The organism is Streptomyces sp. PT12, assembly GCF_003311645.1.
Taxonomy (GTDB): domain Bacteria; phylum Actinomycetota; class Actinomycetes; order Streptomycetales; family Streptomycetaceae; genus Streptomyces.
In genome coordinates this window covers 1-55565 of record NZ_QEST01000184.1, presented here as the reverse complement: position 1 = coordinate 55565, position 55565 = coordinate 1, and the positions used below count along the sequence as shown (strand labels likewise).

General features: G+C 73.8%; 54 protein-coding genes and 4 pseudogenes (1 of these 58 running past the window's edge). 26 read left to right on the top strand and 32 right to left on the bottom strand.

From position 1 onward, the window contains the following. From DEH69_RS20735 to ilvA, 4 genes are all read right to left on the bottom strand, one after another. Window positions 1-1851, bottom strand: the 5' portion of a protein-coding gene (locus DEH69_RS20735) for a tetratricopeptide repeat protein (protein ID WP_113688481.1). It extends 1428 nt beyond the left edge of the window; only the first 1851 of its 3279 coding nucleotides appear in the window; its start codon is at window positions 1849-1851; the stop codon falls past the left edge of the window. 149 nt (window positions 1852-2000) lie between these two features. Beyond that, on the bottom strand, window positions 2001-2753 hold the full coding sequence (locus tag DEH69_RS20730) for an ABC transporter permease (RefSeq protein WP_258534861.1): 753 nt from the start codon (window positions 2751-2753) through the stop codon (window positions 2001-2003). 116 nt (window positions 2754-2869) lie between these two features. Beyond that, window positions 2870-3871, bottom strand: a complete 1002-nt coding sequence (locus DEH69_RS20725; protein WP_113688480.1) for an ATP-binding cassette domain-containing protein — start codon at window positions 3869-3871, stop codon at window positions 2870-2872. 202 nt (window positions 3872-4073) lie between these two features. Next, complete coding sequence (gene ilvA / locus DEH69_RS20720) at window positions 4074-5297, bottom strand: threonine ammonia-lyase (protein WP_113688479.1); 1224 nt, start codon at window positions 5295-5297, stop codon at window positions 4074-4076. A gap of 165 nt (window positions 5298-5462) precedes the next feature. On the opposite strand from ilvA, the gene DEH69_RS20715 reads away from it, so the two are divergent. Continuing rightward, the gene (locus DEH69_RS20715; RefSeq protein ID WP_113688478.1) at window positions 5463-6050 is read left to right on the top strand and encodes a MarR family winged helix-turn-helix transcriptional regulator; all 588 of its coding nucleotides are present in this window, start codon (window positions 5463-5465) and stop codon (window positions 6048-6050) included. Here the strand turns inward: DEH69_RS20715 and DEH69_RS20710 are convergent. Next, window positions 6031-7185, bottom strand: coding sequence for a cystathionine gamma-synthase (locus DEH69_RS20710; RefSeq protein ID WP_113688477.1), 1155 nt, complete (start codon window positions 7183-7185; stop codon window positions 6031-6033). The two genes, DEH69_RS20715 and DEH69_RS20710, sit on opposite strands and share 20 nt — an antisense overlap. Window positions 7186-7331: 146 nt before the next feature. Here DEH69_RS20710 and DEH69_RS20705 point away from each other — a divergent pair, with 146 nt between their 5' ends. From DEH69_RS20705 to DEH69_RS33010, 4 genes and pseudogenes are all read left to right on the top strand, one after another. Continuing rightward, window positions 7332-8471, top strand: a complete 1140-nt coding sequence (locus DEH69_RS20705) for a hypothetical protein (protein ID WP_113688476.1) — start codon at window positions 7332-7334, stop codon at window positions 8469-8471. Window positions 8472-8506: 35 nt separating this feature from the next. Next, a complete protein-coding gene (msrA, locus tag DEH69_RS20700; RefSeq protein ID WP_113688475.1) occupies window positions 8507-9169 on the top strand; it encodes a peptide-methionine (S)-S-oxide reductase MsrA in 663 nt (220 codons plus the stop codon). A gap of 100 nt (window positions 9170-9269) precedes the next feature. Beyond that, the gene (locus tag DEH69_RS20695; RefSeq protein ID WP_113688723.1) at window positions 9270-9623 is read left to right on the top strand and encodes a DUF6247 family protein; all 354 of its coding nucleotides are present in this window, start codon (window positions 9270-9272) and stop codon (window positions 9621-9623) included. Between the two features lie 297 nt (window positions 9624-9920). Then, window positions 9921-10013: pseudogene (locus DEH69_RS33010) on the top strand (peptide-methionine (S)-S-oxide reductase); the annotation flags it as partial. A 63-nt stretch (window positions 10014-10076) separates the two neighbouring features. On the opposite strand, the gene DEH69_RS20680 reads toward DEH69_RS33010, so the two are convergent. Then, window positions 10077-10919 (bottom strand): LysR family transcriptional regulator, encoded by an 843-nt coding sequence (locus tag DEH69_RS20680; RefSeq protein ID WP_113688474.1) that lies wholly within the window; start codon window positions 10917-10919, stop codon window positions 10077-10079. 102 nt (window positions 10920-11021) lie between these two features. Here DEH69_RS20680 and DEH69_RS20675 point away from each other — a divergent pair, with 102 nt between their 5' ends. Continuing rightward, window positions 11022-12014, top strand: a complete 993-nt coding sequence (locus DEH69_RS20675) for an NAD(P)H-binding protein (protein ID WP_258534840.1) — start codon at window positions 11022-11024, stop codon at window positions 12012-12014. 148 nt (window positions 12015-12162) lie between these two features. On the opposite strand, the gene DEH69_RS20670 is transcribed toward DEH69_RS20675, so the two are convergent. Together DEH69_RS20670 and DEH69_RS20665 are read right to left on the bottom strand one after the other, a co-directional pair. Beyond that, complete coding sequence (locus DEH69_RS20670) at window positions 12163-13113, bottom strand: aldo/keto reductase (protein WP_113688721.1); 951 nt, start codon at window positions 13111-13113, stop codon at window positions 12163-12165. Window positions 13114-13185: 72 nt separating this feature from the next. Then, entirely contained in the window at window positions 13186-14790 is a 1605-nt protein-coding gene (locus tag DEH69_RS20665; protein WP_113688473.1) for an alkaline phosphatase, read from the bottom strand. A 344-nt stretch (window positions 14791-15134) separates the two neighbouring features. Here DEH69_RS20665 and DEH69_RS33005 point away from each other — a divergent pair, with 344 nt between their 5' ends. Beyond that, entirely contained in the window at window positions 15135-15524 is a 390-nt protein-coding gene (locus DEH69_RS33005; protein ID WP_113688472.1) for a hypothetical protein, read from the top strand. A 256-nt stretch (window positions 15525-15780) separates the two neighbouring features. On the opposite strand, the gene mnhG is transcribed toward DEH69_RS33005, so the two are convergent. The 12 genes from mnhG to DEH69_RS32995 form a co-directional block, all read right to left on the bottom strand. Next, window positions 15781-16131 carry a monovalent cation/H(+) antiporter subunit G gene (gene mnhG / locus DEH69_RS20650; RefSeq protein WP_113688471.1) on the bottom strand — a complete coding sequence of 117 codons (351 nt, stop codon included), beginning with the start codon at window positions 16129-16131 and terminating at the stop codon, window positions 15781-15783. Continuing rightward, a complete protein-coding gene (locus tag DEH69_RS20645; protein WP_113688470.1) occupies window positions 16128-16394 on the bottom strand; it encodes a monovalent cation/H+ antiporter complex subunit F in 267 nt (88 codons plus the stop codon). Before DEH69_RS20645 ends, mnhG begins: the two co-directional genes overlap by 4 nt. After that, a complete protein-coding gene (locus tag DEH69_RS20640; protein ID WP_113688469.1) occupies window positions 16394-16987 on the bottom strand; it encodes a Na+/H+ antiporter subunit E in 594 nt (197 codons plus the stop codon). Before DEH69_RS20640 ends, DEH69_RS20645 begins: the two co-directional genes overlap by 1 nt. Beyond that, the gene (locus DEH69_RS20635; RefSeq protein ID WP_113688468.1) at window positions 16984-18510 is read right to left on the bottom strand and encodes a proton-conducting transporter membrane subunit; all 1527 of its coding nucleotides are present in this window, start codon (window positions 18508-18510) and stop codon (window positions 16984-16986) included. The genes DEH69_RS20640 and DEH69_RS20635 overlap by 4 nt, the downstream gene beginning before the upstream one ends. Next, the gene (locus DEH69_RS20630) at window positions 18507-18962 is read right to left on the bottom strand and encodes an NADH-quinone oxidoreductase subunit K (RefSeq protein WP_113688467.1); all 456 of its coding nucleotides are present in this window, start codon (window positions 18960-18962) and stop codon (window positions 18507-18509) included. Before DEH69_RS20630 ends, DEH69_RS20635 begins: the two co-directional genes overlap by 4 nt. Next, window positions 18959-21835, bottom strand: coding sequence for a Na+/H+ antiporter subunit A (locus DEH69_RS20625; protein ID WP_113688466.1), 2877 nt, complete (start codon window positions 21833-21835; stop codon window positions 18959-18961). The genes DEH69_RS20630 and DEH69_RS20625 overlap by 4 nt, the downstream gene beginning before the upstream one ends. Window positions 21836-21997: 162 nt before the next feature. Continuing rightward, window positions 21998-22177: a hypothetical protein gene (locus tag DEH69_RS20620; protein WP_113688465.1), complete on the bottom strand. Its 180-nt coding sequence runs from the start codon at window positions 22175-22177 to the stop codon at window positions 21998-22000. Beyond that, complete coding sequence (locus DEH69_RS20615; protein WP_113688464.1) at window positions 22174-23400, bottom strand: fumarylacetoacetate hydrolase family protein; 1227 nt, start codon at window positions 23398-23400, stop codon at window positions 22174-22176. The genes DEH69_RS20620 and DEH69_RS20615 overlap by 4 nt, the downstream gene beginning before the upstream one ends. A 3-nt stretch (window positions 23401-23403) precedes the next feature. Then, window positions 23404-23919: a gamma carbonic anhydrase family protein gene (locus DEH69_RS20610; protein ID WP_113688463.1), complete on the bottom strand. Its 516-nt coding sequence runs from the start codon at window positions 23917-23919 to the stop codon at window positions 23404-23406. Further along, window positions 23916-24047: a hypothetical protein gene (locus DEH69_RS33000; protein WP_258534839.1), complete on the bottom strand. Its 132-nt coding sequence runs from the start codon at window positions 24045-24047 to the stop codon at window positions 23916-23918. The genes DEH69_RS20610 and DEH69_RS33000 overlap by 4 nt, the downstream gene beginning before the upstream one ends. Window positions 24048-24160: 113 nt before the next feature. After that, a complete protein-coding gene (locus tag DEH69_RS20605) occupies window positions 24161-25414 on the bottom strand; it encodes an Ig-like domain-containing protein (RefSeq protein ID WP_113688462.1) in 1254 nt (417 codons plus the stop codon). 172 nt (window positions 25415-25586) lie between these two features. Beyond that, on the bottom strand, window positions 25587-26042 hold the full coding sequence (locus tag DEH69_RS32995; protein WP_258534838.1) for a hypothetical protein: 456 nt from the start codon (window positions 26040-26042) through the stop codon (window positions 25587-25589). Window positions 26043-26113: 71 nt separating this feature from the next. Between DEH69_RS32995 and DEH69_RS31675 the strand changes: the two genes are divergently transcribed. Further along, window positions 26114-26290, top strand: coding sequence for a hypothetical protein (locus tag DEH69_RS31675; RefSeq protein WP_181727528.1), 177 nt, complete (start codon window positions 26114-26116; stop codon window positions 26288-26290). 37 nt (window positions 26291-26327) lie between these two features. Here the strand turns inward: DEH69_RS31675 and hutH are convergent, their stop codons facing one another. From hutH to DEH69_RS20585, 3 genes are all read right to left on the bottom strand, one after another. After that, complete coding sequence (gene hutH / locus DEH69_RS20595; RefSeq protein WP_113688461.1) at window positions 26328-27899, bottom strand: histidine ammonia-lyase; 1572 nt, start codon at window positions 27897-27899, stop codon at window positions 26328-26330. Between the two features lie 39 nt (window positions 27900-27938). Further along, window positions 27939-29066 carry a GGDEF domain-containing protein gene (locus DEH69_RS20590; protein WP_113688460.1) on the bottom strand — a complete coding sequence of 376 codons (1128 nt, stop codon included), beginning with the start codon at window positions 29064-29066 and terminating at the stop codon, window positions 27939-27941. Between the two features lie 407 nt (window positions 29067-29473). Then, window positions 29474-30277, bottom strand: a complete 804-nt coding sequence (locus DEH69_RS20585; protein ID WP_113688459.1) for an enoyl-CoA hydratase/isomerase family protein — start codon at window positions 30275-30277, stop codon at window positions 29474-29476. 147 nt (window positions 30278-30424) lie between these two features. Here DEH69_RS20585 and DEH69_RS20580 point away from each other — a divergent pair, with 147 nt between their 5' ends. The 3 genes from DEH69_RS20580 to DEH69_RS20570 are packed head-to-tail and all read left to right on the top strand — an operon-like array spanning window position 30425 to window position 34205. Beyond that, window positions 30425-30967, top strand: coding sequence for a 2Fe-2S iron-sulfur cluster-binding protein (locus tag DEH69_RS20580; protein ID WP_309302884.1), 543 nt, complete (start codon window positions 30425-30427; stop codon window positions 30965-30967). Window positions 30968-30981: 14 nt separating this feature from the next. Beyond that, window positions 30982-31962 carry a xanthine dehydrogenase family protein subunit M gene (locus tag DEH69_RS20575; RefSeq protein WP_113688458.1) on the top strand — a complete coding sequence of 327 codons (981 nt, stop codon included), beginning with the start codon at window positions 30982-30984 and terminating at the stop codon, window positions 31960-31962. Continuing rightward, entirely contained in the window at window positions 31959-34205 is a 2247-nt protein-coding gene (locus tag DEH69_RS20570; RefSeq protein ID WP_113688457.1) for a xanthine dehydrogenase family protein molybdopterin-binding subunit, read from the top strand. Before DEH69_RS20575 ends, DEH69_RS20570 begins: the two co-directional genes overlap by 4 nt. Window positions 34206-34928: 723 nt before the next feature. Here the strand turns inward: DEH69_RS20570 and DEH69_RS20565 are convergent. Further along, window positions 34929-35978: an adenylate/guanylate cyclase domain-containing protein gene (locus DEH69_RS20565; RefSeq protein WP_113688718.1), complete on the bottom strand. Its 1050-nt coding sequence runs from the start codon at window positions 35976-35978 to the stop codon at window positions 34929-34931. 227 nt (window positions 35979-36205) lie between these two features. Further along, the gene (locus DEH69_RS20560; protein WP_113688456.1) at window positions 36206-37057 is read right to left on the bottom strand and encodes a biotin--[acetyl-CoA-carboxylase] ligase; all 852 of its coding nucleotides are present in this window, start codon (window positions 37055-37057) and stop codon (window positions 36206-36208) included. Between the two features lie 138 nt (window positions 37058-37195). Here DEH69_RS20560 and DEH69_RS20555 point away from each other — a divergent pair, with 138 nt between their 5' ends. From DEH69_RS20555 to DEH69_RS20535, 5 genes are all read left to right on the top strand, one after another. Continuing rightward, entirely contained in the window at window positions 37196-38776 is a 1581-nt protein-coding gene (locus tag DEH69_RS20555; protein WP_113688455.1) for an acyl-CoA carboxylase subunit beta, read from the top strand. A 53-nt stretch (window positions 38777-38829) separates the two neighbouring features. Further along, window positions 38830-39036, top strand: coding sequence for an acyl-CoA carboxylase epsilon subunit (locus DEH69_RS20550; protein WP_113688454.1), 207 nt, complete (start codon window positions 38830-38832; stop codon window positions 39034-39036). Window positions 39037-39109: 73 nt separating this feature from the next. Further along, complete coding sequence (gene mmpB, locus DEH69_RS32990) at window positions 39110-39244, top strand: morphogenic membrane protein MmpB (RefSeq protein ID WP_258534837.1); 135 nt, start codon at window positions 39110-39112, stop codon at window positions 39242-39244. A 47-nt stretch (window positions 39245-39291) separates the two neighbouring features. After that, window positions 39292-39921: a nucleoside triphosphate pyrophosphatase gene (locus DEH69_RS20545; RefSeq protein ID WP_113688717.1), complete on the top strand. Its 630-nt coding sequence runs from the start codon at window positions 39292-39294 to the stop codon at window positions 39919-39921. Between the two features lie 774 nt (window positions 39922-40695). Beyond that, the gene (locus DEH69_RS20535; RefSeq protein ID WP_113688453.1) at window positions 40696-42474 is read left to right on the top strand and encodes an acetyl/propionyl/methylcrotonyl-CoA carboxylase subunit alpha; all 1779 of its coding nucleotides are present in this window, start codon (window positions 40696-40698) and stop codon (window positions 42472-42474) included. Between the two features lie 169 nt (window positions 42475-42643). Here DEH69_RS20535 and DEH69_RS20530 read toward each other — a convergent pair whose 3' ends face one another. Together DEH69_RS20530 and DEH69_RS20525 are read right to left on the bottom strand one after the other, a co-directional pair. After that, a complete protein-coding gene (locus tag DEH69_RS20530; RefSeq protein ID WP_258534836.1) occupies window positions 42644-43576 on the bottom strand; it encodes a DeoR/GlpR family DNA-binding transcription regulator in 933 nt (310 codons plus the stop codon). Between the two features lie 156 nt (window positions 43577-43732). Further along, the gene (locus DEH69_RS20525) at window positions 43733-45172 is read right to left on the bottom strand and encodes an NAD(P)H-quinone dehydrogenase (RefSeq protein ID WP_113688451.1); all 1440 of its coding nucleotides are present in this window, start codon (window positions 45170-45172) and stop codon (window positions 43733-43735) included. A gap of 96 nt (window positions 45173-45268) precedes the next feature. On the opposite strand from DEH69_RS20525, the gene DEH69_RS20520 reads away from it, so the two are divergent. The 9 genes and pseudogenes from DEH69_RS20520 (at window position 45269) to DEH69_RS20490 (ending at window position 51631) form a co-directional block, all read left to right on the top strand. Then, complete coding sequence (locus tag DEH69_RS20520) at window positions 45269-45724, top strand: gamma-glutamylcyclotransferase (protein WP_113688450.1); 456 nt, start codon at window positions 45269-45271, stop codon at window positions 45722-45724. A gap of 154 nt (window positions 45725-45878) precedes the next feature. Beyond that, the gene (locus DEH69_RS20515; protein ID WP_113688449.1) at window positions 45879-46679 is read left to right on the top strand and encodes a purine-nucleoside phosphorylase; all 801 of its coding nucleotides are present in this window, start codon (window positions 45879-45881) and stop codon (window positions 46677-46679) included. A gap of 88 nt (window positions 46680-46767) precedes the next feature. After that, the gene (locus DEH69_RS20510; protein WP_113688448.1) at window positions 46768-48438 is read left to right on the top strand and encodes a phospho-sugar mutase; all 1671 of its coding nucleotides are present in this window, start codon (window positions 46768-46770) and stop codon (window positions 48436-48438) included. 271 nt (window positions 48439-48709) lie between these two features. Continuing rightward, the gene (locus tag DEH69_RS20505) at window positions 48710-49471 is read left to right on the top strand and encodes a carbon-nitrogen hydrolase family protein (RefSeq protein WP_113688447.1); all 762 of its coding nucleotides are present in this window, start codon (window positions 48710-48712) and stop codon (window positions 49469-49471) included. A 172-nt stretch (window positions 49472-49643) separates the two neighbouring features. Beyond that, window positions 49644-49946, top strand: a pseudogene (locus DEH69_RS32985) (aldo/keto reductase); the annotation flags it as partial. Between the two features lie 221 nt (window positions 49947-50167). Next, window positions 50168-50383: an aldo/keto reductase gene (locus tag DEH69_RS32980; RefSeq protein ID WP_258534835.1), complete on the top strand. Its 216-nt coding sequence runs from the start codon at window positions 50168-50170 to the stop codon at window positions 50381-50383. Between the two features lie 123 nt (window positions 50384-50506). Then, the gene (locus DEH69_RS32975; protein WP_258534834.1) at window positions 50507-50656 is read left to right on the top strand and encodes a hypothetical protein; all 150 of its coding nucleotides are present in this window, start codon (window positions 50507-50509) and stop codon (window positions 50654-50656) included. 59 nt (window positions 50657-50715) lie between these two features. Beyond that, window positions 50716-51078 (top strand): annotated as a pseudogene (locus DEH69_RS20495) (alkene reductase); the annotation flags it as partial. A gap of 79 nt (window positions 51079-51157) precedes the next feature. Continuing rightward, on the top strand, window positions 51158-51631 hold the full coding sequence (locus DEH69_RS20490; RefSeq protein ID WP_220131317.1) for a PIN domain-containing protein: 474 nt from the start codon (window positions 51158-51160) through the stop codon (window positions 51629-51631). A gap of 94 nt (window positions 51632-51725) precedes the next feature. On the opposite strand, the gene DEH69_RS32970 is transcribed toward DEH69_RS20490, so the two are convergent. From DEH69_RS32970 to DEH69_RS20465, 5 genes are all read right to left on the bottom strand, one after another. Continuing rightward, the gene (locus DEH69_RS32970) at window positions 51726-51944 is read right to left on the bottom strand and encodes a hypothetical protein (RefSeq protein ID WP_258534833.1); all 219 of its coding nucleotides are present in this window, start codon (window positions 51942-51944) and stop codon (window positions 51726-51728) included. A 214-nt stretch (window positions 51945-52158) separates the two neighbouring features. Beyond that, entirely contained in the window at window positions 52159-52371 is a 213-nt protein-coding gene (locus DEH69_RS20480) for a CopG family transcriptional regulator (RefSeq protein WP_258534832.1), read from the bottom strand. A 131-nt stretch (window positions 52372-52502) separates the two neighbouring features. Further along, on the bottom strand, window positions 52503-53138 hold the full coding sequence (locus DEH69_RS20475; protein WP_113688446.1) for a PH domain-containing protein: 636 nt from the start codon (window positions 53136-53138) through the stop codon (window positions 52503-52505). A 158-nt stretch (window positions 53139-53296) separates the two neighbouring features. After that, window positions 53297-54250 carry a hypothetical protein gene (locus DEH69_RS20470; protein WP_113688445.1) on the bottom strand — a complete coding sequence of 318 codons (954 nt, stop codon included), beginning with the start codon at window positions 54248-54250 and terminating at the stop codon, window positions 53297-53299. A gap of 94 nt (window positions 54251-54344) precedes the next feature. Further along, entirely contained in the window at window positions 54345-54854 is a 510-nt protein-coding gene (locus DEH69_RS20465; RefSeq protein ID WP_113688444.1) for a SigE family RNA polymerase sigma factor, read from the bottom strand. A gap of 122 nt (window positions 54855-54976) precedes the next feature. On the opposite strand from DEH69_RS20465, the pseudogene DEH69_RS20460 reads away from it, so the two are divergent. Beyond that, window positions 54977-55565, top strand: a pseudogene (locus tag DEH69_RS20460) (deoxyribose-phosphate aldolase); the annotation flags it as partial.

Sequence of the window (55565 nt, the reverse complement as noted above, 5' to 3'; positions counted from 1 at the left end):
GGTCTCGTCGTCGAACCAGCGCAGCGCGGCGTCGAGCGAGGCGAAGCCATGGCCGCCCGCCGGGGCGGGCAGCACGTCGGCGCGCGTCGAGGTCTTGCCGTCCACCAGCCGGATCACGGTGTCGGCGAGCTCGGCGTAGCTGCGGATCAGCCGCTCCTGCGCGGCCGAGCGCTCCTCGTCGGTCTCCTCGTCGTGCAGCCGGGCGCGCGCGAAGCGGCGGACCAGGTCATGCAGCCGGTACCGGTTGCCGCGGACATGACGCAGCAGCCCCGCCCCTGTCAGCTGCTCCAGCTGGCGCGCGGCCTCCTGCTGCCCGACGTCGAGCAGCGCGGCGGCGGCGCGCGCGCCCAGGCTGGCGCGGCCGACCAGCGCGAGGCGGCGCAGCAGGCGGCGGGCGATCTCCGGCTGGTCGGCGTAGCGCAGGCGCATGGCGCGCTCGGCCGGGTCGAGGCCGCCGCCCGGTGGACCGTAGGCCGCAAGATCCTCGGCGAGCTGGGAGGGGGAGCGCTCGTCGAGCGCGGAGCCGACCATGCGCAGCAGCAGCGGGCGGCCGTCGCACAGCTCGGTGACGCGGCGCCACGCGGCCTCGTCGTAGGGCCCTGGCGCGATGCTGGCGCCATCGGTGACCGAGGCGCGCAGCAGCTCCTCGGACGCGGCCAGGTCCAGCGGGCCGAGCGCCATGTGGTGCACGGACGCGGGCAGATCGGGGTCGAGGGCCAGCGGCTCGGCGGCGGTGACCAGCACGAGCGACGCGGAGCGCGGCGGGATCAGGGTGCGGACCTGCTCGGCGTCGGTGGCGTCGTCCAGGATGAGGATCACCGGCAGCTCGGCGAGGTGCTGGTGGTAGCGCTCGGCGAGGCGGCGCAGCTGGGCCGGGTCGGCGCTCTGGCCCGCGCCCTCGCGGAAGAGCAGCTGCTCGCGCGGGGCGCCGAGGCGGTTGAGCAGGTGCAGGATCGCGTCCCTGGTGTGCAGAGGGCTCTCGCTCTGGCCGCGCAGGTCGACCAGGCACGCGCCACGGAACAGCTCGCGCAGCTCGTGCGTCGCCCAGCGCGCCAGCATCGTGCGGCCCGCGCCCGAAGGGCCGTGCAGGACGACAACGGTGGGCCGGGTCTCGGTCCTGGCCCGGTCGCGGTTGACCCACTGGGTGAGCTGGGTCAGCTGGCTACGGCGGCCGATGAACGGATGCCCGAGGTCGGGAAGCCGGTCGAACGAGCGGTTGAGCACGGAGCGCGTGCGGGCCACCCCGCTGCGGTCCCTGGCCCTGGGCGCGGGGCGGCGGGCGTCGCCCTTGTCGCGGCCCAGCGGGTCGCGGCGGGGCGCGACGACGCGCTGCTGCTCGAACCAGGGCCTGACGCCCCGCACTTCGAGGGCCGTGAGCCAGGCGAGGCGCAGCTGCTCGACGCCGCCCGGCTGATTCCTGCTGCCCGCGTGGCGTTCGGCGGACCACTGGTGGGCGACCACGGCCTGGAGCGCGAAGCCGAGGAGGGCGGCAGCCGCGACGATCGCGGCGTCGACGAACGCCGTGGTCGCCGACTCCTCGATGCCGCCGATGAGCAGAACGGTGGCCAGCCCCGCGCCCAGCGCCGCGGCGCACGCCCCGGCCGACGCGCGGGGCGCGAACCGGTCGGCGAGCCGCGCTGGCGCGCCCTCGGCCTCGGCCTGGGCGTAGGCGGCGTACTCCTCCTGGGCGGGGCGCAGGATCTCCGCGAGCGCGGCGCGGGCCCGTTGCAGCAGCTGGGCGCCGTCGAGGCGACCACCTGAGCGCCGCACCTCCTCATCGGTGGCCCGGGTGAGCAGGCCCTCCACATCGGCGAAGTGCCGCTCGGCGAGCCCTCCGGCGGATATCTGCATCGCTTCCCCCTTCCGTGGTCAACTCGCCCTCTATCACGCGGAATCGGGCCGAGTCGTTGCATCCGGGCGCATCATCCTGCGGACCGCGCCGGGAAAGCACAAGCCCCCGGCAAAGCCGGGGGCTCGTGAGGCGGTGGCGCCCTGTGGGGTCAGGCGGTGGCGCGCTTGTACTTGCGGACGGCGAGCGTGCGGAAGACGGCGATGATGATCGCGGACCAGATGAGCGAGGCGAGCACCGGGTGCTGCATGGGCCAGGCGTCGGGCGTCGGGGAGTTGGGCGGGAGGTTCCCGAAGAGGTCGCGGACGGCCAGCACGGTCGCGCTGAAGGGATTCCACTCGGCGACGGGCTGGAGCCAGCCCGGCATATTCTCGGAGGGGACGAACGCGTTGGAGACGAACGTCAGCGGGAACAGCCACACCAGGCCGCCCGAGGTCGCGGCCTCGGGCGAGCGGACCGAGAGGCCGATCAGCGCGCCGATCCAGGTGAACGCGTACCCGAAGAGGAGCAGGATGCCGAACGCCGCGAGCGCCTTGGGCAGCCCGTCGTGGATCCGCCAGCCGACCGCGAGGGCGACGATCGCCAGGACCAGCAGGATGGCGGCGGTCTGCACCAGGTCGGCGAAGGTGCGCCCGGTCAGCACGGCGCCTCGGGCCATGGGCAGCGACCTGAACCGGTCGATGATGCCCTTCTGCATGTCCTCGGCGATGCCCGCGCTCGAGCCCGCGGTGGCGAACGTGACCGTCTGGGCGAAGATGCCGCCCATGAGGAACGCCCGGTAGGCGTCGGGGTCGTTGCCCGCGCCTGGCAGGGTGATCGAGCCGCCGAACACGTAGCTGAACAGCACCACGAACATGATCGGCTGGATGAGGCCGAACACCACGACCTCGGGGATCCGCAGCATCCGCAGGAGGTTGCGGCGGGTGACGACGAGCGAGTCCCTGATGCCCTGCCCCAGGCTTATGCGCTCGTCGCCGGGGCGGGCGGCGGGCCTGGTGGCCGGGCCGTTGACGCTGATGCTCACTGGCCGCTCTCCTTCTCGGTCACCGCGTCGGCGGACCTCCCGGCCCCGCCCGCCTCCTCCTCGGCCGCGTGCCCGGTGAGGGAGACGAAGACGTCGTCAAGGGTCGGGCGGCGCAGGCCGATGTCGTCGATCTCGATGCCGCGCCCGTCAAGCTCGCGGATGACCTCGGCGAGCAGCTTGGCGCCGCCCGCCGCGGGAACGCTCAGCTTGCGCGTGTGGGCCACCAGCGTCGTCTCGCCGTCGCCCAGGCGCCGCAGCACCTCCTCGGCCTCGCCGATGCGCTCGCGGTCGTGGACGACGACCTCGACGACGTCGCCGCCCGTCTGCGTCTTGAGCTGGTCGGACGTGCCGCGGGCGATGACCTTGCCGCGGTCCACGACGGCGATCGTGTCGGCGAGGTGGTCGGCCTCCTCCAGGTACTGGGTGGTGAGCAGCAGCGTGGTGCCACCGGCAACCAGCTCCCTGATGACCTCCCACAGCTGGAGGCGGTTGACCGGGTCGAGGCCCGTGGTGGGCTCGTCCATGAACATCACGGGCGGGCTGATGACCAGCGCGGCGGCCAGGTCGAGCCTGCGCCGCATGCCGCCGGAGTACGTCTTGGCGGTGCGGTCGGCGGCATCCGCGAGGTTGAACCTCTCGAGCAGCTCCTTCGCCCTGCGCTTCGCGTCGCGCGAGGAGAGCTGGTAGAGCTGGCCGACCATCTGAAGGTTCTCCCGGCCGGTGAGCAGGTCGTCGACCGCCGCGAACTGGCCCGAGAGGCCGATGAGGCGGCGCACTTCGTTCGGGCGGGACAGGACGTCGACGCCGGCGACCTCGGCGTGGCCGCTGTCGGGCTGGAGCAGGGTGGTGAGGACGCGCACGGCGGTGGTCTTGCCCGCGCCGTTGGGCCCGAGGAGGCCGAGCACTGAGCCCTCGGGCACGTCGATGTCGACGCCGTCCAGGGCGCGGACGTCGCCGAAGGTTTTCACCAGCCCCTCGGCGTGAATGGCGCCTGGCATGTGGTCTCCCGGAGTGGTCGGGGGGTCGGTCAAGGGTCGGTCGGACGGGCGCGCTGCGCGACTCGACACCACCCCTTCGAAGGAGCGGCGCCGCCAGCATAGACTATCGCGATGTATCGCGTTAGCGATTTTCGATGACCCGCGCCCATCCCGCGCCCGTCCCGCGTCCAGCCCGGGCCCCGGCCCGCCGTCGGCCCGCGCCTCAGCCGAGGATCCGGTACCCCGCCGCGCCCAGCGCCTCCGACACCTCCACGCAGTGCCGCGGCCCCTGGGTCTCCAGCTGGAGCTCCACCTCCGCCTCGCTCACGCCGAGCCCGGGGTCGGTCCTGACGTGGTTCACCGCCAACACATTGGCATCCGCCACTGACAACGCCCCGAGCAGCGCCGCGAGCACCCCGGGGCGGTCCGGCACGCGCAGCCGCAGCGACAGGTAGCGGCCCGCGGCCGCCATGCCGTGCCGCAGGCTGCGTTCGAGCACCACGGGGTCGACGTTCCCCCCTGAGAGCACCGCGACGACCGGGCCGTCGAACGCCTCGGGCGCGGAGAGCAGCGCCGCCACCGGGCTCGCCCCCGCGGGCTCCACGACGAGCTTGGCCCGTTCAAGGCACAGCAGCAGCGCGGCGGAGAGCGCGTCCTCGGAGACCGTGCGCACCTCGTCCACCAGGTCGGCGATGATCCGGAACGGCACGTCGCCTGGGCGCCCGACCTTCATGCCGTCCGCCATCGTCGAGACCTCGGGCAGCGCGACGGGCCGCCCGGCCGCGAGCGACGGCGGATACGCCGCGGAGCCCTCCGCCTGCACGCCGATCACCGCGACATCGGGCCGCAGCGCCTTGACCGCGACCGCGACACCCGCCGCGAGCCCGCCCCCGCCGATGCCGACCACGATCGTGCGCACCTCGGGGCACTGCTCCAGGATCTCAAGGCCCACCGTGCCCTGGCCCGCCACCACGTCGGGGTGGTCGAAGGGGTGTATCAGCACCGCGCCCGTGGTCCGCGCGTACTCCTCGGCCGCGGCCAGCGTCTCGTCCACGACCTGCCCGCGCAGCCGCACCTCCGCGCCGTACTCGCGCGTCGCGGCGATCTTGGGCAGCGGCGCGCCCGCGGGCATGAACACGGTCGACGGCACGCCGAGCAGCGACGCCGCGAGCGCGACGCCCTGCGCGTGGTTGCCCGCGCTTGCCGCGACGACGCCCCTGGCGCGCTCGGCGTCGTCGAGCCCCGCGATGCGCGTGTAGGCGCCGCGGAGCTTGAACGAGCCGGTGCGCTGAAGGTTCTCGCACTTGAGGTGCACCGGGGCGCCGACCAGGTCGCCGAGGTAGCGGCTGCCTTCGACGGCCGTGACGCGCGTGATGCCGGTGAGCGTCTTCTGCGCGGCGAGCACGTCGCCCAGGCCGGGGCCTTCGGGGTGGTGAGGGTCGGACATGTCGCCAGTGTCGCAGCCTGGCGGAACGGCAGCGCGGGGGGATGCCGGGGGACGCCGGGGGGATCCGGACGCGAGCGCCCCGTGCCCGGGCGGTTACGCGTACGCTGTGGCGCAACCAGCGCGCCACCCCCCGTGAACCCCCGTGAGCCATCGGAACGTTCGGACATGACGCCTGAAACAAGCACCGCATCACCCGCCGCCTCCCCCACCGCGGCACCTCCGGCGCCGTCGCAGCCGCAGCCGCGGCACGCGGCGCTGCTCGACGCGCTCCAGCACGAGGTGGCCGTCTTCGCCCGCAGGGCCGAGCAGACCCGCCTCGGCGGCCTCGGCCCCGCCCGCGAGACGATGGACCGCGCCGCCTATCTGCTGCTGAGCAGACTCGCCGAGGAGGGACCGGCCGGCGTGAAGGCGCTGGCCTGCGGCATGGGCATCGACTCGTCCACGGTGACCCGCCAGGTCGCGCCGCTCGTGGAGGCCGGCCTGGTCAGAAGGGCCGCCGACCCGGCCGACGGACGGGCCGTGGTGCTCCAGATCTCCCCGCTCGGCAGCGAGCGGCTGGCCGAGGTGCGCGACTCGCGCAGGCGGCTGATCTCGACGCTCACCGAGGGCTGGACGCCACAGGAGCGCGCCGACTTCTGCGCGCTCCTGACGCGCTTCAACGGCGCGATCACCCGGCTCCAGACCGGCGGCCCCGACACCGGCGGGGCCGACACCGGCGGTGCCTCCGAGCCCGTCAGCCCAGCGCCTGGGTGAGGTCGGCGAGCAGGTCGTCCACCGCCTCGATCCCGACGGACAGGCGCACCAGGTCGGCGGGGACCTCGAGGGCCGAGCCCGACACGGAGGCGTGCGTCATGCGCCCCGGGTGCTCGATGAGCGATTCCACGCCCCCGAGCGACTCGCCCAGCGTGAAGAGGCGCGTGCGGTTGCACACCTCGACCGCCGCGCTCTCCCCGCCCACGACCTGGAACGACACCATCCCGCCGAAGTCGCGCATCTGCTTGGCCGCCGTCTCGTGGCCCGGGTGCGACGGCAGCCCCGGGTAGTACACGCGGGAGACCTTCCGGTGGGCCGAAAGCGCCTCGACGACGCGGGCGGCGTTCGCGCTGTGCCGGTCCATCCTGACCGCGAGGGTCTTGACGCCGCGCATCACGAGCCACGCGTCGAACGGCCCGGCGACCGCGCCCATCGCGTTCTGGTGGAACGCCAGCTCCTCGGCCAGCGCCGCGTCCGACGTGACGAGCGCGCCACCCACCACGTCCGAGTGACCGCCCAGGTACTTGGTGGTGGAGTGCACCACCACGTCGGCGCCCAGCGCGAGGGGCTGCTGGAGGTAGGGGCTGGCGAAGGTGTTGTCCACCACGAGCCGCGCGCCCGCCGTGCGCGCCAGGTCGGCGATCAGGGCGATGTCGGTGATGCCGAGCAGGGGGTTGGACGGCGTCTCGACCCAGATCAACCTGGTCTCGGGCCGCAGCGCCTGCCGCACGGACGCGGGGTCGCCGGTGTCGGCGACCGACCAGCTCACGCCCCAGCGTTCGACGACCTTGGCGATCAGGCGGAACGTGCCGCCGTACGCGTCGCTCGGGATCACCAGGTGGTCGCCGGGCGACAGCACGGTGCGCAGCAGGCAGTCCTCCGCGGCCAGGCCCGAGGCGAACGCGAGCCCGCGCCCGCCGCCCTCGAGGGCCGCGAGGTTGTCCTCGAGCGCGGTCCTCGTGGGGTTCGCCGACCGGCTGTACTCGTATCCGCCGCGCAGGCCACCGACGCCGTCCTGCTTGTACGTGGAGACCTGGTGGATGGGCGGGACGACCGCGCCGGTGACCGGGTCGGGCTCCTGCCCCGCGTGGATGGCCACGGTCTCGAAACGCTGGCCGCTGAGGTGATCGTTCATGGGTCCACGGTAGTGGGCCGTACGGTGGAGGCGACGCCGTCGAGGTGCGCGGCGGACGCGACATAAGGTGTCCATGTACGTCAAGCACGCGTCAGGCACCGGTCCCGCACCGCCGGACACGCATGCCCGAGGGGGAGCCGCACGCCATGGAAGCCCTGTTCCTGCTGATGACCCTGGCCGTTCTCTTCGGGGTGTTCGTGATGCCGATGATCCGTCGGCGCCGGGAGCGCGAGGAGTTCGAACGCGCCGCTGCCACCGCCGAGTCCACCACGGCGCGTGGTGGTGCGGCGGGGGCGCCCGAGGGGCTCTCGCTGTCCAAGGAGAGCGAGCCGGGCTCGGGCGGGCTCGTTCCCGTCGACCAGCTCGACGTGCGCCTGCCGGGGCCCGACCACGAGCTGGTCTCCGTTCTCGAGGAGGCGCGGCGCACGCGCGACTGGCGGCCCGCGGGGCAGCTGCTCGCGCTGACCGACGAGGGCGAGCTGCGCTGGCAGCGCGTGCAGTCGCTCGCGGGCGCCGCCGCGATGGAGCTGTCCCGCTGGCGCGCGGCGGGCGAGCCCGAGGGCGGGCACGACGCGGGCTGGCTGCGCCGCTGGCGCGGTGAGCAGCCGAACGACCCCGGCGGCGCGCAGGTGTATGCGCAGTTCCTGGTGTGGCAGGCGATGGCGGACCCGTCGTCGGCCGACCACAGGATCATCCTTGAGGAGGCGCGCACGGTGTGCGGCGAGGCGGCGGCGCTGCGCCCCGACGACCCGATCCCCTACATCACGGAGCTGTTCATCGCGCGCGGCCTCAGCTACCGCAGGCCCGACTTCGAGGCGCTGTGGCAGAAGGTGACCGAGCGCGACAAGCAGCACATGGGCGCGCACCTGGCGGCGTTGCCCTACTTCTCGGAGAAGTGGCACGGCTCGCGCGCCGACGCCGACGCCTTCGCCACGGCCGCCGCGGCGGCGGCCCCCGAGGGCAGCCTGCTCGCGGCGCTGCCGCTGTTCGCCGTGTACGACCACCTGCCCGAGCTGCCGCTGAGCCCGATCTACCAGGGCGCGGTCGTGGCGGACGCCATCGAGGCGGCCCAGTTCGCGGTGAACACCGTGCGCCCCGGTCACCCGGTGGAGCCGCACGTGCGCCACCTACTGCTGTGTTTCCTGGTGCGCGCGGAGCGGTACCCGGAGGCGGCGGAACAGGTGCGGGCCATCGACGGTTATGTCGGTGCGATCCCGTGGGTCGACGGCGACGACCCCGCCAAGGAGTACGCCGCCTATCGCGCCATGGCCATCGCGGGCCGCTGAGACCCGGCCAGTGAGAAGAGGGAGACACATCGATCATGCTGTACGCGTTCAAGACCCGGCTTCCCACCGCGGATGAGGCCCTCCAGGGCCGGGCGGAGCGCCCGTTCCGCGTCCCGGAGACGCACACGGTCCTCGGCACGTCCCTCCTCGGCCCCTACCCCGAGGGCCTTGAGGTCGCCGACTTCGGCCTCGGCTGCTTCTGGGGCGCCGAGCGCCGCTTCTGGCAGACCCCCGGCGTGTGGACGACCCTCGTCGGCTACCAGGGCGGGACCACGGAGAACCCCACCTACGAGGAGGTCTGCTCCGGCATGACCGGCCACACCGAGGTGGTCAGGGTCGTGTTCGACCCGCGGAAGGTGAGCTACACGGACCTGCTGAAGGTGTTCTGGGAGTCCCACGACCCGACGCAGGGCTACCGCCAGGGCAACGACGTGGGCACCCAGTACCGCTCGGCGATCTACACCCACTCTCCCGCCCAGGAGTCCGCGGCACAGACCTCGCGGTCGGCGTACCAGGGGGTCCTGTCCGAGTCGGGCTACGACCAGATCACGACGGAACTCCTCCCCGCCGCCCGGCACCCGTTCTACCCGGCGGAGGACTACCACCAGCAGTACCTCGACCGCAATAAGGCGGGCTACTGCGGCCTTGGCGGCACCGGCATCTCGTGCCCGGTGGGCGTGGCGCGCGCCGAGGGCTGAGCGGGCGGGGCCCCCGCCCGTCACCCGTTCGGAGGGCTGTGGGCGGTATCCGCCGGATACGCTGCCCACAGCGAGCAGGATCCCACCCATGGGAGACGCCATGACCACCTCCGCCGCGGGACAGCCACTCATCCCGCAACCGCCCGCGACCGTGACCGCGTTGCGGCAGGCCGTTGCCCAGATCGCGCCCGTCGCCCTCCCCGCTTTCGCGCGGGAGTTGGACCAGGCAGCCGACCAAGCGCGCGAGGGATCCGACCTGGCACCGCTGCGGCGCTTCGTCGCCCAGTGGGCGGTCTACGTACATATCCAGCGGCAACCGCACCTCGCCCAACGACTGCGGCACCTGGAAGACAGCGCCGCCGCGGGGGACGCCGAGCAGGCCCGCAAGGCGGCGTCCGAGATCGGCCGCATCCTGGACGACGCGCACGCCGTGCTCACGTCGTCCCAGCGGTGACCGACGCCTGGCGCTGGGAGTACGACCCGGACAGCGCACACGTCATCGACGGGATCCCGCCCGAGATTGTCGCGGTGATGTCGACGCCCGTGTCACCCAGCTCGTCGAGCTGGGTGACACGGGCGTCGACATCACCGACCTCGGCAACGGACCGCGCACCGGCGGCCTGCGCCGTATGGACGCGGCGGGCGGCTGGTTCTCCTTCCTGGCCTCCCCCAGGGACCACCTGATCGTCGTCGTGCGGATCGTCCCGCCCTTCGAGCACCTGTGAGGCAGTGCAGAGCAGGCGATTCCAGCCACCAGCAGTACCTCGACCGCAATAAGGCGGGCTACTGCGGCATGGGCGGCACGGGCGCCGCCTGCCCGGTGGGCGTGGCGCGGCGTAGGGGGGCCGGGTCGGGCGCGGGTCAGGCCGGGTCGACCGTGGCGCGGACTCCAGGCCCTGTCTCCCGTTCAGCCGACCCGCGCCAGGGCCGTGCGCACTAGGGCGGCGACGGCGGGTGAGCGGGAGTCCTCGGGCCAGGCGAAGGCGAGGGTCAGGGGCGGCAGGTCATCGACGTGGCGGTAGGCGATGCCGGGGCGCGGGTGGCGGCGCGTGACGGAGAGCGGGGGGAACCAGACGAGGCGGCCGAGCTCGGTCAGGTTGAAGATCTGCGCCAGGTCGAGGTGGCGTGAGGGGGTCCTGGCGTCCTCCCGGTCGGCGGGGGTGCCGTCGGGGAGGACGCGGCCCGCCAGGTCGGCCAGGCGCAGCCGGGAACGGGCCGCCAGCGGGTCGGTCGCCGCCAGGGCGACCAGCCGGGGCTCGGTCAGCAGCGTCTCGACGTCAAGCCCCCGGTCCTCGAACGGGAGCGGCAGCAACGCCACATCCGCGCGCCCCTCGCGCAGCGCGGGCACCTGCTCACCGCGCCCGCACAGCACCAGCTCCACCGGGACGGACGCCGCCTCGCGCCCGTACGCGTCGAGGATCCCCGGCAGCAGCCCGCCGTCGTAGTCGGCCTTGAGCGCGAGGCGCAGCGTCGGCTCGGGCCGCCCGGCGTGGCGGGCTCGCCTGGCCGCCGCCGCGACCGCGTCGAGCGCGGTCCTGGCGTCGCGCAGCAGCACCTCGCCCGCCGGGGTGAGCGCGACCCGGCGCGTGGTGCGTTCGAGCAGGCGCACGTTCAGCTGCCGCTCCAGCTGGCGGATCGCGCGGGACAGCGGCGGCTGCGCCATGCCGAGGCGCTCGGCCGCGCGCCCGAAGTGCAGCTCCTCGGCGACGGCCACGAAGTAGCGCAGCTGTCTGACCTCGGGGTCACTCATATCCCCAGGGTATCAATGGTGTTCGGATCGGTCCTTCAGGTACGCGGGGGTGACGCGTTGACTTGGCCATCGTCAGCTTTCCCCCTTTTCTTGGGAGTTCCCTTGATCGTCGTCACCGCGCCCACCGGGCGGATCGGCCGCCAGCTCGTCGAACGGCTCCTGGCGGACGGCGCGCCCGGCGGCACCCCAGACGGCGGGCCCGAGGCCGCACCCGACGGCGCACGCGACGGCACGCCGGTCCGCGCGCCCGTTCACGCGCCCCTCCGCACGCCCCTCCGCACGCCCGTCCGCGTCATCGTGCGCGACCCCGCCCGCCTCCCCGCCGCGGTGCGGGAGCGCGTCGAGGTCGTCGAGGGGTCACACCGCGAACCCGACGTGGTGGCCAAGGCGTTCACCGGCGCCGACGCCGTCTTCTGGCTCGTGCCCCCCGACCCCCGCGCGCCCGGCGTCGAGGCGGCCTATGTCGGCTTCAGCCGGGCGGCGTGCGAGGCGTTCACGGCGTGCGGCGTCGCACGCGTGGTCGGGGTCTCGGCGCTCGGCCGCGGAACGGCGGTGGCGGGGAACGCCGGGCCCGTCACGGCGACGCTCGCCCTGGACGACGCCATCGCCGCGACGGGCGTGCGCTACCGGGCGCTGGCGCTGCCCTCGTTCCTTGACAACGTGCTCGGCCAGGCCGAACGGATCCGCGACCAGGGCGAGTTCGGGCTGCCCATATCGGGCGATGTCTCGGCACCCGGCTGTACGACCGGCGACATCGCCGCGGCCGCCGCCGCCCTGCTGACCGACGCCACGTGGGACGGCGTCGACGAGGTGCCGGTGCTCGGCCCCGAGGACCTGTCCGCGCACGACATGGCGCGGATCATGTCCGAGGTGCTCGACCGGCCGGTACGCTTCCGGCGCGTCCCTGACGACGCCTACACGGGCGGGCTGATCGAGGCGGGAATGTCCGGGGCCATGGCCGGGTCGATGCTCGCCATGTGGCGCGCCAAGGGCGCGGGCCTCGACAACGGCGTGGTGCGCACCGAACGCAACGGCAGCCCCACGTCGTTCCGCCGCTGGTGCGAGGACGTGCTGGCACCGGCCGTCCGACACTGAGTCGCGCACGCGGGCAACTCGATCGGGCGGGTCGGTGGTCATAGGGGCGGAGACGTCGCCGCGATCGGGCGGCGACGCACGGGGAGCGGCGCACGCGGAAGCACAGGGGGGTTCGCACATGACCGGCATCATCGGGGCACCGGGAGGGCTAACGACCGGCGCCGCCGCCCTCCACCGCCGCCGCGAGCTCGGGCCAGAACGCCTTCGGGATCGGGTGCGTGAGCTGTGTCGCGCTCTCGGTGATCTCCTCCGGCGTGCGCGCGCCGACCAGAACGGTGGCCACGGCGGGCAGGCAGAGCGGGAGTTGAAGTGCGGCGGCCAGGGGTGGGACGCCGTGGCGGTCGCACACGGCGCGGACGGCGGCGCGTTCGGCGGCGGCGAGCGCCGGGGTGATGACGCCCGCGGCCATCACGGCGATGCCGCGGTCGGCGCACAGCGGCAGCAGGTCGTCGGCCGCCGAGCGGTCGAGCAGGGTGCAGCCGCCCGCCACCAGCACGCAGTCGGGCCCGGGCGCCGGGGCCTCGCGCACGAAGCGGGCCGCGACGGCCGGGTGGTTGACGCCGAGGGAGACGGCGCCGATCACGCCGTCGCGGCGCAGCTCGTCGAGCGCGCGATAGGCCCCGCCGAGCGCGGTCGGGTAGTCGAGGTCGGGGTCGTGGATGTGCAGGACGTCCACGCGGTCAAGGCCGAGGCGGTCGAGGGATTCGGCGACCGAGCGGTGCGTGGCGGCGTAGGAGTGGTCAAGGCGCGGGCCGACCCCGGGCGGCGGATCGGCCCACAGCGGCTGGATGTCGGGGCCGCCCGGCTCGATCAGGCGGCCGACCTTGGTGCACAGCACGAACGCGTCACGCGGCTTGTCGGCCAGGGCTGCCCCCGCGCAGGTCTCGGAGCGGCCATAGCCGTAGACGGGCGCGGTGTCGTAGAGGCGTATGCCCAGCTCCCAGGCGCGTTCGACGGTGGCGGTGGCCGCCTCGGGCGGGACGGGCGCGAACATCCCGCCGATCGGGGCGAGTCCGAGGCCGAGGCGGCTGACGGTCAGTCCGGTGCGGCCCAGCGGGACGCGTTCTCCCGGGGCGGGCCCGGCGGGCGTTGCGCTCATGGGGCGCACGGTAGCGCGGGAGCCCAGGAGCGCGCCCCCGCGCACCGTGTCCCGGATCCCCGCGCCCGCGCGTCAGGCGCTCCGCGCCCCCGGCCGCCCCGGCTCCACGACGAACGCCGCGGCCGTCTCGACCGGCGCGCCCGCGGTGGTGACCTGGGACAGAACGCGGTACTCGGCGCGCAGCTCGCCGGTGTCGAGGGTCAGGACGGTATAGCCGCGCTGGGCGTTGTGCCACTTCAGGTGGGGGTTGACCCCCGTGGTCATCCAGTTGTAGCCGACCTGGTCCATCGCGGCGCCGTCGCGGCCCGAGCTGATGGACGTACCGGCGAACTCCGTGGCCACGACCGGGGACTCCTCGTCGTCGAAGTCCAGCTTGAGGTCGGCGACCACGCTGCGGTGGATGTCGCCGGTGAGGACGACGGGGTTGCTGGCGCCGCGCTCGTACAGCCCGGCGAGCAGCCGGTCGCGGGCGGCGGTGTAGCCGTCCCACATGTCGAGCCCGGAGGAGAGAATCTCGGGGTCGGGGTCCTGGTCGACCTGGGCGACCAGGGTCTGGTTGGCGAGGACGTTCCAGGTGGCGCCGGAGCGGGCCGCGCCGTCCAGCAGCCACGCCTCCTGCTCGGCGCCCAGCATCGTGCGGGCGGGGTCGCTCCGCTCGGCGTCGCACCCGGCCTTGGTGCCGTCGCCGCACACCTGGTCGTCGCGGTGGCTGCGGCTGTCGAGGACGTGCAGGTCGAGGACGCGCCCGAAGGCGAGCCGCCGGTACATGCGCGCGGCCGACCCTTCGGGCTTCTGCGGCAGGCGCAGCGGCAGGTGCTCGTAGTACGCCTGGAACGCCGCGGCCTTGCGCACGCGGAACGCCACCGGGTCGGCGTCGGGGAAGCCGTCGGAGTCGATCTGGGCGATGTCGGCGGCCCAGTTGTTCTCGACCTCGTGGTCGTCCCACGTGAGGATCCAGGGGAACGCCTGGTGCGCGGCCTGGAGGTCGGCGTCGAGGCGGGTGAGGGCGTGCCGGTTGCGGTACTCGGCGAGGGTGTAGGTCTCGCGCTGGAACGACTCGTCCAGCTCCAGGCCGCGCACGCCCCCGGTGGGGCCGACGCCACCCTCGTAGAGGTAGTCGCCGAGGTGGACGACGAAGTCGAGGTCCTCGGCGGCCATGTGGCGATAGGCGGTGTAGAAGCCGTCATACCAGCACTGGCACGAGGCGAACGCGAACGCGAGGCCGCCGTCGGCCATCGTGGGCTCGGGCGCGGTGCGGGCGCGGCCCACGGGGCTGATCTCGCCGCCCGAGCGGAAGCGATAGAAATACGCGCGGCCCGGGTCGAGTCCCATGACCTCGACATGGACCGAGTGGCCGAGCTCGGGGACGGCCGGGACCGTTCCGCGCTGGGCCACCTGGGAGAAGCCCTCGTCGTGGGCGATCTCCCACTCGACGTCGACGGGCTGGTCGGGCAGCCCGCCGAGGCCGTCGACGGCGAGCGGGTCGGGGGCGAGGCGCGTCCACAGGACGACGCCGTCGGGGTGGGGGTCGCCCGAGGCGACGCCGAGGCGGAAGGGGTCGCCGGTGAAACGGGGGTTGGCCCAGGCGATGCCGGAGGAGAGACCGGCGGCGTGGAGGCCGATCGTTCCGACGCCGGCTGCCGCGCCGCCCAGGAGGCGTCGTCTGCTGAGATTCATCGATGACCTGCCCGTCTGTGCACAGTGTCTGACGGGCCGACACGATCGTGGTGAGCGATGACATTCGGGTGGAGGCTCGCCCTATGTCTCACCACCTTTCGGCGAACTTCGTCACGGAGAGGCCCGAACGACACACGGAAGGCGATCATCGGCCCCGTGCGCCACGCGGTGCGCGGCGGCGGTCACCCTGTGCGGGTCAGGCTGTGCGGGTCAGGCTGTGCGGGTCAGGCTGTGCGGGTCAGGCGCCGGTGTCGATCGCGGCCAGGTACTGCGCGTTGGTCTGAGCCCCGGCCACGGCCTCGCGCGGGATCGCCTCGGTCAGCCGCCGCAGGATCTCGGGGTCGATGTCGGCGGCGAGGTCGGCGGCGGCCCCGTTGGCGGGCCGCCTCGACGTGCTCGCCTGGAACGCGATGGGTGCGGCGATCGTTCCTGATGTCGCCGAGCGCGAGCCGTCGTCGCGGAACCTCGTGCGGTTCGCGTTCCTCGACCCGCGCTCCCGCGCGTTCTACGTCGAGTGGGAGCTGAGCGCCAGGCACGGCATCATCGCGCAGTTGCGCGCCGAGACCGGGCGCGACCCCGACGACCCGGTGACCAGGGCCCTGGTGGGCGATCTCGCGGTGCGCAGCGAGGAGTTCGGGGCGCTGTGGGCGCAGCACGATGTGCAGGGCCCAGGGCAGGGCACAAGCGGTTCCGGCACCCGGTCGTCGGCCCGCTCTCGCTCGACTATGTGGTGATGCTGCTGCCCAACACCCCTGACCACCAGCTCGTCACCTACACCGCCGCGCCCGGCTCGCCCTCGGCCAAGGCCCTGGACCGGCTCGCCGCGGAGAGGGCCGAGACAGCGGAGACGGCGGAGACGGCAGCGGCGGCAGCGGCGGCAGCGGCGGCAGTGGCGGCGGAGATGGCCGGGACGGCGCAGACGGCCGGGACGGCGCAGACGGCCGGGACGGCCGAGGCGCCTCGGTCAGCCCGGGCGGCCGAGCGTTACGCCTACCCGCCGCGTTCGCCCTCGGCCAGGCGCGCCCGAAGCTCGTCGGTGACCAGGGCATCGCGGTGGACGGCGCCCGTGCGGTACGCCGTGCGGCCGACGACCTGGCCCACCACGGGGACCGTGGCCAGCTGGAACACCGCCACCAGCGCGAGCGACACGATGTGCCGCGCGCTGACCTGGAACGCGGTGCCGCCCAGGATCAGCAGCACGCCCAGCGTCTGGGCCTTGGCCGCCGCGTGCAGGCGGCACACGGGGTCGGGGAAACGCAGCACGCCCACCGCCGTCAGCACGCAGAACCCCGCGCCCGTCAGCAGCAGGACGGCCGAGAGCACGTCGAGCGCCGCCCTCACCGCATGTCCTCCCGCTCCTCGACCAGATGGGCCGCGGTGATCGAGCCGATGAAGCCGAGCAGGGTCAGCACCAGCAGCAGCGGCACCGACGAGCCGGTGTCGTGCCGGGCGATGCCGACCGCGACGGCGGTCACGATCAGCGTCACCAGCACGTCGAGGGCGACGATGCGGTCGAGCACGGTGGGCCCTCGCACGATCCTGACCACCGTCAGCAGGGCCGACGCGGCCAGCAGGTCGACGGTGAGCACGAACACGGCGTCCATCAGAAGGTCCTCCGGTTCTCGCTGTCGCGGATGGCGCGCGCCGCGACGCGTTCGGCCGCCGACACCGCGCGGCGCTGCGCGTCGGCGGCGTCCCGGCCCGGCACGGGCAGCGCATGGACGTAGAGCAGGCGGCGGTCCCTGTCGATCTCCAGGACGAGGGTGCCGGGGGTCATGGTGGTGAGATAGGCGGTGGTGGCGATCAACAGGTCGCTGTTCTCGGCCAGTTCGACCTCGATCACGGCGGCGGGCGCGCGCGGCCCGTGGCGCACGGCGGCCCAGCCGACGGAGACCGCGGAGACCATGAGGTCGGCCAGCATGTGGGCGGTCAGATGGACGAGGCGCAGTGGGCGGAGCGTCAGGCGATTGGGCATGGGCGGCATGCGGAACGCGGTGAGCACGCCGAGCGCCACGAGCAGCCCGCCGACCACGACGGTCGCGCGGAGCGAGCCCCACAGCATGACCCACAGCAGCCAGAGCCAGGCGAGGGCGAGCAGCCTGCGCCCCAACGGGCGGCCCGGCTGGCGCGGCTCACGCGGCTCACGCGGACGGCCCGGCTCGCGCGGCTGGCCCGGGCTGGCGTTCGCCGGGGTCATCGCCCCTCACCGCCCTCCGTGCCGAGCACGGCCTCGCGGTAGTCGGCGGGCCTGGAGAGGTCGGCGGCGGCGCGCTCGGTGAGCGCGACGAGCGGCCCCGCCCACGCGGCCATGGCGAGGCCGACGGCAACCATTCCGGCCGCCGCGCCCACGGTCAGCGCCCGGCCCCCCGCGGTGGCGGCGGCGCTGGCGAGCGGCACGGAGATCACGCGCCACACGCGCACCATGGCGTAGAGGGTCAGCAGGCTGGTGACCAGGGCCGCCGCGGCCACCGAGTACGCGATCGCGCCGCCGTCCACGACCGCGGCCCGCAGGAGCGCCAGCTTGGCGATGAACCCGGAGAACGGCGGCAGCCCCGCCAGGCTCAGCGCCGGGACGAGAAAGAGCGCCGCCGCCAACGGGCGCCCTGGGCCCGGCCGTTCGCCGCTCTCCACCGGCGGCTTGAGCCGGTGCAGCGCGGCCGTGCCCGTGCGGCTGACGACCAGCGCGGTGACCAGGAACAGCGCGGCCTGCACGACGATGTGGTGGACGATATAGAGGATCGCGCCCGTGAACCCGGCCCGGTCGAAGAGCGCGAGCCCGAACAGCATGAACCCGATGTGGCTGACCAGCGTGAACGACAGCAGCCTGTTGATGTCGTCCTGCGCGATGGCGCCCAGGATGCCGACGACCATGGTGAGGACGGCCGCGCAGCCGATGAGCCACCACGCCCCGTCGCGCGGGAAGAGCAGCGACTGGGTGCGGATCATCGCGTAGACGCCGACCTTGGTCAGCAGCGAGGCGAAGACGGCGGTGATCGGCGCGGGCGCGGTGGGGTAGCTGTCGGGGAGCCAGAAGTGCAGCGGCACCACGGCCGCCTTGATGCCGAAGACGACGAGCAGGAACGCCGCGAGCGCGGACCGCACGCCGTCGGAGAGGCCGCCGGTGCGCTCGGCCAGCTCGGCGAGGTTGACGGTGCCGGTGGCGGCGTAGACCAGGCCGACGGCGGTGAGGAAGAGCAGGGACGACGTGAGGCTGGTCATGGTGTAGGTCATCCCGGCCAGCACGCGCTCGCCGCCCGCGTTGAGCGTGATCAGCACATAGGACGAGGCGAGCATGACCTCGAAGGCGACGAAGAGGTTGAACAGGTCGCCCGAGAGGAACGCCAGGCCCACGCCGCCGACCAGCAGCAGATACGCCGGGTGGAACGGCGTGACCGTCAGGGCGGGCCGGTCGGTCGTGCCCTGGCCGAGGGCGAACAGCAGGACGGCGAGCGCGACCAGCACGGCGACCGTGAGCAGCAGCGCGGAGAGCAGGTCGGCGACCAGCGCGATCCCCAGCCGCGGCGACCAGCCGCCCAGGGCGACCACGGTGGTGCCCTCGCGGTCGACGTAGACCAGCAGGCCGATCGCGTCGGCGAGGACCGCGGTGAGCACCGCGACGGTGAGCGCGCGCTGGGCGGTGCCGTTGCGGACCAGCGCGAGGGAGAACGCCGCAGCCAGGATCGGCAGCAGCACGGGCAGGACCAGCAGCAGCGTTGTCATGCGGGGTTCCCCCTCCCTCTCTCGTCGCGCCCGTCGTCGCTCTCCTCGCCGTCGCCGTCGCTCTCCTCGCTCTCCTCCTCGTCGGAGTCGCCCGTCTCGTCGGGCATCGCGGCGGGCTCGAAGTCGTCGCGCTCGCGGACGGTGCCGATGCTGCGGTCCTCCAGGTCGTCGCGGACCTCGTCGTGCCCGGAGAGCCGCCAGGAGCGGTAGGCGAGGGCGAGCAGGAACGTGGTGACGCCGAAGGTGATGACGATCGCGGTCAACGCCATGGCCTGGGGCAGCGGGTCACCCTCGGCACCCGCGGAGAGCAGCAGCAGGTTGGTGCCGTGGCCCAGCAGGATGAAGCCGAGCAGCACGCGGGTCAGGGAGCGCTGGAGCATCAGGTGCACTCCGGTGGCGAACAGGCCGCCGACGGTCAGCGCGAGCGTCCAGTCCAGAGTGGTCGAGGTCATCGGGCCTCATCCAGGGTCTGCCCCGACGCGGCGATCAGCTTGAGGATGACGCCAACGACCAGCAGGTAGATGCCGATGTCGAGGATCAGGCTGGTGCTGCCGTGCACGGTGCCGAAGACCGGCGCGTGGAACTCCCAGGGGGTGGCCGCCAGCGGGGGCGCGCCCAGCGCGATGGGCAGCAGGCCGCCGCCCGCGGCGATGACCAGGCCGCCCCCGAGGACGAGCCCGGGATCGACGGGCGCGGCAAGGCCGAGGTCGGCGCGGCCCCCGACGAGGAAGCGCAGCACGAAGCCGAGGCCCGCGACCAGGCCGCCCGCGAAGCCGCCCCCGGGCCGCAGATGGCCCGAGAACAGCAGGAAGAGCGACAGCACGACGATCGACGTGAAGAGCGCCCTGGTCAGGATCTCCAGCAGCATCGACCGCTCGGCGCCCGGGCGTTCGCCCGCGCCTGGCAGCCAGTGCTGGTGGGGCTCGTCCCAGTGGGCGGAGGGGGAGCGCGCGGCGACGCCCGCGCCCCGGCGCGGGCCCGGGGGCTCGCCGGGGCCCACGACGGGCGCGGACTGGCCCGGCTCCGCGCCCTCGCCGCCCCACACGCGGACGAGGCTGACGACGCCGATCGTGGTGACCAGCAGGACGGAGATCTCGCCGACGGTGTCGAGGGCGCGGAAGTCGACGATGATGGCGTTGACGGCGTTGGTGGCGCCGGTCTCGTCGAGGTGGGCGGCGTAGTCGGGGGCCTCGGAGCCGGGGCGGCGGTCGTCCGTGGTGACCAGCGCGAAGATCGCGACCATCGCGCCGATGGCCACGGCCACGAAGGAACGCACCCACGCGCCCACGACGTTGGGCCGCTCGGGGGTGAACCGGGACGGCAGCCTACGCAGCATGAACACCATCACGACCAGGGTCAGCGACTCCACGAGGAACTGGGTGAGCGCGAGGTCGGGGGCGTCGCGCACCACGAAGAGGCCCGCCACGCCGTAGCCGACCGTGCCCGTCAGCAGCACCGCGGCGAGCCGCTGCCTGCTGGCCGTCGCGGCGACGGCGGCGCCGAGCGCGATGAGCGCGGGCGCCACCTCGGCCGGGGTGCGCCACAGCGGCACATCGCCGAAGGGCAACGCCCCGAACAGCAGCGCCCCGGCGCCGAGCACCACGACGGTGGCGAGGACGACCGTCAGATAGGCGGGCAGCGAGCCGATCTGGGTGAAGCGCGTGACGCGCACGGACAGCTCGCCAAGACCCCTGATGGTGGCGCGGTAGCCGTTCTGCGCGTCGGGCAGCCGGGGCAGGGCTCGCTGCAACGGGCCGAGCCTGCGCCCCGCGGCGAGCAGGGCGGCGCCGCCGAGCAGGGTGGCCCAGGCCAGCAGGGTGGCGGCGGTGACGCCGTGCCACAGCGCGAGGTGGTAGGGCTTGCCGTCCGGGGGCGCGAACGCGTGGGCGTAGGGCGCGAGCAGCGCGTCCGTGCCGCCCGCCCACACCCCGGCGAGCGCGGCGAGCGCGGCGGGGACGGCGGCGGGGATCAGCAGCGGCAGCGGGGAGCGGGCGCGGGGGACGCCGCCCTCCTGGGTGGCCAGCTGCTCGGCGACGGGTTTGGTGGTGAACGCGCCCCACACATAGCGGCCCGTGAACGCGAAGGTGAGCGCCGAGCCCGCCACCACGGCGGCCAGCACCCAGCGTTCGCCGGGGAGTTCGCCCTCGAGGAGCGCGGCGTACACCGCGTCCTCGGCCGGGTAGCCGAGCAGCGGCGGCAGCTTGGCCATCGAGGCGGCGGCCAGCACGGCGACCGCGCAGGTCGCGGGGAGGCGCGCGCCGAGTCCCGAGAGCCGGCGCGCGTCGCGCGTGCCCGCGGTGCGCTCCACCACGCCGGTCACCAGGAACAGGCTGGACTTGAAGAGCGCGTGGGCCAGCAGCATCGCCGTCCCGGCCAGCGCGGCGGTGCGGGTGCCCGCGCCGAGCAGGGCGGTCAGCAGGCCGAGCTCGCTGATGGTGCCGTAGGCCAGCAGCCGCTTGAGGTCGGTCTCGCGCAGCGCGCGCCACGCGGCGAGCACCATGGTGGTGGCGCCGACGGCCAGCACGAGCGGGCGCCATGGCGGCACGTCGGCGAAGCCGGGCGCGAGCCGCGCCACCAGGTAGACGCCCGCCTTGACCATCGTGGCGGCGTGCAGGAACGCGCTGACCGGGGTGGGCGCGACCATCGCGGCGGGCAGCCACGAGTGGAACGGCAGCTGCGCCGACTTGGTGAACGCGCCCACCAGCACCAGCACGAGCGCGACGGTCACGGCGCCGCCGCGCGGCGGGGCGGCCAGCACGGCGGAGAGCCTGAACGTGCCCGCCTGGTGGCCGATGATCAGCACGCCGATCAGCAGCGCGAGCCCGCCGAGCACGGTGGTCAGCAGCGCCTGCTCGGCGGCCCGCCGCCGCATGGGCCCCGGCCTCGCGCCCGCGATCAGCAGGAACGAGACGACGGTGGTCAGCTCCCAGAAGACGTAGAGCAGCAGCAGGTTGTCGGCCATGACCAGCCCTGTCATCACCCCGGCGAAGGCGACGAGCAGCCCGGCCTCGCGGCCCGCGTTGGCCCTGCGGTAGTAGAACGCGCCATACGCCAGGACCAGCAGCCCCACGCCCGCGACCACGAGCGTCATCACGAGCGCGAGCGGGTCGAGGCGCAGGTCGATGCGCAGGCCCAGGCTGGGCGCCCAGTCGAGCCCGGCGTGCGCCGGGCGCCCGTCGAGCACGTCGGGCGCCCGCGTGAGCGCCCAGGTCAGGGTGGCGAGCGCGGGAAGGGCGGCGACGGCCCAGACGAGGCGGCCGAGGGCGCGCGCGAGCAGCGGCAGCAGCGCCCCACCCACGAGGTGGACGGCCACCAGCACCAGCACGCCGTCTCCCTCGTCTCGCCCACCGCCAGGTCCGCCTTCGGGCCCCGCGGGTTCCCCGCGCCGCCGAGTTGTAACGCCGCGGAGCCGTAACGCCGCCGATGTAACAGGGCGGGGCGGCTGAAAGGGGGTCAGCGCGCCGGGCGGCCCCGGCGATGGGGCCGGTCAGGCGACCCGGCGGCGTAGCTTCTCGCCTGCGAGCGCGCGGGCGGCCTCGTCGGGGACGTGGGCGACCTGGACGCCCAGGTCGCGGGCGGCGGCGAGGTCGACGTTGCCATAGCCGATGCCGTAGCGGATCACGGTGGCCCCGGGGCGCGGGGCCGCCCCCGCCCCCCGGGTCGTCACAGCAGCCCGCGCGCCGCGAGGTTGGCCATCAGGGCGCGGATCCCGAACGTCCAGGGCGCGGCCTGCTCGCTGTGCGCCACCGCGTTGACCAGGGTGCCAAGGCGCGGCGCCGCGATCCGCACCACGTCGCCGAGGTGGTGGGTGAAGCCCTGGCCTGGCGCGTCGCGGTCCTGGGTCGGCGCGAACATCGTGCCGGTGAACAGCATGATCCCGTCCGGGTACTGGTGCAGCCTGCCCATCGCCTGGGACACCAGGTCGAGCGGGTCGCGGCTGATCTCGCGCAGCGAGCTGACGCTCTCCAGCGCGAACCCGTCGGCGCCCGCGATGGTGAGCGAGATGTCGAGGGCGCGGGCGTCGTCGACGGTGAAGTGCTCGTCGAAGAGGCGGATGAACGGGCCGATCGCGGACGAGGCGTTGTTGTCCTTGGCCTTGCCGAGCAGCAGGGCGCTGCGGCCCTCCACGTCGCGGAGGTTGACGTCGTTGCCCAGCGTCGCGCCGACCGCGCGGCCCTTGGCGTCGACGGCGAGGACGAGCTCGGGCTCGGGGTTGTTCCAGGTGGAACGGCTCCAGATACCGATCTCGGCGCCGACGCCCACGGACGACAGGACGGGGGCCTTGGTGAAGACCTCGGCGTCGGGGCCTATGCCCACCTCGAGGTACTGCGACCACAGGCCCTCGGCGATCAGCACGTCCTTGGCGCGCGCTGCCTGCTCGGAGCCCGGCACCAGCTCGCCGATGTGGCCGCCTATCACCTCGCGCACCCGGGCGCGCACGGCGGCGGCGCGCGACGGGTCGCCCGCGGCGCGCTCCTCGATGACGCGCTCGATCATCGAGCGGACGAACGTCACCCCGCACGCCTTGAGCACCTGGAGGTCGCACGGGGCGAGCAGGTGCGGAACGTCGGTGCGCCCGGCGAGCGTCGCGGCGAGCACGTCGTGGACGGGCCATGCCGACGTCGCGGGGGCGAGCCGCGCGAACTCGGCCGCGCCCTCGCGGTCGAGCAGGTCGGCCACGGTCGCCGCGTGGTGGGTGAGGTCGACGAGCTCGTCGTCGCGCAGCGCCACCACGCAGGGCCCGCCCGCCTCGGGGTCGTGCAACCGGCCGATCAGCGTGGCGCGTTCGGCGTCATCGGGCAGGATCTCGGGGAGGTGGGGCGACAGGTCGGGGGCGGTGACCGGCTCGGGGTGGGTCGTGGCGGCGGGGGCGGGTGTGGTGGCAGCCATGGCTCAGCCTCCGGTGTGTGCGTAGCGGCGGGCCAGGTCACGGTAGTGCGCGGCGTTCGCCCTGACCTTCTCGGCCTCTTCCCCGGTCAGCGCGCGGCGCACCTTCCCCGGCACCCCGGCGACGAGGGATCCGGGCGGCACCTGGGCGCCCTCCAGGACGACGGCGCCCGCGGCGATCAGCGAACCCGCGCCCACGCGCGAGCCGTTGAGCAGCACCGCGCCCATGCCGACCAGCGCGTCGTCCTCGACGGTGGCGCCGTGCACGACGGCCCGGTGCCCGACGGAGACGCGGGCGCCAATGACGGCGGGGAAGCCGGGGTCGGCGTGCAGGACGCAGCCGTCCTGGACGTTGCTGCCCGGGCCGATCTCGATGCGCTCGGTGTCGGCGCGGGCGACGGTGCCGAACCAGACGCTCGCCTCGTCGGCGACAGTGACGTCGCCGATCAGGGTCACGCCGGGCGCGAGCCACGCGGCGGGGTCGATGGCGGGGCGGTGGCCGTCGAAGGGGACAAGGTTCATGCGGTGGGAACTCCGTACCAGCGGGCGGCGGTGTGGCCGCGGATCTCGGCGAGGCCGTCGGGTCCGACCCCTGCCCGGGACAGTACGTCGCCCGGGTCGGCGAGCGTGCCCGGGTGGTCGCGGGGCACGACCCGGTGGACGAGCCCCGCCGCGCGCGCCGTCCCCGCGTCCCCCGCGACACCGACGCCGCCGCACCCCCTCGGGCGCGGCGGCGTCGGACGGAGCCGTGGAACGGCCGTGGCTACAGGGCGCTGCCCGCCTGCCAGTCGCTCCAGCTCATGTTCCAGCCGTTGAGGCCGTTGTCGGGCTGGATCTCGCGGTCGGGGGAGTTGATCACGGTGACCACGTCGCCGAGCAGGGACTCCTCGAAGAACCACGCCCCGTCGGTGTCGGGGTCGTCGGCGCCCTGGGTGTCGTTGAGCCCGATGCAGCCATGGCTGGTGTTGGTGGAGCCGAAGACCGAGTCGGCGGCCCAGTAGTTCCCGTGGATGAAGGTGCCCGATGTGGACAGCCGCATCGCGTGCGGGACATCGGGTATGTCGTACTCCCCCTCGCCGTCGTCATCGGTGAATCCGACGGTCGCGCCGTTCATCCGGGTCTCCACGAGCATCTCGGAGATGACCATCGCGCCGTTGTACGTGGGGTTCTCCTCGCTGCCCGAGGAGATCGGGATGGTGCGCAGGGTCTCGCCGTCGCGCACGACCTCCATCTGGTGGGACTCCGCGTCCACGGTGCTGATCTGGGAGCGGCCCACGGTGAAGGAGAACGTGCGGTCCTGCCAGCCGACCACGCCGTCGGAGCCCTCGAGGCCGTCGAAGCCGAGCGAGACGCTGACCTCGGTGTTCGCCCGCCAGTAGTCCTGGGGGCGCAGGTCGAGGCGGGTGTCGCTGAACCAGTGGCCGACCACCTCCTGGCCGCTGCTGGCATTGACCTCGACGGCCGCCTCGATGGCGGCGCGGTCGGTGATGGGCTTGTCGAAGTTGAGCGAGACGGGCATGCCGACGCCCACGGTCGCGCCGTCCTCGGGCGTGAAGTACCCGGTGAAGCTGTTGTCGGGGGAGACCGTCGTGAACGTCCTGCTCTCGTGCGCCTCGCGGCCCTCGCTGTCGCTGGCCTGCACGGTGAGCTGATAGCGCGTGCCCCGCTCGAGCTGGTCGTCGGGCTGCCAGGTCAGCTGGTCGTCGGATATCGTCCCGGCGACGTCGGTGCCCAGCTCGGGCGCCGTCATCACGACCTCGTCGAGCACGCCGTCCTCGACGGCCACGCTCACGTCGTCGTTGATCCCGACGCCCTCGGCCGCGTCGTCGGGTGTGATCGATATCACCGCCGTCGAGGTGTCGGCCTCCTCTGCCGCCCGGTCCGCATCGCTCTGCTCCGACCCCGAGCCCTCCGAGGGCTCGTCGTCTCCGCCGCCACTGCACGCCGTCAGCGTCAACACCCCGCTGAGCAGCGCCGCCGCCGCCATCAGGCCCTTGCGCCGCATCCCGTCCCTCATCTGATCGCTACTCCGTCCGCTGCCGCCCTCCCCGGAGGACATAGGGAAGAACGTCGTTTCGGCGGCAGCCGGTTCCACTCTAGGTGAATCCGTTCGATAGCTCATACGTTCGACTCATACCGTGTCAGATCCATCGGTCCTCGTCGTCAGTCCTCGTCGTCAGTCCTCGTCGTCAGTCCTCGTCGTCGTCGCCTTCCCAGGAGTCCTCGGGGTCATACGCCACGGATTCGCTGCTCCACGACGCCTGGGCCAGGATCACGCCGGGCACCTCGGAGACCAGGTCCACCGGGTCGAGCAGGTAGGCGACGGCCTCGGCCTCGTCGCGCGAGACGGCCTGCGCCGCCTGGTCGCGCTCCTCCCTCGGCATCAGCTCGTCGCCCTCGATGCGCGCCCACGCGGCCCTGATCAGCTCGTCGGGCTCGTTGATCTCCAGCACCATCTCGACGCGGACGCGGACGAAGTGGCCCTCGGGCTCCAGGTCGTCGTGCGCGTCGTCATCGCCGAACTCGTCGTGCTCGTAAAGGTCGTCGTAGCGGTCGTCGTAGCGGTCGTCATGGCGGTCACCGTGGCGGTCGCCGTAGGGGTCTTCGCGGTGGTCGCCGTGTCCGCCGTGCGTGTCGTCGGTCATGGACCGGAGGGTAAGACCCCGCGACACCACCCCTTCCCCGCGACCCGCACTCGCCCGTAACATCGCTCCCCATGGACGGTCAGCCCCGCGTTCCGGATCGCCGCACGCTCATATGCGGGGTTGTCGCCGCAGGCGCGCTGTGTGTCGGGTGGTTCCTGCCCTCGACCTACGCGGACGACGGCGACGACCCCGGCTCCAGCGTCATCCCCATCGAACAGCACGTCGGCGACCTCGAGCAGTCGCAGTAGCGGCCGGGTCCCCGCCCCCTCAGTCCAGCGGTCCTGTTCAGTCCAGCGGTCCCGTCGCCGACTCGGCGGCCGCGACCAGCGCCCCGCTCCGCACGAACGCCTCGGCCGCCGCGAGGTCGGGCGCGAGGAAACGGTCCTCCCCCGCCCCCCGGACGCCTGCGGCGCGCGCCGCCGTCACCACGGCGCGCGCCGCTGGGCCGGGTCCTGGGCCCGGCACGGCGGTGCCGAGGCCGTCGCGCAGTTCGAGCGCGCGCGCCGCCGCGTACAGTTCGATCGCGACCACCCGGGTCAGCCCGTCCACCGCGGTGCGCAGCTTCCTCGCCGCGGCCCAGCCCATCGACACATGGTCCTCCTGCATCGCGGACGAGGGGATCGAGTCGGCGGAGGCCGGGACGGCGAGCCGCTTGAGGTCGGCGACCAGCGCGGCCTGCGTGTACTGCGCGATCATCAGCCCCGAGTCGACGCCCGCGTCCTGCGCGAGGAACGGCGGCAGCCCGTGCGAGCGGTTCCGGTCGAGCAGGCGGTCGGTGCGGCGTTCGGTGATCGACGCCAGGTCGGCCACGGCGATGGCCAGGAAGTCGAGGGCGTAGCCGAGGGGGGCGCCGTGGAAGTTCCCGTTGGACTCCACGCGGCCCTCCACGACGACGGGGTTGTCGACCGCCGCGGCCAGCTCGCGTTCGCCGACCGCCCGCGCGTGCGCCAGCGTGTCGCGCCCGGCGCCCGCGACCTGGGGCGCGCAGCGCACGGAGTACGCGTCCTGCACGCGGGGCGCGTCGTCCTGGTGGTGCCCGGTCAGACCCGAACCGGCCAGCATCCGGCGCATGTTGGCGGCGCTCGTGGCCTGGCCCGGGTGGGGGCGCAGGGCGTGCAGCTCGGGGGCGAGGACGCGCTCGGTGCCGAGCAGCGCCTCGAGCGTGAGGGCGGCGGTGATGTCGGCCGAGGTGAAGAGGCGGGCGAGGTCGGCGCACGCCATCACGAGCATGCCCAGCATCCCGTCGGTGCCGTTGAGCAGCGCAAGGCCCTCCTTCTCGCGCAGCTCGACGGCGGCTATGCCGTGCTTGGCGAGCAGCGCGGCCGCGGGGCGGACCGCTCCGTCGGGGCCCTCGGCCTCGCCCTCGCCGAGCAGCGTCAGCGCGCAGTGCGCGAGCGGGGCGAGGTCGCCGGAGCAGCCGAGCGAGCCGTGCTCGTGGACGACGGGGGTGATGCCCGCGTTGAGCAGCGCGGCCATCGTCGCGGCCACCTCGGGGCGCACGCCGGTGTGTCCCGAGGCGATGGTCTTCAGGCGCAGGAACATCAGCGCGCGCACCACCTCGCGCTCCACGCGCGGGCCGAGGCCCGCGGCGTGCGAGCGGACGATGTTGCGCTGGAGGGTGGCCCTCAGCTCCGGGGTGATGTGGCGGACGGCGAGGGCGCCGAAGCCGGTCGAGACGCCGTAGACCGGCTCGGGTGAGGCGGCCAGGTCGTCGATCACGCGGCGGGCGGCGGCCATCGCGTCGAGCGCCGCGGCCGAGAGCTCCACCGGGGCGCCGCCCCTGGCGACCGCGATGACGTCGTCGAACGAGGTGCCCGATGTGCCGAGGACGACGGGGGCGACGGGCCCGTTATGCATAGCCATATTCAGCAAGCCTAAGGAGTGAATCAACGCCAGTCATCGGGGGGTGCTTTCCTCGCCGGGCGCCGGGCGTGCGCGCCCGCGCAGCCCGCGTCGGTCACCGCCCGGCGCGCCGGGCGCGTCCGCCAGCGCGACGGCCGCGCCGCCCGCCCCTCCGCGCCCCGCCACCACCGGCTCGCGCGCCCCCGCGGCCTTGGCCCGGTACTGGGCGGCGTCGGCGAGCCGGAAGAGGCGGCGCGCGGAGGACACGGGCCCGACGGCCTCGGCGGTGGAGGCGATGCCGCACGCGACCCCGGAGCCGATGTCGAGCTCGCCCGCGCGGCGGCACAGGTCGCGGGCGGCGCGTTCGACGTGGGCGAGCCCCGTGCCGTCGGCCAGCAGGCAGAACTCGTCTCCCCCGAGCCGCCCGGCCAGCGCCCCGGGAACGGAGGCGGCGCACACGGCGAGCACCGCGCCGAACCGTTCGAGCAGCCGGTCGCCCGCCGCGTGGCCATAGGTGTCGTTGACGCGCTTGAGGCCGTTGATGTCGCACACGACGAGGCTGACGACGGCGCCCGTCGCACGGTGCCGCTCCACGGCCTCGTCCAGGCGTATGTCCACCGCGCGGCGGTTGGCCAGGCCGGTCAGGGGGTCGGTGAACGCCAGCCGCCTGGCCTCGGCAAGCCGCTCGTGCTGCGCGAGCCCGGCCGCCACGACGGCCGCGAGCACGGTGGCGAAGTCGGCGTCCCGCGCGGTGAACCCCGGCTCGTCGGGGCCGCGCGCCACTTGGAGCTCCCCCCAGATCCGGCCGTGCAGCACGGCGGGCGCGACCACGCGGCACGACCGGCCGCTCCGGCGCTGCGCCTCGGCGCGCGGATCGGAGGACGCGCCCTCGGCAAGCGACTCCACGCGGGCGCGCGGCTCCCCGGCTATCTCGGGGAAGTCGCCCACGGGGTACGACTCGTCGGCGGGGAACGCCTCCTCACCCTCGGCCAGTACCCCCTCGTTGACGACGACCCGCAGGCGGCCCCTCGCGGTATCGATGACGGCAAGCGCGGCGAACGCCCCGCCGAGCGCCTCGCGCGCCCCCGCGGCGGCGGCCAGCGCGACATCGGGGAGCGCCTGCGCGGCGGCCATCGCCTGCGCCAGCTCCACGACGGCCCGCAACCGCCTCTCGTCACCCACACGCCCAGGCTATGGCCGTTCGCACGGGTCCACCTCCGGTGAGGTCCGACGCCCCGGCGCTGGCGCGCCGGGGTCCGGCCGCGCGCGGCAGCGCCCCCTCGCGCCGCCCGGCCCGGGGGGGGTGCGGCGCGACCGCCCGACGGGGCACGCCACCCTGTCCGGCCGGAGGCCGGTGCGCGCCGCCCCGGCCCGCCCGAAGAACCCGACCGACGCCTCCAGCCGCCGCACACGAGACCGGCCCCGGCCGACGCGCACGCCGCCCCGCCCACCGGAGGCCGGTGTGTGTTCAGGGCAGGGTGACCAGGCGTATGACGCCGAGGCCCCGTACGCGCCCGTGGCGAACGAGCGCGCGCCTCACCGAGCCGCCGCTCACCGACCCGCCACCGCCCGGTCGTTGACGGCCGCCCCTACGCGATCGGCGGCTTCGCCCAGCGTGGCGCGCGCTTCTCGTTGAACGCCGCCACGCCCTCCTTCCGGTCGGGCGAGAACGCCACCGTGCGCCACGCCGCGTCCTCCACCTCGAGGCCAGCGGGAAGGGGCAGGCCCGCGCCGGTGCGCAGGGCGCGTTTCGCGGCGCGCAGGCCGATCGGGGAGTTGGCGGCCATCCGCGCCGCCAGCGCGAGCGCCGCCTCGCGCGCCCCGCCGCGCTCCGTCACCTCGTCCACCAGGCCGAGCGCGTGCGCCTCGTCCGCCGCCACCCGCCGCCCGGTGAAGATCAGCTCGGCCGCCCTGGCCGCACCCACGCGCCGCGGCAGCAGCTGCGTCCCGCCGCCGCCGGGGATCACCCCCACCGTCACCTCGGGAAGGCCCACCACCGCCGTCGGGTCGGCGATGATCAGGTCGCACGACAGCGCCAGCTCGTAGCCGCCGCCGAGCGCGAACCCCTCCACCACCGCCACCGCGGGCACCGGCAGGTCGAGCACCCCGGTGAACGCCGCCCGCAGCACCGCGCGATGTCGGCCGAACTCCTCGTCGCTCAGGCCGTTGCGCTCCTTCAGATCGGCGCCCGTGCAGAACGCGCGCGCCTGCGTCGAGCTGATCACCACCGCGCGCACGCCCCCGTGCACGGCGAGCTCGCCGCACGCCGCGGTCACGCCGCGCGCCAGCTCCGTCGAGATCGCGTTCATCGCCCCTGGCCGGTCAAGAAGCAGCTCGGCCACATGGCCGTCCACCCGCACCGCCACCCACTCCCCATACCGCCGCTCGTCCATGGTCTCCCTCCGGGCCAGCTCGTGCGCCGGCGCGCGCCGGACCAGCCGAACGATAGCGGCACCTCCGTACACTCACATACGCGCCAAATTCACATCAGAACTCATCAAACGCAGACATACGGCTCACAGCCAGAGGAGGCCCGCCCGGTGACCACCCAGAAACCCACCGCGACCCGCCCCACCGACACCGGGCCGCTCCCCGTGCGCGGGCCGGGCCCCGTGCCCGTCACCCTCACCGTCAACGGCGCCGAGCACCGCGTCGCCATCGAACCCCGCGTCAGCCTGCTCTCCGTCCTGCGCGACTCCCTGCTCCTCACCGGCGCCAAGCGCGGCTGCGACCAGGGCACGTGCGGCGCCTGCACCGTGCACGTGGACGGGCGCAGGGTGCTGTCGTGCCTGACCCTGGCCATCGGCTGCGAAGGACGGCGGGTCACCACCGTCGAAGGGCTCGCGGACGGCGACGAACTCCACCCGATGCAAAAGGAGTTCATCGCCTGCGACGCGTTCCAGTGCGGCTACTGCACCCCCGGCCAGATCATGTCGGCCATCGCGCTGCTCGACGAGGGCCACGCGTCGGACGACGACGAGATCCGCGAGTGGATGAGCGGCAACCTCTGCCGCTGCGCCACCTATCCGCACATCACCGCCGCCATCCGCGCCGTGCGCGACACGGCGTCCGACCCCTCCTGAGGTGCCACACGACCATGCGCCCCGTCACCTACTCCCGCGCCTGGGCCGTCGCCGACGCCGTCCACGCCGTCACGGCCGACCCCGAGAGCGCCTATCTCGCGGGCGGCACCACCGAGATCGACCTGCTGCGCCAGAACGTTGCCACCCCGGGCCGCCTCGTCGACATCAACGACCTCCCCCTCACCGGCATCGAGGAGATCCGCCCGCGCGGCGGCCTCGTGATCGGCGCGCTGGCCCGCATGAGCGACGTCGCCGCCGCCCCCGCCGTCCGCACCCGCTTCCCGCTGCTCGCCCAGGCCCTTGAGGCGGGCGCCTCCGCCCAGCTGCGCCACATGGCGACCATGGGAGGCAACCTCATGCAACGCGTGCGCTGCGGCTACTTCCGCGACACCGAGTCGCCGTGCAACAAGCGCCGCCCCGGCAGCGGTTGCGGCGCGCTCACCGGCGTCAACCGGGGCCATGCCGTCCTCGGCACGTCCGAGCACTGCATCGCCACCCACCCCTCCGACGCCGCCGTGGCCCTCGCCGCGCTCGACGCCCGCGTGCACACCCGCACTTCGGCGGGGCACGGCGCGTACCACGTCGACGACTTCTTCCTGCTGCCCGGCGACACGCCGCACCGCGAGCACCCCATCGAACACGGGGAGTTGATCACCTCGATCGAGATCCCCGACACCCCGACCGCCCGCAACTCCACCTATCTGAAGATCCGCGACCGCGCCTCGTACGAGTTCGCGCTCGTCTCCGTCGCCGCCACCCTCCAGCTGGAGCAGGGCCGGATCAGCGGCGTGCGGCTCGCGCTCGGCGGCGTCGCCACCAAGCCCTGGCGGGCCAGGCGCGCCGAACGCCTCCTGCTCGGCGCGAGCGCCGACCGGCGCGCGTTCGCCGAGGCCGCCCGCGAGGAGATGGCCGATGCCGCACCGACCCCGATGAACGCGTTCAAGGTCGAGCTGGCCCAACGCGCCGTCGTCCGAGCCCTGGAGAGCCTGGCATGACCGCGACCACCCCCACCCCCGCCATCGGCCGCCCGCTCCCCCGCGTCGACGGCCGCCCCAAGACGACCGGCACGGCACGTTACTCCGCCGACATCTCGCTTCCGGGGCTCACCCACGCCGTCCTCCTCGGCGCCGCGATCGCGCGCGGCAGGATCACCGCGATCGACGCGACCGAAGCCCTCGGCGCCCCCGGCGTGCTGGCCGTTCTCACCCACGAGAACCTGCCACGTGTCGCGGCCCAGCCGCCCCTGCTGCCCTCGCTCGCGGGCGGCCCCTCGCCGGGCCAGACGTTCTGCCCGATGCAGGACGACAGGATCCACTACGCCGGGCAGCACATCGCCGTCGTCGTGGCGGACACCTACGAACGCGCCCTGTACGCCGCCCGCCTCGTCCATGTGCGCTACCGCGAGGAGGAACCGGTCGCCGTCCTCGACCAGGGGCGCGACCAGGCGTATGTCCCCGAGAAGATCTTCGGCGGCCTCATCCCCGGCAGCAGCGCGCGAGGCGACGTCGACGCCGGGCTCGAACGCGCCGAGGTGCGCGTCGAGGCGACGTACACGTTCGCGCCCAACCACCAGAACCCCCTGGAGACCTCGGCGACCACGGCGCTGTGGGAAGGCGGGCGGCTGTTCCTGTACGACGCGACGCAGGGCCCCGCCGCCACGCAGCACACCGTCTCGGTGATGCTCGGCGTCCCGCACGCCGACATCCGCGTGTTCAGCCACTACGTGGGCGGCAGCTTCGGCTCCAAGGCCAGCACCTGGAACCACCCGCTGCTCGCGGCGCTTGCCGCGCGGCACGTCGGGCGGCCCGTGCGGCTGGCGTTGACGCGCGAGCAGATGTTCACGTCGTGCGGGCACCGCGAGGAGCAGGAGCACAGGATCGCGCTCGGCGCCGACCGCGACGGCAGACTCACGGCGCTGCGCCACCACAAGCTGTCGCTCACCTCGCACTTCGACGACTGGGCCGAGACGTCGCTCGAGGCGCCCGCGCAGGTGTACGCGTGCCCGGCGCACGAGGGCGTCTACCGGCTGGTGCGCGGCAACACCATGACCCCGACGTTCATGCGCTGCCCCGGCGAGGGCTCGGGGATGTTCGCGCTGGAGAGCGCGCTCGACGAGCTGGCCGCGCGGCTCGACATCGACCCGCTCGAACTGCGGCTGCGCAACCACGCCGACCGCGACCCGGCCAGCGGCAAGCCGTGGTCGAGCCACGGCCTGCGGGAGTGCTACGAACGCGGCGCCGAACGCATCGGCTGGCACCGGCGCGTGGCCGGGCGGCCCGAGCGCGAGGGGCCGTGGACGATCGGGCTGGGGATGGCGTCCGCCGTCTACCCGATCGTTCCGCCGAGCAACCCCCAGCGCGCCAGGGCCAGGATCTACGCTGACGGCAGCGCGGTGGCGCAGGCGGCGACGGCCGAGTTCGGCACGGGCGCGGCGACGGCGATGGCGCAGGTGCTCGCCGACGCGCTGGGGCTGCCCGTGGAGCGGTGCCGCTTCGAGGGCGGCGACACCGACCTGCCCAACGTGGCCTCCGCGGTCGGCTCCACCGGCGCCTCCATGGTCGGCTCGGCGGTCCACCTGGCGGCGGTCGCGCTGCGCGACCAGCTGATCGGCCGGGCCGTCGCCGACGAACGCTCGCCGCTGCACGGCGCGGACCCGGGCGCGGTGACGCTCGCGGACGGGCGGATGGTGCTGCGGGACGACCCGGGCACGGGCGAGTCGTACGCGGAGCTGCTGACGCGCACCTTCCAGCCGGACGCGGAGGCTTACGGCTCCTTCGGGCCGCCCGAAGGCGAGCCTTCGGCGGCGATGATCACGCTGGGGGCGCACTTCGTGGAGGTCGCGGTGGACGACGAGCTGGGGCGCGTGCGCGTCCGGCGCATGGCGGGGGCGTTCGCGCCGGGGCGCGTGCTCAACGCCAGGACGGCGAAGGGGCAGTTGATGAGCGGCATGCTGTGGGGGATGAGCCAGGCGCTGCTTGAGGCGACCCACATGGACGCGGCCACGGGCCGCTGGGCGAACCCCTCGCTCGGCGACTACCTGATCCCCGTCCACGCGGACACGCCCGAGGTGACGGTGGACCTGATCGAGACGGAGGACGACATCGTGAACCCGCTGGGCGTGAAGGGCGTCGGCGAGATCGGCCAGTCGGGCACGGCGGCGGCAATCGCGAACGCGATCCACCACGCGACGGGCCGAAGGATCCGCAAGCTGCCGATGACGGTGGAAGACACCCTGTAGCCTGCGGCGCCCCGCCGCCCGCCCTCCGGGCGGGACCCCCTCTCGACCAGAGGCCGCCCCCGGCCCGGGGCCGCCCCCACCCGCAGGAAAGGGCACGGGGTACCGCCCCTGACCACCGGCGTCGCCACACCACCCGCGACAGAAGAGAACCGGCCCCAACCACGACACCCCCGGCCTACGGCCGGGAAGAAGCGTCCCCACCCCCGGGCGCGGGGCGCGACCCCGCAACCCCGGGCCTCCAGCCCGGGAGTACCCACTCACCCCTTTCCGCCCCGGCAGAAGACCCGGGGCTCCGCCCCGGAACCCCGGTCCGCGAGCCCCGCCGCTCAAAGAGGGCCAGGGGCCACAGCCCCGCCCCCACGCCCTATCCCACGGCGCAAGGGGTACGGGGCGGGTCCCCACCACCCCGGCCTCGGCGCACAACGGGGCCAGGGGCGCAGCCCCGAAGAAGCCGCCACGCAATGGCACCACCCCACCTCCCTGGCAAAGGGAGCACGGGGCACCGCCCCGGAACCCGCCCACGACGCGAAGCAGCGCCCGGGGCGCAGCCCCCAACAACCCGCCGCTCAACGGCACCCCGGCGACAGCCGCGCCCGGGGCGCAGCCCCGAAAAGCCCCGCCACCCAGCGGCACCGGCGCAGCCCACGACGAAAGGGGCCCGGGGCACCGCCCCGAGCCCCCGCAGACGGGCGCGCTCCGCGCGCGTCGGTCGCCCGGCAAGGGCTATGCGCGGCGGCTCAGCAACCACGGCTCCACGATGCCAAGGCCCCGCACCGGCCGCTGGTACAGCGGTTGCAGGGCGAAACGGTACTGCGCCACCCTGCCCTCCTCCGTGTCCGCCGTCTTCTCCGACTGCGGCGCGAGGCCCGCCGACGTGAGTTCTTCGCGCGTCGCGCCGTCCACGAGCACCATGTCCTTGGGCGCTATCGACGTGAGGCGGCTCGCGAGGTTCACGGTGTTCCCGAAGACGTCGCCCATGCGCGTCGTCACCGTTCCGAACGCGATCCCGACGCGCAGCTCCGGCATCATCGGGTCGTCGCCCAGCGTCTCCACGAGCCGCAGCCCGATGTCGGCCGCCATGCCCGCGTCATCCGCCGCGAACAGCACCTCGTCGCCCAGCGTCTTGATCAGCCGCCCGCCCTGCGCCGCCACCAGGTCGGCCGCCGTCGTCTCGAACGCCTCGACCAGCTCGCCGAGCTGCTCCTCCTCGAGGCGCCGCGTCAGCCGCGTGAAGCCCACCAGGTCGGCGAAGCCGACCGCCAGGCGGCGGTTCACCATCTCCTCGTCGTCCTGCGCCTGCACCACGCGCCCCGTCGCCGCGGCCAGCTGCCGCCGCCACACGTACACCAGGAACTCCTCGAGCTCCGGAAGCAGCAGCTCCACCAGCGGATACGCCACCTCGGTGCGCGTCATCCCCGGCTCGGGCGGCTCCGTCAGGCCCTCCAGGAACGAGTCGATCTGCCAGTCCGCGAGGCGCGCCGTCGTCTGCCCGGTCGAACGCGCCACCTGGATCGCCATCGACTCGCTCAGCAGCCCCGCCTCGACCATCCCGGCCAGGCGCCGCAGCGCCAGCACGTCCGCCTCGGTCAGGGCCCTGGCCTGGCCGATGTCGGGGAAGCCCATCGCCCGCCAGAGCCGCGTGGCCAGGTCCATCGGGACGCCCGCGGCGCGGGCCGCCTGGAACGGCGTGTACTGCCGCTCCGCGCCGATGATCAACTGCTCGATGCGCAGCGCGATGTTCTCGGGGGTTTCGGGGTTGTCGGCGTCGTCCACCGGCCCTGGGGCCGCGTTGGTGCCGTCGTCTGCCGGGCCGCCCGCGTCAGCCTCGGCCACGGCCACCGCCCGCCTTCAGGGGGGGAATCCCTTCGCTGCGCACTGCCGCCCTACCGTTCCGCTCAGCCGCGCCCATGGGCGGGCACGGTCGTTCCCGCTCGCCGCTCCGCCGCCGCCCGCGCGGGGCGTCACGCACAGGCCCAACCCTACGGCAGGTGTGCCCTAAGTCACGTCGTCCGGAGATGCACGATGTCCGCCGCGGCCAGGGGGTGGCGCGTGCCGTCGGCGGCCGTCACGACCAGCCGTCCCTCGCCGTCGAGCGCCGTCGCCGTGCCGCGCAGCTCGCCGCCGCCGGGCAGCTCGGCGCGCACGGGACGGTCGAGCGTCGCGCAGCCCGCCACATACGCGTCGAGCACGCCGCTGGCCGCCGGGTCGCCGCACGCGGCGAGCCACCGCGTGTACCACTCGGCGAGCGAACGCAGCACCGCGCGCAGCAGCGGGTCCCGGTCCGTGGAGACGGCACCGGCGAGCAGGAGCGAGCCCGCGTGGGGCACGGGCAGCTCGTCGGCGCGCAGCGAGACGTTGACGCCGATGCCGAGCACGACCGTGCCGTGGCCCGTGCGCTCGGCGAGGATGCCGCCGCACTTGCGCTCCTCGCCCTCGACGGTCACCAGCAGGTCGTTGGGCCACTTGAGGGCGGTGTCCACGCCCGCCGCGCGCGCGACGGCGGCCGCGGTGGCGACCCCGGCGAGCAGCGGGAGCCAGCTCAGCCGCTCGGTGGTGACCTCGGGCTCGGTCTTGAGCAGCACCGAGAAGAACAGCCCCGAGCGCGGGGGCGCGCTCCAGCCGCGCCCGAGCCTGCCGCGCCCGCTGGTCTGCTCCTCGGCGACCAGCACGGTCCCGGCCGAGGCGCGGCCCGCGCGGGCGGCCTCGGCGAGGTCGGCGTTGGTCGATCCCGTGGACTCGACGATCTCCAGCTGGGTCCACAGGCCATCGGGCCAGATCATCGCGGGGCGCAGGGCCCGGGCGCTGAGCGGTGGGCGGTCGAGGTCGGACCAGCGGCTCCCCGGTGAGGTCATGCGGCCAGGGTACGGGTGTGGCCAACGCCGCACCTCCGGGGCGGGCCCGCGCGGTTAGCCTACGGAGCGGTAGCCGTCCAAGCCCTCGACGGCGGCCCCGACAGCTTCCGACAGCCCCCGACGACGAGGAGCGCACCCGTGGCCGAGAACATCCACACCACCGCTGGCAAGATCGCCGATCTGGCGCGCCGGACGGAGGAGGCCACACACGCGGGGTCAGCGCGGGCGGTGGAGAAGCAGCACGCCAAGGGCAAGTTGACGGCGAGGGAGCGGGTGGAGCTGCTGCTGGACGAGGGGTCGTTCACCGAGTTGGACGAGTTCGCGCGGCACCGCGCGACCGGCTTCGGGATCGCGGCGAACCGCCCGTACGGGGACGGCGTGGTGACCGGCTACGGCACGGTGGACGGGCGGCCCGTCGCGGTGTACTCGCAGGACTTCACGGTGTTCGGCGGCTCGCTCGGCGAGGTCTACGGCGAGAAGATCGTGAAGGTGATGGACTTCGCGCTCAAGACGGGCTGCCCGGTGATCGGGATCAACGACGGCGGCGGGGCGCGGATCCAGGAGGGGGTCGTGGCGCTCGGCCTGTTTGCGGAGATCTTCCGCAGGAACGTCCACGTCTCGGGCGTCGTGCCGCAGATCTCGGTGATCACGGGGCCCTGCGCGGGGGGCGCGGTGTACTCGCCCGCGATCACGGACTTTACGGTGATGGTCGATCAGACCTCGCACATGTTCATCACCGGTCCCGATGTGATCAAGACGGTCACGGGCGAGGACGTCGGCTTCGAGGAGCTCGGCGGCGCGCGGACCCACAACACCGTGTCGGGCGTGGCGCACCACATGGCGGGCGACGAGAAGGACGCGTTCGACTATGTGCGCGCGCTGCTGTCGTACCTGCCGTCCAACAACCTCTCCGAGCCCCCCGCCTTCCCCGAGGAGGCCGACCTGTCCCTCACCCCCGACGACGAGGACCTGGACGCGCTCGTGCCGGACTCGGCGAACCAGCCGTACGACATGCACGAGGTGATCGAACGGGTGCTTGACGACCGCGAGTTCCTGGAGACGCAGGCCCTCTTCGCGCCCAACGTCATCACGGGCTTCGGGCGCGTCGAGGGCCAGCCCGTGGGGGTGGTGGCCAACCAGCCGCTCCAGTTCGCGGGGTGCCTCGACATCAACGCCTCGGAGAAGGCGGCGCGTTTCGTGCGGACGTGTGACGCGTTCAACGTGCCGGTGCTGACCTTTGTCGACGTGCCGGGCTTCCTGCCGGGCACGGACCAGGAGTACAGCGGCATCATCAGGCGCGGGGCCAAGCTGATCTACGCGTACGCGGAGGCGACGGTGCCGCTGATCACGGTGATCACGCGCAAGGCGTTCGGGGGCGCGTACGACGTGATGGGCTCCAAGCACCTGGGCGCCGACCTGAACCTGGCCTGGCCGACGGCGCAGATCGCGGTGATGGGGGCGCAGGGCGCGGTCAACATCCTGCACCGGCGCGCGCTGGCCGCGCTGGAGTCGGACGAGGAGCGCGAAGCCGAACGCGCGCGCCTGACACGGGAGTACGAGGACGCGCTGCTCAACCCGTATGTCGCGGCCGAGCGCGGCTATGTGGACGCCGTGATCCCGCCGTCGGCGACGCGGCGCCACGTGGTGCGCGGGCTGCGGGCGCTGCGGAACAAGCGGGCGCAGCTGCCGCCCAAGAAGCACGGGAACATCCCGCTGTGAGCGCGCCCGTCGAGAGAGTCGAGGAAGTCGAGAGACATGAGAGGGGAGCACCCGTGATCCGCGTCGTGCGCGGCAATCCGACCGCGGAGGAGCTGGCCGCGGCCCTCGCGGTCGTCCAGGCGCGCGCCGCGGCGGCTGCCGCGGCCCCGCCGCCCCCCGAGCGCCCCCGCTCGCCATGGTCCTCCCCGGCGCACAACCTCCCCCGCGCGCTCCCGGCCCCAGGGCACACCGCGTGGCGCACCAGCTACCGGCGCGCGTAGCACGGGGCGGCGCTCGCGCGCCTGAGTACGCCTACTCAGGCGCGCGAGCGCCGCGCGGTGCACCCTGTGCGCCATGCTGTGGTCGGACCTGAGGAAGAGGGCGGACGCCCAGGACGACGAGGCGCGGGCCGCGCGGGCCATGCTCGGCCGGGTGGGCTGGGTGCTCGCCGTCGCGATGGTGACGGCTGCGGCGCTGCTCCTGCGATGACGCCGCCGCGCTCCCGGCTGTCAGAGGGCCCCGTTACGCTGGCCGCCATGGAACGTCCCACGCCCACCCGCCGTTTGGTGCTCGCCTCCCAGTCGCCCGCGCGGCTGACCCTGCTGAGGCAGGCCGGGCTCGCGCCCGAGGTGATCGTCAGCGGCGTCGACGAGGACGGCGTGAGCGCCGCGTCGCCCGCCGAGCTCGCGCGCGCCCTCGCCGAGGCGAAGGCCGCGGCCGTCGCCGCGCGCCCCGAGGCGGCCGGGGCGTTCGTCGTGGGCTGCGACTCGGTGCTCGAGCTCGACGGGCGCGCGCATGGGAAGCCGCGGGACGCGGAGGACGCCATAGCCCGCTGGAAGGCGATGCGCGGCAGGTCGGGGGTGCTGCACACCGGGCACTGCGTGGTCGACGCCGCGTCAGGGGAGCGCGCGGCCCAGACGGAGTCCACGACCGTGCGGTTCGGCAGCCCTTCGGACGCCGAGGTCGCCGCCTACGTCGCCACGGGCGAACCCCTGCGCGTCGCCGGCGCGTTCACCCTCGACGGCAGGTCGGCGCCGTTCGTCGACGGGATCGAGGGGAACGCCGGGAATGTCATCGGCCTTTCCCTGCCCCTGCTGCGCACCCTGCTGGCCAGGCTCGGGACCCCGATCACCGACCTCTGGACCGCCGCCGCCCCCGCCGCCTGACTCCCCTGGCACGCCGGGCCCGTCGGGCGCGTCGGGCGCGTCGGGCGCGCGGGGAACGTCGGGGGGCGGATAGAGCGTCAGGGTCAGCATGAGCAGCCCGAAGACCGCCATCAGCACGAGGAACGCGGGCCAGCCCACCAGGCCGACCGACAGCGCGCCGAGCACCGCGTGCAGCACGGCCGCGCCCGCGAGGGCGGCGCGCGCGACCCTGCCGGGCGCCGCGTCGCGCACCGCGACGCGCGCGAGCAGCGCCCCGCACACCAGGAGGAATGCCGCGACAACGCCGCCCGCGGTCCACGCCCCGACGCTGATCGTCGTCGCCGATACGCCCCCGATCGTCATCTCCTGCCGCTCGGCGGCCAGTCCGAGGACCAGATGCACCAGTCCGAGGACCAGCGCGCCGCCGAGGGACACCACCGCCGCCACCGCGGCCACGCTTCGTCTGCCCCGGTTCACGCCGCGCACGCTACTGCCGGGTAGAGCGCGGGACAACCCCTCGCGCCCCCTCTGTTCGTCGCGCAAAGTTTCCCGGGGCTCTTTGTGGGGTTCTCACAAGCCCCTCTCGTCGCTGATGTGTCAGCTCGATGGAGGCCCAAGGCGTAGTCGCACGTCTAAGGTAGAGCCCAGCGAGGCGCGTACCTTGGTACCGCAAGGCAGCACGTCCGTCGGGTGGTGAGCCCTCACAGCCCGTGTGGGCAAGGTCACCTACTCGGGCGACTCGTTGTGAGGTGTCGCCCGTACATAAACTCGCCTTGTTCCGAGGAGGGAGCCATCGTGCGCAAGGTGCTCATCGCCAACCGCGGCGAAATCGCCGTTCGGGTCGCCCGGGCATGCCGTGACGCAGGCATCGCCAGTGTGGCCGTCTACGCCGAGCCGGACCGTGACGCGCTGCACGTGCGCGCCACCGACGAGGCGTTCGCGCTGGGCGGCGACACCCCCGCCACCAGCTACCTGGACATCGACAAGGTGCTCAAGGCCGCCGCGGACGCGGGCGTGGACGCCGTGCACCCCGGCTACGGATTCCTCTCCGAGAACGCCGACTTCGCGCAGGCCGTCCTCGACGCGGGCCTGACCTGGATCGGCCCGTCCCCCGACGCGATCCGCGCGCTCGGCGACAAGGTCGCCGCCCGGCACATCGCGCAGCGCGCGGGAGCGCCCCTGGTCGCCGGGACGACCGACCCGGTGTCGGGCGCGGACGAGGTGGTCGCGTTCGCCCGCGAGCACGGCCTGCCGGTCGCCATCAAGGCGGCGTTCGGCGGCGGCGGCCGCGGCCTGAAGGTCGCCAGGACCCTCGAGGAGATCCCCGAGCTCTACGAGTCAGCCGTGCGCGAGGCGCAGGCGGCGTTCGGGCGCGGCGAGTGCTTCGTCGAGCGGTATCTCGACCGGCCCCGGCACGTCGAGACCCAGTGCCTCGCCGACGAGCACGGCCAGGTCGTGGTGGTCTCCACGCGCGACTGCTCGCTCCAGCGCCGCCACCAGAAGCTTGTCGAGGAAGCCCCCGCGCCCTATCTGACCGAGGCGCAGAACGCCCAGCTGTACGCCGCGTCGAAGGCCATCCTCAAGGAGGCGGGCTATGTCGGCGCGGGCACCTGCGAGTTCCTGGTGGGCCAGGACGGCACCATCTCGTTCCTCGAGGTCAACACCCGCCTCCAGGTCGAGCACCCGGTGACCGAGGAGATCACCGGCATCGACCTGGTGCGCGAGCAGCTGCGCATCGCGCGGGGCGAGAAGCTGGGATACGGCGACCCCGAGCGGCGCGGGCACTCGATCGAGTTCCGCATCAACGGCGAGGACCCGGGGCGCGGATTCCTGCCCGCGCCCGGCACGGTCACCACGTTCGCGCCCCCGCTCGGCCCCGGCGTCCGCGTGGACACCGGCGTGGAGTCGGGGTCGGTCATCGGCCCCGCGTGGGACTCGATGCTGGCCAAGCTGATCGTGACCGGCGCGGACCGCGGGCAGGCGCTGGAGCGCGCGGCGCGCGCGCTGGCGGAGTTCCGGGTGGAGGGCATGGCGACGGTGCTGCCGTTCCACCGCGCGGTGGTGACCGACCCGGCGTTCGCGCCCGAGGTCACCGGGCGCGAGGGCGAGCCGTTCTCCGTCCACACCCGGTGGATCGAGACCGAGTACGTCAACGACCTGCCCGCCTTCGGCGCGGGCGCGGCGGCCGAGGCCGAGGAGGGCGTCAGCCGCGAGACGGTGGTCGTCGAGGTCGGCGGCAAGCGCCTGGAGGTCTCGCTGCCCGCCACGCTGGCGATGCCGCTGGCGCGCGCGGCGGTCGCCGGGGGGGCGCGCCCCGCGCGGCGCAAGCCCACCAAGCGCGCGAGCGCCGCCGCCACGGGCGAGACGCTCGCGTCCCCGATGCAGGGCACGATCGTCAAGGTCGCCGTGGAGGAGGGGCAGCAGGTCGAGGAGGGCGAGCTGGTCATCGTCCTGGAGGCGATGAAGATGGAGCAGCCCATCAACGCCCACCGCTCCGGCACCGTCGTCGGCCTCCAGGCGGACGTCGGCGCCTCGGTCTCGTCGGGCGCCGTCATCTGCGAGATCAAGGACTGAGCGGGATCAAGGACTGAGCGGGATCAAGGGCTGAGCGAGATCAAGGGCTGAGCGAGATCAAGGGCTGAGCGAGATCAAGGGCTGAGCGGGATCAGGGACCGAGCCAGGGCCCCGTCGGCCCCGGCACTCGGCGGCCGGCCGGGCCGCGGCGCCCGGCCGGTCCCCGTTGTTACCTTCGGCGCGAAGGGGCCAGGTCGGACAGCCGCTGCCCGAGCGGCGCCGACGCGCCCATGCCGGGGTGGACGCCGCCGCGCGGCCCCGGCACCGGCATGTCCCTGCGGCCGGGATCACCGCCGCGCTCCGCCCTTTCGCCCCGGTCGGCGCCCGGCTTGCCGCCCTGCGCCCCCGGCGCGGCCACCGAGATACGCACACCCTGGTCGGCCAGCGCCTCGAGCTCGGTGCCCGCGCGTTCGGCCTCGAGCGGCGGCTGGTCGGTCACCAGCTGGGTGATCAGCTCCGTGGGCACCGTCTGGAAGGCCGTCTCGGCGCCCAGCTTGCTGTGGTCGGCGAGCACCACCACCTCGGCGGCGGCGCGCACCAGGGCCCGATCCACGCTCGCGGCGAGCATGTTGGACGTGGACAGGCCGCGATCGGCGGTCAGCCCCGAGCCCGACAGGAACGCCCGGCTCACCCGCAGCCCGAGCAGCGACTGCTCGGCGCCGCTGCCGACCAGCGCGTAGTTGGAGCCCCTGAGGGTGCCCCCGGTCATCACCACCTCCACGCGGTTGGCGTGGGCGAGGGCCTGGGCCACCAGGAGGGAGTTGGTGACGACGGTGAGCCCCGGCACGCGGGCGAGCCGGCGAGCCAGCTCCTGGGTCGTGGTGCCGGCGCCCACCACGATGGCCTCGCCCTCCCGCACCAGCCCCGCCGCGTACTCCGCGATGGCGGTCTTCTCCGCCGTCGCGGCCATGGCTCGTTGAGGGAAACCCGACTCCCGGGTGAAGCCACCCGGGAGGACCGCACCACCGTGTCTGCGGTCCACCAGTCCTTCTGCCTCCAAGGCGCGCACATCGCGCCGCACGGTCACTTCCGAGGTCTGGACAACGCGGGCGAGCTCGCGGAGCGACACGGCTCCGTTGGCCCGCACCATTTCGAGAATCATCTGGCGACGTTCTGCAGCGAACACGGAACCGACAGTAACCCCAACGACCATCTTGTTTCAGCCGGTTGCGGGGAATTACCGAAGTTGACTGTGCGTACGCCCCCGGCGTGTTATATGCCACGGGCGCATTCGCGCGATACCCGCGCTGACCAGTGCCTACTGGTCAGCGTCGACGCGATGCGTATGCAGCTGCCTGGCCGCCTCCGCGATCGAGCCCGACAGAGACGGGTACACGGTGAACGCCTTTGCGACCTGTTCCACCGTCAGACTGTTGTCGACCGCGATCGATATCGGGTGGATGAGCTCGCTGGCGCGCGGGGCCACCACGACGCCGCCCACCACGATGCCCGTGCCGGGGCGCGCGAACAGCTTCACGAACCCGTCGCGCACCCCCTGCATCTTGGCCCTGGGGTTGCGCAGCAACGGCAGCTTCACCGCCCTGGCGACGATCCGGCCCTCGTCCACGTCCTGCTGGGTGTAGCCGACCGTGGCGATCTCGGGGTCGGTGAAGATGTTCCCTGACACGGTGTTGAGGTCGAGGGGGGCCACCGCGTCGCCGAGGAAGTGGTACATCGCGATGCGCCCCTGCATCGCGGCCACCGAGGCGAGCGCGAGCACCCCCGTGCAGTCCCCCGCCGCATACACGCCGGGCGCGGTCGTGCGCGACACCTTGTCCGTCCAGATGTGGCCCGAGTCCTTGAGCTTGACCCCGGCCTCCTCAAGGCCCATGTCCGCGGTGTTGGGCACCGCGCCCACGGCCATCAGGCAGTGCGTTCCCGAGATCCTGCGCCCGTCGGACAGCGTGATCTCCACCCGGCTCCCGGCGCGGTGGACGGCGGCGGCCCTGGAGCGGGCCATGACGTTCATCCCGCGGCGGCGGAAGACGTCCTCGAGCACGGCCGCCGCGTCGGGGTCCTCGCCCGGCAGCACGCGGTCCCGCGACGACACCAGCGTCACCCGGGAGCCGAGCGCCTGGTACGCGCCCGCGAACTCGGCGCCCGTGACGCCCGAGCCCACCACGACCAGCTCCTCGGGCAGCTCCTTCAGGTCATAGACCTGCGTCCAGGTGAGGATCCGCTCCCCGTCCGGCTTGGCGTCGGGCAGCTCGCGCGGCTGGCCGCCGGTCGCGATCAGCACGCAGTCGGCCTCCAGATCGCCGACCTCGCCCGAGGGATCGGTGACCGAGACCCGGCGCGTGCCCGTGGGCCCCTGCTGCGGAACGAGGCGCGCGCGCCCGCGCAAGACGCGCACGCCGGAGCGCGTCACGGATGCGGTGATGTCGTGCGACTGGGCGAGCGCGAGCCGCTTGACCCTTCGGTTCACCTTGCCCAGGTCCACGCCGATGCCGCGCACCTCGTCGCCGACGCCGTCGCCGTCGTGGTCGATCTCGATGCCGAGCTCCTCGCGCGAGGAGTCGAAGCTCGTCATGACCTCGGCGGTGGCGATCAGCGTCTTGGACGGCACGCAGTCGGTCAACACCGACGCGCCCCCGAGCCCGTCGCGATCGACGACGGTCACCTCCGCGCCGAGCTGCGCCGCCACAAGCGCGGCCTCGTAGCCGCCGGGTCCGCCACCAATGATCACGATCCGAGTCACCTTTCCAGTGTCTCGCACGAGACGCCCGTTCTCGCCCCGGCCCCCCGGCGGGCCGGATCGGCATGCCACCCACGCCACTCCCGTACGCTCGGTGTCATGTCGCTCTACGCCGCTTACGCCGGAAACCTCGACCCCCGGCTGATGGCCCGTCGCGCACCGCACTCGCCCCTGCGCGGCACCGGCTGGATCACCGGCTGGCGGCTGACGTTCGGCGGCGAGGAGATGGGCTGGGAGGGCGCGCTCGCGACGGTCGTCGAGTGCGCGGGGACGCCGGAGCCACTGGACCCCGGCGTGTTCGTGGCGCTGTACGACATCGCGCCGATGGACGAGGAGGCGTTGGACCGCTGGGAGGGCGTCGGCCTCGACATCTACCGGCGCACCCGCGTCCGCGTGGACACCCTCGACGGCTCACTCCCGGCGTGGCTGTATGTGCTCAACGCCTATGAGGGCGGCCTGCCGTCCGCCCGGTACCTCGGCGAGATCGCCGACGCGGCCGAGGCGGCGGGCGCCCCGCACGACTATGTGATGGAGCTGCGGAAGCGCCCGTGCTGAGCGGCGTCTCGCCCGGCCGCGGGCCCGCCCGGGGGTAAACCCCAGCAAATCCCAGCGAACGACGCCCTCGACCCCCCGCCGTGAAGGCCAGGTGGGGGCACGGAAAGCGGTACACCTTCTACGCGCGTAGGCCGTTACCCGTTAGGCTCAGCGCGTGAACGCATCAGAAATCGAGGAGACGGCGCGCGCCGCCGCGGCGCGCCTGCGTGAGCTGACCGGTGTGAGCAGCCACGACGTCGCGCTGGTGATGGGCTCGGGGTGGGTGCCCGCCGCGGACGCGCTGGGAGCGCCGAGCCACGAGTTCGACGTCACCGAGCTGCCCGGCTTTCCGCCCCCGACCGTCGAGGGGCACGCCGGGAGAATCCGCTCGCACCAACTCGGCGACAAGAGCGCCCTGGTCTTCCTCGGGCGGACGCACTACTACGAGGGCCGGGGCGTGGCCGCCGTCGCGCACGGGGTCAGAACGGCGATCGCGGCGGGCTGCAAGACGGTCATCCTCACCAACGGCTGCGGCGGCCTGCGCGAGGGCATGCGCCCTGGTCAGCCGGTGCTGATCAGCGACCACATCAACCTGACGGCCGCCTCCCCCATCCTCGGCGCCCACTTCATCGACCTCACCGACCTCTACTCCCCGCGGCTGCGCGCCCTGTGCCAGGAGATCGACCCGTCCCTTGAGGAGGGCGTCTACGTCCAGTTCCCCGGGCCGCACTACGAGACGCCCGCGGAGATCCGCATGGTGCGGGCGATCGGCGGGGACCTGGTGGGCATGTCCACGGTGCTCGAGGCCATCGCGGCGCGCGAGGCGGGGGCCGAGGTGCTGGGCATCTCGCTGGTGACCAACCTCGCGGCCGGGCTCACGGGCGAGCCGCTGAGCCACGAGGAGGTGCTTCGCGCGGGCGCCGAGTCGGCGACGCGCATGGGCGCGCTGCTCGCCCGGGTGCTCGACCGGCTCTGACGGCGTGATGGGATCGTTCAACGCGGGTTGCGGCGGTGGCGGTTGACGGCGGCGGTGACAGGTGACGACGAGGGAGAGCGGGGCGGCGATGGGTGACAACGGTGACGACCTGTTCGCGCGTGCGCGGGCCTGGCTCGCGGAGGACCCCGACCCCGAGACCCGCGAGGAGCTGAACGGGCTGCTCGAACGCGGCGACCTGGCCGGGCTCGCGTCGCGTTTCTCGGGAACGCTCCAGTTCGGCACGGCCGGGCTGCGCGGCGAGATGGGCGCGGGGCCGATGCGCATGAACCGAACGGTCGTCATCCGAGCGGCCGCCGGACTCGCCGCGTATCTGGCCGGGCGGGCCGAGGGCTCCGGGCCTGGGCTTGTGGTCATCGGGTACGACGCGCGGCACCGCAGCGATGTCTTCGCGCGGGACACCGCGGCGGTGGTCACGGGCGCGGGGCTGCGCGCGGCGCTGCTGCCGCGGCCGCTGCCGACGCCGGTGCTGGCGTTCGCGATCCGCCACCTGGGCGCGGTCGCGGGCGTGATGGTGACGGCGAGCCACAACCCCCCGCGGGACAACGGCTACAAGGTCTATCTGGGCGACGGCAGCCAGATCGTTCCCCCCACGGACGCGGACATCGCGGCGCGCATCGCGGCGGTCGGTCCGCTCGCCGAGGTGGCGCGGCCCGACGAGGGCTGGCGGGTGCTGGGCGACGAGGTCGTCGAGGCGTATCTGGCGCGGACGGACGCGGCGCTGCGGGTGGGCTCGGCCCGTTCGGTCTCGGTCGTGTACACGCCGCTGCACGGGGTGGGCGGCTCGGTGCTCGGGGCGGCGTTCCGGCGGGCCGGGTTCCCTGTGCCGGTCGAGGTGGCCCCCCAGGCGCTGCCCGACCCCGACTTCCCGACCGTGGCGTTTCCCAATCCGGAGGAGCCCGGCGCGATGGACCTGGCGTTCGCCACGGCCCGCGCGACGCGCCCCGACCTGGTGATCGCCAACGACCCCGACGCGGACCGGTGCGCGGTGGGCGTTCCCGACGCGGGGGCCGAGGGCGGCTGGCGCATGCTGCGCGGGGACGAGCTGGGCGCGCTGCTGGCGACGCACATGGTGGCCAAGGGCGCGCGGGGCACGCTTGCGGCGTCGATCGTGTCGTCGTCGCTCGTGGGGCGCATCGCGGAAACGGCGGGGCTGCCGTTCGAGGAGACCCTGACGGGCTTCAAGTGGCTGGCCAAGGTGCCGGGGCTGGTGTTCGGGTATGAGGAGGCGCTCGGGTACTGCGTGGACCCGGGCGGCGTGCGGGACAAGGACGGCATCACCGCGGCGCTCGCCGTGGCCGAGCTTGCGGCCGAACTACAGGCGGAGGAACGCTCGTTGACCGATGTGCTGGACGATCTGGCGCTCGCGCACGGGCTGCACGCGACCGATCAGCTGTCGGTGCGGGTGACGGATCTCTCGCTGATCGCGGCGGCGATGCGGAGGCTGCGCGAGGCGCCGCCGCGGGCGTTGGGGGGGCTCGCGGTGACGTCGGTCGAGGACCTGTCGGACGGCGCGTCCGGGCTGCCGCCGACGGATGGGCTGCGGTATGCCCTGGCGGGCGGCGGGGGTGTGCGCTCGGCGCGGGTGATCGTCCGGCCGAGTGGGACGGAGCCGAAGCTGAAGTGCTACCTGGAGGTGGTGCTCCCGGTCGCCGACCGGGCGTCCCTTTCCGCGGTGCGGGAGGCGGCGGCGGGGGTGCTCGGGGCGTTGCGGGGGGACTTGGCGGCGGTGGTGGGCTGAGGGCCCGTCCGCGCAACGGCGGCCATGGAACGGCGGCTACGGAGGATCCGGTGGTGTTCGCCGCCTGCCGCGGTGGCTTGTCTCGCGGTGGGTGCGGGTCAGGGATGGGCACCTACGGGGGGAGGTGCCGAAGTGCCGCGCTCGCCGCCGCGGGCGCCGCGGGCGCCACGCGCCTCGATGGCGATACCGAACGCCCCGCATTCTTGGTGAGCCCGGCCCCCGAAACCCACTTTCCACGCCTCGGCTACGCAGGAGTGCGTACCGTGGCGCCATGGCCGAGAACGCCTCCGCACCGCTGGTCCTCGCCGTCGCGCAGCCCTTCTGCCGGGCGCTCGACGTGGCGTGGAACGCCGGGGCGCACGCGCGGGTGGTGCGGGAGGCCGCCGGGGCGCGTGTCGTGGTGTTTCCCGAGCTGTCGTTGACCGGGTACGAGCTGGCCGCCGAGGTCGTCGGCGTCGGCGACGCGCGGCTGGGCCCGCTCGTGGCGGCGTGCGCCGAGACGGGGGCGACGGCCCTGGTGGGGGCGCCCGTCGCCGGGGAGGGCGGCGCCGCGCACATCGGGGTGCTCGCGGTGAACGGCGAGGGCGCGGCCGTCGTGTACCGGAAGATGTGGCTGGGGGGCGCGGAGGCGGAACGGTTCGCGCCGGGGCACACGCCCGGCGTGTACGAGGTGGATGGCTGGCGGCTCGGCCTCGCGGTCTGCAAGGACACCGGCGTTCCCCAACACGCCGCCGATACCGCCGCGTTGGGCATCGACGCCTATGTGGCGGGCATCGTGCACGCCGCCGATGAGGCGCGTGTGCACGCCGGACGCGCTCGGCGCGTGGCGGCGGCGCACGGCACACCGGTGGCCATCGCGAGCTTCGCGGGCCCGACGGGCGGCGGCTACGCGGAGACCGCGGGGCGCTCCGCCGTGTTCGACGCGACGGGCGCGGTGCTGGCCGAGGCGGGCCCCGAGCCGAACGCGTTCGCGACCGCGCGCCTCACCGCGGGCCCCGCGCCACGTCTGCGCCCGCGCCCGCGCCCGCGTTGACAGGATCGTGCAAGGACCCGCCAGGGTCGTTCTCACGTTGTCGCAGGTCGAAACGGAGAATCGAGGAGTCGGTCACCGCCACAGCAGTCATCGGAGGTACTTCCGTGGCACTCGATTCCTATGTCAGCCTCGGCGCTCCGGCCTGGTCGTCAGCCCGTTCTGCCTGGGCGCGATGACCTTCGGCGGCGGCGAGGGGGTCAGCGCGAGCGTCGAGGAGTCCGAGCGGATTCTCGACACCTGTCTGGACCGCGGCGGGGACTTCGTCGACACCGCCAGCTTCTACACCAACGGCCACTCGGAGAAGATCATCGACGACTACCTCGCCGCCCGCCGAGGGCTGCGCGACCGCATCGTGCTGGCCACCAAGTTCTCCGGCGATCTGCACCTGGGCGCCCCCAACGGCGGCGGTGCGAGCCGCAAGGCGATCATCGGCCAGCTCCACGACTCCCTGCGCCGCCTGCGCGCCGACCACATCGACCTCTACTGGCTGCACAACCACGATCGCGCGACGCCGGTCGAGGAGACGCTGCGCACCGTTACGTGGACTTCTCGAACACGCCGGGCTGGTTCACGGCGCAGGCCCACACGACCGCGCTGCTGCGCGGCTGGACCCGGTGACGGCGTTGCAGGTCGAGTACTCGCTGCTCGCGCGGACGGTGGAGGGCGAGCTGATGCCGCTCGCGCGGCGACGCCGGGATGGGCGTGCTGCCGTGGAGCCCGCTGCGGAACGGCTTCCTGTCGGGCGCGTACCGGCGCGGCGACGCCCCGGTGGACACGGCACGTTCGGCGGTGGTGGGGACGCCGAGCGAGGAGGAGTTCGTGGTGATCGAGGCGGTGGCGGCGGTCGCCGATGAGATCGGCACCAGCTCGGCCGCGGTGGCGCTCGCGTGGCTGCGCACGCGCCCAGGGTGACCTCGACGCTGGTCGGCGCCCGGCGCCCGGCGCCTTGCGCACATCACCTTGCGCACATCGCCTTGCGCACATCGAGGCGAACCTCGCGGCGTTGGAGGTGACACTCGCGCCCAAGCAGGAGGCGTGGTTGAACGACGTGTCCGCGCCGACGCTCAACTACCCCGCGCCCTGAACGAGCAGGTGGGCGCGATGCTCACGTACGCGGGCGCGACGGTGAACGGCGAGCGCACCCACGTCTACCCGCCGCTTGCGGCTGACCCCACGCGCTCCTGAGGCGCGAGGGCCGCCAGCCGGTCGCGGTAGGCGCGGGGGATCAGGCTGTCGCCAGGCGGGACGTTCCCGAGCTGTACGCCGCGCTGCTCGGCGAGCTGGCGCGGCTGGACCTCGCGTATGTGCACCTGGAGGCGACGCTCCCCGAGGAGCCGCTGGTGGCGCTGCGCCGGGCGTGGCCGGGAACGTTGATCGTCAACCCCACGGTCCCGATGGGCCCCAAGCAGACCACGCGCGCCGACGCGGACCACTGGCTCGGGCTCGGCGCCGACCTGATCAGCTTCGGGCGGGCGTTCATCGCCAACCCCGACCTGGTCGAGCGCCTCCGCACCGGGGCGCCGATCGCCCCGCTCGACGAGGCGACGTACTGCCAGGGCGGCGACGCGGGCTATATCACCTACCCGGCGTACCAGCACGCGGCCTGACCTGCCCCCCGGCCCCGGCCCCCGCCCCCGGCCGAAGGCCGACGAAACGGCGGCCGTCGGCGGGCCCGCCTCGCCGCGCGTGAATCAGGGCATCGCGGAGGCCAAGCGGGAACGCCTCCGCAAGCTGATGATCGCGGCGGTGCGCGACTGCCTGGTCCGGGACCACGAGCCTCTTCGCACGGGATTGACCCTGCCCGATCCGGATGACAGGCATGTGATGGCGGCGGCGATCGAGGCGGGCGCCCAGGTGATCGTGACGTCGCACCTGAAGGACTTTCCCGCCGAATCCCTCGCCCCATGGGGAATCGAGGCCAAGAGTCCCGACGAGTTCGTACTCGATCTGATCAGCCTCGATGAGCGCGTGGTCTATTCATGTGTGCAGCAGATCGCCGATGAGCGCGTCTCGCCACCTGAGACTTCGAGGAGGTGCTGGGGCAGCTGGAGCGCACGGGCCTCGTCGAGTCGGTCACGCTGCTGCGCCACGGCCCCGGCGCCGGATTCCCCTGCTGAGCGGGCCGCACGACCGGGACGCGCCGTTGCGCTTCGTCGATGACACCACATTCGGCGCTGCCGTGTGCGCGCTCGTCCACCGCCAAGTCACCCCCTAGGTCCGGGCTGCGCCGCGTCCTGCGCCCCGGCGACGGGAGTCACAGGACGTCGGGCAGGAGCCGAAAGGCGTGACGGCCAGTGAGGGGGGTGAAGGCCCCGAAGTCACGGCGGTCGAGGGTCAGCACCGTCTCGGTGTCGTACTGCTCGGCCAGGACGACGTTCACCGCGTCCGTCAGGTCGAGCCGTAGCGCCGCGTAGCGATTCTGCACGGCGCGCGCCCTGCGCAGGGTGCCCGCCGACACCTCGGGAACGGCCACGCGCCCGGTGCGCTCCTGCCCGAGGAGCCGGTCGTTGACCGCATGCGCCGCGCGGCGGTCGACGGCGCGGGGGGGGTGATGTGCTCGATCTCCAGGATCACCAGGGGCGAGACAACGGTGAGCGCGGCGTCGCGCAGGGCCGTGCGCGCGGTCTTGTGCTCGCGGTCCGAGGTGGTGAGGGCGGCGACCAGCCCTGAGGTGTCCCCGATGACGATCACTCCGCGCCCGCCACGCCGTCCTTCACAGCCCGATCGATCTCCTCGGCGGTGACCGGATGGCCGAAGTCGAGCTCGGGGATGTCCCAGTCCTCGCCCCAGCGCCGGGTGCGGAGGGCCACGAGGTGGAACGCCTCACGGAAGTACTCCGACTCGGGCCGCCCCTCCCTCGCCGCGGCCTCCTTGACCAGCGCGAGGTCGTCCTCGACCATGACGGTCGTCTTCCGACCTGCTTGAGCAGGGGCGGAGATGGCGGTCGGGGCCCTCGCCGGTGACATCTCCGAGGCACGCGTCCGCGCCTTGGCCCCGGCGTTCATGAGGCGGCTACCGCGCCGGGCGAGCCTCAGCTGGTGAGCCACAGGATCGCCAGGGCGACCGCGCCCACCGCCAGGGGGGCCAGGATCTCGTAGCTCCAGCGGGCCGTGACCGTGCCCTTGGCGTAGTCCTCGTCGCGGTGGCGCTCGGCCAGCTCGCGCAGCTCCGCGACGGCCACGTCACCGGGGGCCGTGCGGGGGCCCTCGTCAGGCTGGGGGCCGATGCTGCCGCCGCCGAAGCCGAACAGGCCGACGCGCGAGGGCTTGCCCGAGGCGGCTCGTTCGTTGTGGCGGGTGGCCTTGGATCGGGCGCGGAGGGAAACCGGGATCGCCCACATCTGGTACTTCGCGTCCCCGGCCAGCACCTCCGTGGAGTATCCGGCGCGGATCGTGTCGACGGTGGCCCAGGGGAGGGTGATCGTCCTGAAAGGGTTCCGCACGCGGAGCCGCTCGTCCGACGCGAACACCGCGGGGCGGAAGGTGAACGCCGTGACCAGCGGGCCCACGAACAGCAGGGCCGCGACGGCCGTCACCGGGGCGCGGCCGTCGCCCCGCACGATGGCGTCTCCGCCCAGCCAGGCCGCGAGGCCAAGCAGCAGGAGGCCGCCCACGATGGCCGAGCCCGAGCGGTAGGTGCGGTCGGCGTACTTCACGCGCTCACTCATGGGTCCGATTCTGCCGGAACGACCCACCCGAACGCGCCGCCCCCGACGACCTTTACCGTCCGTGAGCGCTACTCTGCGCGGGGTCATCGACGGGCCGTCCCACGGGCGGTGGCGCGGGTCGCGCCACCGCCCGTCCCCCCGAACGGTGGTCCGCCGCCTCACCGGCGCCCGTGGGTCGCGTCCTCCCGCGAGTCATAGACCACCTCGCCGTCCGCGTCATAGCCCACGACGACCGGGGCGCCCTCGGCCTCTTGCTCCCCCATGCCCGCCGCGACGTAATACCCGGCGTCGAGCGCGGCCTCCTCCGTCTCGCCCGCGTAGGTCACGGTGACCCGCTCCACCTCGGAGGTGACGACGCCGAAGTCGGCCCAGCGGAACGGCAGCGTCCACTCCCCCACCTGCGGGCCCTGATAGCGGCCCGCGCCGGTCTCGGGGACGACCGGCTGGGTGCGCTCGGCGGGGGAGACCGACTGCATGTTCGCGGCGCCGTCCTCACGGGCCGCGCACACCAGCTGGAGCGGGGCCTCGTCCGGCACCGAGGTGACCGCGAGGACCCGGGTCATGGGCTCCGAGCCTCTGTTCTCGTCGCCCTGGGAGACCCAGGCCAGCACGATCCGCAGCTCCGAGAGGTCTATGTCCAGCGGCTCGCCCTCGATGAACTCCGACCCGCCCGAGCCCTCCTCCGGCACGGAGACGGGCGGCTCGGTGAGCGGGAACTCGGCGAGGCAGCTCTCCAGGGAGGCCGTGGCCTGCTCGAGGGTCACGCCGTCGAACAACTGCCGCTCGGGGTCGGAAGGCCCCTGCGGCACCCCGGACACGGACTCGGCGGGCGGCTCGCTCGACGCCTCCGGCTCCTGCCCTTCCTCCGGCTCGGCGGGCGCGGCGGCCGTGGCGGGCTCGCCGTCGGCGAGCCAATCGCCCTGGGCCGCTATGGCGGCGCTGGGGACGGCCACCAGCACGGCGGCCCCGGCGCTCAGCGCGATACGGCCTCGGCGCCTGGCCCGGCGCCCGCGATCGACGATCGTGTCCACCGGGGCCTCGGCCGGGGCGGCATCTCTCGCCCGCTCGGCCAGCAGCTCGCGGAGCTTCGCTTCCAGGGGGGTCTCACTCATGACGTCTGACATCCTCACTGTCTCGGAACGGTGTTGGGCGGCGCGGCAGCGGTCTCGGGCGGCGCGGCAACGACGGACGAGCGGTGGGCGTGGCTCAGGAAACGGTGGCGATCCGGCCCTGGCCGAGGGTGGCCCGCAGCTTGGACAGCGCCTTGGACGCCTGGCTCTTGACCGTGCCGATCGAGCAGCCGAGGGTCTGGGCCACCTCGGCCTCCGACAGGTCCTCCCAGTACCGCAGGACCACCACCGCGCGCTGGCGCAGGGGAAGGCGGGCCAGCGCGGCGGCCAGCAGGTCCCGCTCGTCCGCCCGCGCCATGTCGTCCTGCGCCGCTATCGCCTCGGGCGGCACATCCATCAGATGCTCGGGAACGCGGCGCTTGCGGAACCGGTCCTTGTGGCAGCTGACCAGGATCCGGCGCACATACGCGTCCGGATTGTCGCTGCGCATCACGTGCGGCCAGGAGCGATACGCCTTCGCCAGCGCGGTCTGGGCCACGTCCTCCGCCAAGTGCCGGTCCCCCGTGAGCAGATAGGCCGTCCGCACCAGTCCGGCCCAGCGGCTGCGCACAAAGCCGTGGAACGTCTCCGCTTCCTCAGTCCTCATCCGGGCACCTCCTCACCCTCCCGACCACCATCCGTGGCGATTTAGTTGCCCCGCTCGCACGAGGAGTTCGCGAGGACCCGATGACACCCGCCTACGCGCGTAGATATGCTGATGTGGTGAGCATGTCTTCTCCTTCACCAGCCGCGTCCTCATCCGCCGCCCCCGCGCTGCCGCTCGCGGATGTCACCGCGTCCGATGCCACCCTGCGCCGTTTCCTCCATGGTCTGCCGGGTGTGGACGCGGTGGGGTTGGAGGCGCGGGCGGCGGGGTTGGCGACGCGTTCGATCAAGGCGTCTTCGAAGGCGTTCGCGATCGATCTGGCTATTTCGATGATCGATCTGACGACGTTGGAGGGGGCGGACACGCCGGGGAAGGTCAGGTCGCTGTGCGCCAAGGGCATGCGCCCGGACCCCTCGGACCGCTCGGCGCCCCACGTCGCGGCGATCTGCGTCTACTCGGACATGGTCGCCGTCGCCAAGGAGGCCCTGCGCGGCAGCGGCATCGCGGTCGCGTCGGTGGCGACGGCGTTCCCCGCCGGGCGCGCGGCGCGCGCGGTCAAGCTCGCGGACACCAGGGAGGCCGTGGCGGCGGGCGCCGACGAGGTCGACATGGTGATCGACCGGGGCGCGTTCCTCGCGGGCCGCTATCTCCAGGTCTTCGAGGAGATCGTGGCGGTGCGGGAGGCGTGTGGGGACGCGCATCTGAAGGTGA

Bases quoted from the DNA above. Each gene is read 5' to 3' on its own strand.
- DEH69_RS20605 (WP_113688462.1), bottom strand. From the start codon at position 25,414: ATGAGGGACGGGATGCGGCGCAAGGGCCTGATGGCGGCGGCGGCGCTG.
- DEH69_RS20630 (WP_113688467.1), bottom strand. From the start codon at position 18,962: ATGACCTCGACCACTCTGGACTGGACGCTCGCGCTGACCGTCGGCGGC.
- DEH69_RS20560 (WP_113688456.1), bottom strand. From the start codon at position 37,057: ATGACCTCACCGGGGAGCCGCTGGTCCGACCTCGACCGCCCACCGCTC.
- DEH69_RS20480 (WP_258534832.1), bottom strand. From the start codon at position 52,371: ATGGTCGAGGACGACCTCGCGCTGGTCAAGGAGGCCGCGGCGAGGGAG.
- DEH69_RS20710 (WP_113688477.1), bottom strand. From the start codon at position 7,185: ATGAACGATCACCTCAGCGGCCAGCGTTTCGAGACCGTGGCCATCCAC.
- DEH69_RS20670 (WP_113688721.1), bottom strand. From the start codon at position 13,113: ATGAGCGCAACGCCCGCCGGGCCCGCCCCGGGAGAACGCGTCCCGCTG.
- DEH69_RS20635 (WP_113688468.1), bottom strand. From the start codon at position 18,510: ATGACAACGCTGCTGCTGGTCCTGCCCGTGCTGCTGCCGATCCTGGCT.
- DEH69_RS32980 (WP_258534835.1), top strand. From the start codon at position 50,168: ATGGGCGTGCTGCCGTGGAGCCCGCTGCGGAACGGCTTCCTGTCGGGC.
- DEH69_RS20730 (WP_258534861.1), bottom strand. From the start codon at position 2,753: ATGCTGCGGATCCCCGAGGTCGTGGTGTTCGGCCTCATCCAGCCGATC.
- DEH69_RS20505 (WP_113688447.1), top strand. From the start codon at position 48,710: ATGGCCGAGAACGCCTCCGCACCGCTGGTCCTCGCCGTCGCGCAGCCC.
- DEH69_RS20695 (WP_113688723.1), top strand. From the start codon at position 9,270: ATGACCACCTCCGCCGCGGGACAGCCACTCATCCCGCAACCGCCCGCG.
- DEH69_RS20570 (WP_113688457.1), top strand. From the start codon at position 31,959: ATGACCGCGACCACCCCCACCCCCGCCATCGGCCGCCCGCTCCCCCGC.
- DEH69_RS20520 (WP_113688450.1), top strand. From the start codon at position 45,269: ATGTCGCTCTACGCCGCTTACGCCGGAAACCTCGACCCCCGGCTGATG.
- DEH69_RS20610 (WP_113688463.1), bottom strand. From the start codon at position 23,919: ATGAACCTTGTCCCCTTCGACGGCCACCGCCCCGCCATCGACCCCGCC.
- DEH69_RS32995 (WP_258534838.1), bottom strand. From the start codon at position 26,042: ATGACCGACGACACGCACGGCGGACACGGCGACCACCGCGAAGACCCC.
- DEH69_RS20705 (WP_113688476.1), top strand. From the start codon at position 7,332: ATGGAAGCCCTGTTCCTGCTGATGACCCTGGCCGTTCTCTTCGGGGTG.
- DEH69_RS20715 (WP_113688478.1), top strand. From the start codon at position 5,463: ATGACGCCTGAAACAAGCACCGCATCACCCGCCGCCTCCCCCACCGCG.
- mmpB (WP_258534837.1), top strand. From the start codon at position 39,110: ATGCTGTGGTCGGACCTGAGGAAGAGGGCGGACGCCCAGGACGACGAG.
- DEH69_RS20725 (WP_113688480.1), bottom strand. From the start codon at position 3,871: ATGCCAGGCGCCATTCACGCCGAGGGGCTGGTGAAAACCTTCGGCGAC.
- hutH (WP_113688461.1), bottom strand. From the start codon at position 27,899: ATGCATAACGGGCCCGTCGCCCCCGTCGTCCTCGGCACATCGGGCACC.
- DEH69_RS20465 (WP_113688444.1), bottom strand. From the start codon at position 54,854: ATGAGGACTGAGGAAGCGGAGACGTTCCACGGCTTTGTGCGCAGCCGC.
- DEH69_RS20470 (WP_113688445.1), bottom strand. From the start codon at position 54,250: ATGAGTGAGACCCCCCTGGAAGCGAAGCTCCGCGAGCTGCTGGCCGAG.
- DEH69_RS20575 (WP_113688458.1), top strand. From the start codon at position 30,982: ATGCGCCCCGTCACCTACTCCCGCGCCTGGGCCGTCGCCGACGCCGTC.
- DEH69_RS20545 (WP_113688717.1), top strand. From the start codon at position 39,292: ATGGAACGTCCCACGCCCACCCGCCGTTTGGTGCTCGCCTCCCAGTCG.
- DEH69_RS20585 (WP_113688459.1), bottom strand. From the start codon at position 30,277: ATGGACGAGCGGCGGTATGGGGAGTGGGTGGCGGTGCGGGTGGACGGC.
- DEH69_RS20530 (WP_258534836.1), bottom strand. From the start codon at position 43,576: ATGATTCTCGAAATGGTGCGGGCCAACGGAGCCGTGTCGCTCCGCGAG.
- DEH69_RS20640 (WP_113688469.1), bottom strand. From the start codon at position 16,987: ATGACCCCGGCGAACGCCAGCCCGGGCCAGCCGCGCGAGCCGGGCCGT.
- DEH69_RS20615 (WP_113688464.1), bottom strand. From the start codon at position 23,400: ATGGCTGCCACCACACCCGCCCCCGCCGCCACGACCCACCCCGAGCCG.
- DEH69_RS20475 (WP_113688446.1), bottom strand. From the start codon at position 53,138: ATGAGTGAGCGCGTGAAGTACGCCGACCGCACCTACCGCTCGGGCTCG.
- DEH69_RS20680 (WP_113688474.1), bottom strand. From the start codon at position 10,919: ATGAGTGACCCCGAGGTCAGACAGCTGCGCTACTTCGTGGCCGTCGCC.
- DEH69_RS31675 (WP_181727528.1), top strand. From the start codon at position 26,114: ATGGACGGTCAGCCCCGCGTTCCGGATCGCCGCACGCTCATATGCGGG.
- DEH69_RS20665 (WP_113688473.1), bottom strand. From the start codon at position 14,790: ATGAATCTCAGCAGACGACGCCTCCTGGGCGGCGCGGCAGCCGGCGTC.
- msrA (WP_113688475.1), top strand. From the start codon at position 8,507: ATGCTGTACGCGTTCAAGACCCGGCTTCCCACCGCGGATGAGGCCCTC.
- ilvA (WP_113688479.1), bottom strand. From the start codon at position 5,297: ATGTCCGACCCTCACCACCCCGAAGGCCCCGGCCTGGGCGACGTGCTC.
- DEH69_RS20645 (WP_113688470.1), bottom strand. From the start codon at position 16,394: ATGGACGCCGTGTTCGTGCTCACCGTCGACCTGCTGGCCGCGTCGGCC.
- DEH69_RS20510 (WP_113688448.1), top strand. From the start codon at position 46,768: ATGGGTGACAACGGTGACGACCTGTTCGCGCGTGCGCGGGCCTGGCTC.
- DEH69_RS33005 (WP_113688472.1), top strand. From the start codon at position 15,135: ATGTCGGCGGCGAGGTCGGCGGCGGCCCCGTTGGCGGGCCGCCTCGAC.